Below are 48279 nucleotides of genomic sequence, written 5' to 3'. Positions count from 1 at the left end.
GTTTGTCTAGCATCTAAAAATAAAAATTGACGTTCACGTTGTTTGTTTCGTTCAGTTTTCAAAGAACTACTTCATCGCTCAGAAGCGACTTTATTAATATAACATTTCGTTATGTTTTCGTCAACAACTTTTTTTCAATAAGTTGTTTTCGTTTGTTTCTTTTGTTACCTCTCGTGGCAACGAATATAAATATACCAGTTTGATTATTAAAATGCAATAGTTTTTCTAATAAAATTTTTAACTTAGTAAAAAAGTATAAAAATAGCATGTTTCTTCTATATAAATATAATTTCTACACGCATTATCTACCCTATCAAGATCCACTGCCTTCATGTCACTCATAGCAAAATAAAAAAAGCTTTGGAGAAATCTCCAAAGCTTAGTCTTGTTTATGACGCATAGCAGGGAATAATAGTACATCACGAATAGATGGTGCATTTGTTAATAACATAACTAAACGATCAATACCGATTCCTAATCCGCCCGTAGGAGGCATGCCGTACTCAAGAGCTTCGATATAATCATCATCCATCATGTGAGCTTCGTCATTACCTTGCTCGCGCTCTTTTAATTGAGCTTCAAAACGTTCTTTTTGATCGATTGGATCATTTAACTCAGTGAATGCATTTGCATGTTCACGTGCAACGATAAATAACTCGAAACGATCTGTGAATCGTGGATCTTCGTCATTCTTTTTCGCAAGTGGCGAAATTTCTACCGGATGACCGTAAATAAATGTTGGTTGAATTAATTTATCTTCTACTTTTTGTTCGAAGAACTCATTAATAATATGACCAACTTCCATTGTATCTTTAATTTCTACATTATGTTCTTTCGCAAGTTCACGCGCTTCTTCTACACTCATTGAATTCCAGAAATCTGCCCCAGAGTGTTGCTTAATTGCATCTACCATATGAAGACGTGTCCATTCTGGCTCTAGATTAATTTCATAATCACCATATTGGATTGTTGTTGTACCCAATACTTTTTTCGCGATATGAGCAACCATATTTTCTGTTAGTTTCATAATATCATTATAATCAGCGTACGCTTCATATAATTCAATCATCGTAAACTCAGGGTTATGACGAGTTGATACACCCTCATTACGGAATACACGGCCGATCTCATAAACCTTTTCTAATCCACCCACAATAAGACGTTTTAAATGAAGTTCAATTGCGATACGCATATATAATTCCATATCTAACGCATTATGGTGTGTAGTGAAAGGACGAGCAGACGCTCCACCTGCAATCGCGTGCATCATAGGCGTTTCTACTTCAAGATAACCGTTGTCATCTAAATATCTTCTCATTTCACGAATGATTTTACTACGGGTAACGAACGTTTCACGGCTTTCCATACTTGTAATTAAGTCCAAGTAACGTTGACGATAGCGTTGTTCAACATCTTTTAATCCGTGGTATTTATCCGGTAATGGACGAAGAGATTTCGTTAAAAGTGTAAATCCTGTTGCTTTTACTGAAAGTTCTCCAACGTTTGTTTTGAACACTTTACCTTCAATACCTACTAAGTCACCTAAATCCGCTGTCGTAAATAACTCATACTCTTCATCTCCAACAGTATCTTTACGAACATAAATTTGAACTTGCCCCTGTAAATCTTGAATGTGCGCAAATCCTGCTTTTCCTTTACCGCGTTTTGTCATAATACGACCAGCGATAGAAACCGTGATTTCTTTCTCTTCTAATTCTTCTTTAGAGAATTCTCCATATAGACTTACTAAGTCAGTTGTTGAATTTGTGCGTTCAAATCGTTTACCGAACGGATCGATTCCTTGCTCACGTAAATTATGTAGCTTTTCACGACGAACAAGCAATTGGTCGTTTAATTCTTCGTGGTTCATGTTATCCATGATATTAATATCACTCCAGCTCTATTAATTTTTACAATATATACAGTATAGCATTTTCTACTCAACTAGAAAAACTGCCAGCAACTAACTGGCAGTTCTTCTTTCTTTCACGTAATTATAGGAAGTGTATAGAAGAATGTCAATCTTCTACGCCCCCTTATTAACCAACGTAAATCGTTTGTTGTTTCGCTTCTACTTCTTCTACAAATGCACCTAATACATTCGCAAGGTCTTCACGTGTGTTGCAAGTATTGATACCATTACGCACACTCGCATTACCACGAACACCTTTTAAATACCAAGCTGCATGCTTTCTCATCTCTCTTACGGCAACATTTTCGTTCTTTAAATCGATAAGACGATCTAGATGCAACATGCATACATCAATTTTCTCACGCACTGTTGGTTCTGGCATTAACTCACCTGTCTCCAAATACTTTACCGTACGATAAATCATCCACGGATCCCCAAGAGCAGCGCGACCAATCATAACTCCATCTACACCAATTTCATCAAGCATACGCTTTGCATCTTGTGGTGTTTCGACATCACCATTTCCGATAACCGGAATATTTACAGCCTGCTTTACTTGTTTAATAATATTCCAATCCGCTTTACCTTCATACATTTGCACTCGTGTACGCCCATGAACCGCTACCGCTTGTCCACCAGCACGCTCAACAGCTCTAGCATTTTCTATTGCAAAAATATGATCTTCATCCCAACCAATACGCATTTTAACTGTAACTGGTTTTTCAACAGCATCTACAACCGCCGCTACCATCTCATATATTTTATTTGGGTCTAAAAGCCACTTTGCTCCTGCATCACACTTAGTGATTTTCGGTACTGGGCAACCCATATTAATATCAATAATGTCTGCTGTCGTATATTTATCTACGTATTTCGCAGCATCTACAAGAGTCTCTTTCTCTCCACCAAAAATTTGTAAACTTAATGGCTTTTCTCTCTCATCGATATATAGCATATCTAATGTTCTTTTGTTATTAAGTAATATTGCCTTATCACTTACCATTTCGGCACAAACTAAACCTGCACCAAATTCTTTTACTGTCAAACGGAATGCAGAGTTACACACTCCCGCCATCGGTGCTAATACAACCGGATTTTTCATCTCAATATTTGCAATCTTTAACACTCGATTTACTCCTTCCTTCATAGTCACTTCGGCATTAGTTCATCTATCGAGACCTTTAATGCTTTAGCAACTTCTACTACAAAATCTTGGGAAGGCGATCGATTCCCTCTCTCAACTTCACCTAAAACAGATACAGATACCCCTAATTCTTTAGCAAAACCTTCTTGTGTATAGCCTTTTAGCTTTCGAAAAGCACGAATGCGTCTTCCCCATTTTTCTGCTTCCATACCGTTACTCCCTCTCGCCTTTTCATTTCTTCTACTTGCGAACATGAAATGTCTTGTTTTATATCTTGATTAATTTCTAACAACGGAACGATAACAAAAGCTCTTTCGAACATCCGCGGATGCGGAACAATAAGATTCTCTGCTTCAATATTTTCTTGATTATATAGTAAAATGTCAAGGTCGATAGTCCTCGGGCCCCACCTAATTTCCCTTTTTCTTCCTAAATCATTCTCTACTTTTTGCGTTATTTTCAATAATTCTTGCGACGATAAATTGGTAGAAATTTTTATAACTAAATTTAAAAAGCAACTTTGGTCAGTATAGCCAACTGGTTCCGTTTCATATACAGACGAAACATCATCAACTTGGATATAAGGGTTTTTATTTAAAAACTGAATCGCTTCAGTTAAATACGTATAACGCTCTCCAATATTTGAACCTAATGCAATGTACGCTATATTATTCATGGACGCTCTCTCGTAATTTCCACAGCTACAGCACGATAATGCCCCGGTATTGGCGGATCTGGTTTAATTACCTTAATTGTACACCGTGAAATACTCTCATATTGTTTCAATATATCTGTAGCGATATTTTCAGCGATACTCTCCACAAGCTTATACGTTCTATCTTCAACAACTTTTCTACATAGTTCGAAAAGCTCCCCGTAATTGACAGAATGCTCTAAGTCATCACTTTCTCCTGCGCGTTTTAAATCCAACTCCACCGTTAAATCTACTTTAAATCTCTGACCTAATTTATTCTCTTCTGGGAATACACCATGATAACCGTAAAATTCCATATCATGGATATAAATTTTATCCAATTACTTTGCCCCCTTACCAATCATCGCATCCATCATCTTAGCCATACGCGCCATTTCTTTCACATCATGAACACGGATAAACTCACAGCCCTTTTCAATACCAAGACAAACTGTAGCGCCCGTCCCTTCAAGACGCTCCTCCACTGGCAAATCTAATACATGGCCAATAAAGGACTTTCTTGAAGTACCTAAGAGGACTGGATAACCCAGTACATTTAACTGTTCTAAATTACGCATCGCTTCTAAATTTTGTTCAGGCGTTTTCGCAAAACCGATACCTGGGTCTAAAATAATATTCTCATCTCGCACACCAGCATCTTTAGCAATTTTAATGCTTTCATACAAATCAGCAATCATATCAGCCATTAAGTTACGGTAGTTCATATTATCTCGGTTATGCATTAAGATAATGGGCACATCATAATAGGCTGCAACTTCAGCAATCTTCGGTTCCGCCTTCGCTCCCCAAATATCATTAATAATATGAGCACCAGCTTCAATCGCTTGTTTTGCAACTTCAGCTTTATACGTATCAATTGAAATAGGTAATTTCACTTCTTTCGAAACCGCCTGAATCATCGGAACGACTCGCTTTATTTCTTCTTCTATCGAAACTTTAGCAAAACCCGGGCGGGTAGATTCACCACCGATGTCAATAATATGAGCGCCTTCATTTTTCATTTCTTTCGCGTGACACACTGCAGCATCTACCTCGTTGTAACTCCCGCCATCAGAAAACGAATCTGGTGTTACATTTAAAATCCCCATAATTAATGTCTTTTCATTTAAGTTCAATGTATATTCGCCGCAGCGTAAATCATAATCCCACTTCAAATTACACATCTCCTCTTCGCAATTCATTTCTGCTCCACAATTTCTCTCTCTGCACTTCATAAAGATCCATAAATCTTTTTGTAACTATTCCCACTTTGCCCGGGAAATCTTCCCCCTCTATACGATAAAGAGGAACAATTTCTTGAATAGAGTTCGTTACGAACACTTCATTCGCTGAAAGCAATTCATCTTTCGTAAAGAAACTTTCCTTTACTTCTATACCCTGCTCTTCAGCAACCTTTATAATAAATGCACGAGTGATACCGTTTAAAATCCCTGTTTCTAATGAAGGAGTATACAAAGTACCTCCTTTAACAAAAAAGAGATTCGAAACAATCCCCTCTGCAACATAACCTGTTTCAGTAAGGAAAATCCCTTCCTTATTCACACCATTTCCAATTTCGCGTTTCCCTAAAATATTATTTAAATAATGATGGGACTTCAAGCGAAACGCACCCTCTGGTGTATTTCGTACTTGTTTTAAAATAACCCCTTCTTTCTCCACTACATCCCCCGGAATTGCTAAAGGTTTTATAAAAACAATAACAGATGGTTCTTCATACACATTCGTTTGCAATCCTATTTCATCTATACCCGCCGATACATTAAAGCGTATATACGCATGCTTCAATCCATTCTTAGCGAGTAGATTCTCCAAAATACGTATTATGTCATCTTTCGTCATTGTCCATTTGATTTGCAATGTATCCAGCGCATCCATTAAACGTTCATAATGATCATCCAACAAGAAAGGATGACCATTATAAATACGAAACGTTTCAAAAACTCCAAGCCCATATAAATAACCATGATCATAAGGAGAAATTTTCGCTTCACTCGCTTCTACATACGCGCCATTTACGTAAATTAACATAACGTCACACTTGGGCTATATTTACGAATAAAATTATGCAACAACTCTTTCCCATGAGAAGTCATAATAGATTCTGGATGGAATTGTACGCCTTCAATCGGCAACGTTTTATGACGAAGCGCCATAATCTCTCCCTCTTCCGTCCAAGATGTGATCTCTAAGCATTCTGGTAACGTCTCTTTCTTAACGATAAGAGAATGATAACGCGTTGCAGTAAACGGATTAGGAATATCCGAGAAAATCGTCTTTCCGTCATGATGCATAGGCGACGTTTTCCCATGCATTAATCGTTCTGCACGAACAACCTCTCCACCAAACACTTGCGCAATTGATTGGTGCCCAAGACAAACTCCAAAAATCGGAATCTTTCCAGCGAAGTATTGAATAACCTCCATACTAATACCCGCTTCATTAGGACTACATGGACCTGGCGAAATCATTAAAAAGTCTGGCTTCATATTCTCAATATCCGAAATAGTCACCTCATCATTACGCTTAACAACAAGCTCTTGTCCAAGTTCTCCAAGAAACTGCACTAAATTAAATGTAAAAGAATCATAATTATCAATCATCAATATCATTTCTCTCACCTAACCGTTTCTTCGCTACTTTCTTTCGCACGCCATAAAGCGATTGCCTTTTTTAACGACTCTTTATATTCATTTTTTGGATTCGAATCAATTACAATTCCCGCTCCAGCTTGTACATGTGCTTGCCCATCTTTAGCAAGCAGCGTTCTAATTACAATATTCAATTCCGTATCTCCGGAATAACCAATCCAACCAATTGAACCTGTATAAATCCCTCGGCGAACAGGCTCTAATTCTTCAATAATCTCCATCGTACGTATTTTCGGGGCACCAGTAATTGTCCCGCCAGGAAATACGGCCTTTACTAAATCGAACGCATCCTTACCTTCTTCCACTTCACCGCGCACATTAGAAACAATATGCATAACGTGCGAGTACTTTTCAATTACCATAAATTCATCTACTTCAACCGTTCCATATTTACAAATCCGGCCTAAATCGTTTCGTTCTAAATCCACAAGCATTACATGCTCTGCTCTTTCCTTTTCGTTCTCAATTAATTCCCTTGCTAATTCTTCATCCTCTTGTTCATTTGCACCGCGGGATCTTGTACCAGCAATTGGTCTTGTACTTACTTCTGGCCCTTGTTTTTTAATTAGCAATTCAGGCGAAGCACTAACAATTTGAAAATCCCCAAGCTCCAAGTAGCCCATATATGGAGATGGATTAATTTCACGAAGACTTGTATAAATTTCTAGCGGATGTGTTTGCAACGTCCTTTCTTGTCTTGTCGACAAGTTTACTTGAAACACATCACCATTTCCAATATATTCTTGAATACGTTCAACGGCCTTCATAAAGCCCTCTTCCGTAAAAGCAACTGCTTCATTTTTCTTTCCAGGGCATTCAAACGGCATAGTCAATTCAGGTGCTTCTTTCACCCAAAGATCCTTCCATGCATTTAATCGTTCTTCTGCCTTTTCATGTTCATCTACATAATGCGTAATAATCCATAACACTTGTTCTTTTTGATCGTACACAAACACGTCATCAAATAATAAAAAGAATATATCCGGTATATTCAGATCATCCTCTGCAAGAGAAGGAAGTTTTTCGATATAACGGATACAATCATAACTAAAGTAACCAATTGCACCACCTTGAAAAGGCGGGTACTCCGGATTATAGTCCGTTTTCCATTTCTCCATATATTCTTGCATTAAATCTAATGGATTCCCTCGCTTTATTGTTTCCTTACCACTTTCCCTTATATGTAACGTCTCATTCTTCCCTTGAATTACCGCTACTGGGTCCAGCCCCACAATGTTATAACGACCACCACGTCCACTTTCTAACAAAATATGTTGTGGCTTATTTTTGGAAAGAAATTTATATTGCTTAAAGAAATCTAACTGATATGGAATAGAAAGCGCTAAAGATTTTCTTCGTTGCATATCAACACCCCGTCTTCTTTTATCCCACCCTCTTAGACTAACCAGCTCCAACTACATGAGTTATGTATACAGAGAATGATTATACTCAAGGGCTAGTGAAAATAAATTAATTATACTACCTCTTATTTTACATGAAGTTTTCTAGTCATTCACTCTTTTCCTTTTTCCAATCCAAAAAGAAAAAGCATCCTCTTTCAAGGATGCTTTTTCAATCGCATTCAATTATGATTCAAATTGATAAAGTGGTGTACTTAAATAACGTTCACCGTTACTCGGAATAATAACAAGTACCTTTTTCCCTTTACCTAATTTCTTCGCAACTTCTGTCGCTGCATAGATGACCGCTCCTGAAGAGATACCTACTAAAATACCTTCTTCTCGAGCAACTCTTCTTGCATATTCGAATGCTTGCTCTGTTTTCACTTGGATAATTTCATCATATACCGCTACATCCAATGTCTCTGGAACAAATCCCGCTCCAATTCCTTGGATTTTATGTGGCCCTGGTTTCCCACCAGATAATACTGGCGAATCCGCAGGTTCTACCGCATAAATTTTAATATCTTTATACGCTTCCTTCAGCACTTCGCCAGCGCCTGTAATTGTTCCACCCGTACCAATACCCGCGATAAACGCATCTAATTGATCACCCATCTGTTCAACAATTTCTGGACCTGTTGTTAAACGGTGGATTTCTGGATTCGCTTGATTTTGGAACTGTTGTGGTATAAAGTACCCATGTTCTTTTGCTAATTCAGTTGCCTTACGAATTGCTCCACCCATTCCTTCAGGTCCTGGAGTCAATACTAATTCGGCACCGTAAGCGCGTAATAAATTACGACGCTCAATACTCATTGTTTCTGGCATTACTAAAATTGCCTTATATCCTTTAGCAGCCGCTACCATCGCTAAGCCAATACCTGTGTTACCACTTGTCGGCTCAATGATTGTATCGCCCTCTTTTAATAATCCTTTATTTTCAGCATCTTCAATCATAGCTAACGCGATACGATCTTTAACACTGCTCCCCGGATTCATAAATTCTAATTTTAAGTATACATCTGCGCTGTCTGATTCTACGATGCGGTTCAACTTAACGATCGGCGTTTTCCCGATTAATTCTGAAACTGATTGTGCCACTCGCATTCCTGTCACTCCTAACACCGAGTATTTTTATTGGTTTTATCTATATTTAGATTTTGTCAGAAAATTCTCTGTTTGTCAATCTATTTGGGCAGCCGATTCTCCGCCTAAACTTCTTTATTACAGACTCTCAATCAGGCTTGTAATATCTTCTTTAGCGAATTTATATCGTTCATTACAGAAGTGACAGTGAACTTCCGTCTCTTCTTCTTCTTCACGAATTTGCTCTAACTCTGTTTTACCTAAACTAATTAACACACTCTCAATACGTTCGCGTGAGCACGTGCAATTAAATTGAACATCCATAGTTTCTAATACTTTTACTTTATCTTCTCCAAGGACTGCATATAGTAGCTCTTCTGGAGAAAGACCTTGTTCGATCAATGTTGATACAGGAGGGATTTTTTGCAAACGATCTTCAATGAATGAAATTGTTTCTTCCTGTGCGCCCGGCATAATTTGAAGGATAAATCCACCCGCCGCCAATACGCTGTCATCTCCATTTACAAGAACACCGACACCAACAGAAGAAGGCGTCTGCTCAGAAACTGCGAAATAATATGTGAAGTCTTCCCCTAGTTCTCCTGAAACGATGGGAGATTGACCGATAAACGGCTCACGCATACCAATATCTTTAATTACTGTTACAAATCCTTCTGTACCTACCGCTTGATATACACGTAATTTCCCTTGTTCTGTTCCTTCAAAATCAACATGTGGATTCGTTACATAACCACGTACATCTCCATTTGCATGGGCATCTACTAAGATAGGACCAATCGGACCGTTACCCTCTACCTTAATCGTTAGCTTCTGCTCGCCTTTTAGCATAGCACCCATCATTGTACCCGCAGTTAAAGAACGACCAAGTGCCGCTGAAGCTGTTCTCCATGTATCGTGACGTTTTTGCGCCTCACTTACTGTGTTTGTCGTACGTACACTATACGCACGCACTTCTCCATCAAACGCTAACGCTTTTACTAAATAATCTTTCATACTTATTTATTCACCTTTCTCATGTTGTAAATTTGCATTACGTTCATATAACATATACAAACCTTTTAACGTTAAAAATGGATCTACAATATCAATTACATTTGATTCCTCTGAAATTAATTTTGCTAATCCACCCGTTGCAATAACTTTCGGTTCTTGTTTAGCTTCTTCTTTCATACGCTTAACAATACCTTCCACTTGTCCAACGTATCCATAAAGAATACCTGATTGCATCGCACTTACTGTATTCTTCCCGATAACACTACTCGGTTTTGTAATTTCAATACGAGGAAGTTTTGCTGCTCTACTATATAACGCTTCTGCCGAAATCATAATTCCCGGTGTAATAACGCCACCCATATAATGCTTCTCTTCGTTAATATAACAATATGTAGTAGCCGTACCAAAATCAACAATAATAAGCGGACTTCCATATAAGTGGATTCCTGCTACTGCATTTACAATTCGGTCCGCGCCTACTTCACGTGGATTTTCATATTTAATATTCAAGCCAGTTTTTATCCCAGGCCCTACTACAAGCGGTTTAATTTTAAAATACTTTTCACACATACGCTCTAAAGCGAACATAATTGGCGGCACGACTGAAGACACAATAATACCTTTCACATCTTCAAACGAAAGACCCTCATGCTCAAGCAACTGCTTTACAAGCATCCCATACTCATCTTCTGTTTTATGACGATCTGTTTCCATGCGCCAATGCTGACGAAGTTTCCCCTCTTCAAACACACCTAATACCGCATTTGTGTTCCCTACATCCAATACAAAAATCATATTCTCACCACTTATCTTATTTAATCTATATTTGTGCAGTATGTATAAAACTTATAAAAACATCATATCACACATACTTATATAATCAGTTTTTCTATACTCATCATTGTACAAAAAGATTGCTCTCTATTTCAATTTTTAATAATAGTTTTATTTAAATTCTTTTGCCACTTACATTCATTCCACAAATAAAAAAGGAGTGACTATTGTCACTCCTTCATCTCTTACTTATCTTCTACGTCTTCATCATCTTTCTTCATGTTGATGTTTACCTTCACATCATCTGAAGATGTTGGACGCTCTGGCAGTCTGCCGTAATCATATAAATGATTGATTTGCTCTGCATCTAATGTTTCTACTTCAAGTAACGTTTTCGCAATAATATCTAGCTTATCACGTTTTTCAGTAAGAATTTGTTTCGCACGAGCGTAACAGTCTTTCATAATAGTTTGCATTTCCACATCGATTTCATGTGCAATTGCATCACTGTAGTTTTGCTCTGAGTGGAAGTCTCTTCCTAAGAATACCTGACCACCTTGTGAGCTACCGAATTGCATCGGGCCAAGTTTATCACTCATACCGAATTCCGTAACCATTCGTCTTGCAATGCCAGTCGCACGTTGGAAGTCGTTGTGAGCACCTGTACTTACTTCACCAAATACAATCTCCTCAGCTACTCGACCACCAAGTAAACCAGTGATTTTATCAAGTAACTCTGGTTTTGTCATGAAGTAACGATCTTCTTTCGGAAGCATTACTGCATATCCACCAGCTTGACCACGAGGGACAATTGTTACTTTATGAACGATATCCGCTTCATCAAGGACAACACCAATTACAGTATGGCCAGCTTCATGGAATGCAACGATATTACGTTCTTTTTCAGAGATAACACGACTTTTCTTAGCAGGACCTGCAATAACGCGATCCGTTGCTTCATCGATGTCGCTCATATCAATTTTCTTCTTATCTTGACGCGCAGCTACTAGAGCAGCTTCGTTTAATAAGTTTTCAAGATCGGCACCAGAGAATCCTGGTGTACGAGTTGCAATTGCTCTTAAGTTGACATTCTCATCAAGCGGTTTATTACGAGCGTGCACTTTAAGTACAGCTTCACGACCATTTACATCTGGACGATCTACTGTAATTTGACGGTCAAAACGACCTGGACGTAATAATGCTGGATCAAGAATATCAGGACGGTTTGTCGCAGCGATGATAATAATACCTTCGTTTGCACCGAATCCATCCATTTCAACAAGCAATTGATTCAACGTTTGTTCACGCTCATCATGACCACCGCCAAGACCCGCGCCACGTTGACGTCCTACTGCATCAATTTCATCAATGAAAATGATACAAGGAGCATTTTTCTTTGCATTTTCAAATAAATCACGTACACGGGATGCACCGACACCGACGAACATCTCTACGAAGTCAGAACCACTAATAGAGAAGAACGGAACGCCTGCTTCACCTGCAACAGCACGTGCTAGTAAAGTTTTACCTGTACCTGGAGGTCCCACTAATAGAACACCCTTCGGAATACGGGCACCAACTTCAGCGAACTTACGAGGGTCTTTCAAGAATTCAACTACCTCAACAAGCTCTTGTTTCTCTTCATCAGCTCCAGCAACATCTCTGAAACGAATTTTTTTCTTTTCATCATTGTATAGCTTCGCCTTACTTTTCCCGAAGTTCATAACACGGCTACCGCCGCCCTGAGCTTGATTTAATAAGAAGAAGAATAAAATGAAGATAATGACAAACGGAATGATAGAAGTAAAGAATGTTACCCAAGCACTTGTTTCTTCTGCTGGTTGATACTTAACCTCGGCCCCTTGCGCTTTATCATTAATTTTCTTTTGTAATTCCTCAGTATTTGGTGCATAAGTAACAAATTGTTCTCCTTGGTTAGAAGTATTGAATTGTCCTTTTACTTCAAATACACCATTTTTCGGTTGAAGCTGCACATTGCGCACTTCACCTTTTTCAAGTTTAGTAATGAATTTATCGTAGCTAACTGATGTCGTTTTTTGCGTCGAACCATTAAAATAGCTTACGATCCCAATTACTACTAAGAATATCAGTAAATAAAAGATGGTATTACGGAAGATACGATTCATTCCTAACCTCCTCTCACGGCATAAACACTATAGTAAATCGTAACATAGAAAAACTTTCCTATACAATTGTCACGCCTGTATTTAATTAATTTGAGTAAACACTTGGTTTTAATACTCCCACATACGGAAGATTACGGTATTGCTCTTTATAATCTAATCCATACCCTACAACGAATTCATGAGGGACAGTAAATCCAACATAATCCGCTTTCAGATCAACCTTACGACCTGTTGGTTTATCTAATAATGTAACAATTTTTACAGATTTCGCTTTACGATATTTAAACAGGTCTACTAAATAGCTTAGTGTAAGACCGCTATCAATAATATCTTCAACGATTAAAATATCGCGACCTTCTACAGAAGTATCAAGATCTTTTAAGATTTTTACTTCGCCTGTTGAAACAGTAGAGTGACCGTAGCTAGATACAGCCATAAAATCCATTTCAAGATATGTATCTGTTCTCTTTAATAAATCTGCCATAAATGGCATTGCACCCTTTAGTACACCAATTGCAAGCGGTACTGTATTTTTGTAATCCTCTGCAATAACTGCACCTAATTCAAGCACCTTTTCCTGTATTTGTTCTTCAGAAATTAATACTTTTTCGATATCTTGATTCATCATTTCATTATCCTCCCGGAAGACTCCTTGCTTTTGTAGTGAATAATAATATATTTATCCTTCTTTGCTACCTCTTTCGAAATAGCAAATGCAGATCGTTTCAACAAGGGTACCCAAATAATATTTTCACTTGCGTCACAAACGATCGGCCATTCTTCTCTTTTTTCTTTCGGTACTTTCGATTCGATAAAAATAGCTTTTATCTTTTTTGTACCATCCATACCTTGTATTGACATGCGATCTCCATTTTCCCTAGAACGAATACGAAGTGGATACGATATATCATTATACTTAGCAACAAACACTGTTTCATTCATGTTACTTGGTATATCCTCGCTCACCTCTGTTACAAATTTATCTCCGTTCGGTAATGTAATTGTCCCGGGTACTGATAAATCTTGCAAAAAAGGAGAAACAATTTCTTGTTTAAATCCAAAGCTACATTCTTCGTATGTACGAATAATTTTCAAGCCACCTGGAAAATCCAATGAACCTGAAGGTTGTATCCGCTTAAAAAATTCAATCACCTTGTCAATATGTATAGAAGAAAGCGAAGATGGAATCTTATATTCATAAAGATAGTTTAATATTAGTTGAATCCCTCTCCTTTGTAAAGGCATAGACATGGATTCAAAGGCAGGAATTGATAAGCTAATTTGTTTATCGCTTTTTTTTGTAATTACTTTATTCATTTTCTCAAAAGCTAATTCCTGCAAATAAGCCTCATCCTCTTGCATCTGCACGCTAAATTTTTGGAATTTCTCATGCATTTGTGGATTTTCCTCTTTCAAATAAGGAAGGACATATTTACGTAATCGATTCCTTGTATATACTTCCTTTTTATTACTCGGATCTATACGCGGAATAACTTTTAACTTATTACAGTAATCAACAATTTCTTCCTTAGTTACCCCAAGTAACGGCCTAATTAAATATCCATTATGAAAAGGACGCTTCACTGCAATTCCTGCGTACCCTTTCGGAGTACTGCCTCGTACAAGGCGCATTAAAATCGTCTCTACTTGATCATCTCCATGGTGACCAAGAGCTACATATCTCGCATCATATTTCTTCATTATTGTTTCCAAAAATGCATATCTGCATTCTCTAGCAGCAACTTGTGCATTCATTCCATATTGCTGTTGATATTGCGACACATTAATCCTTATCGTCTCACAAATAACTCCCAGCTCTTTGCAAAGACCCTGCACAAACTGTAGGTCCTCATGAGATTCATTACCTCTAAACATATGATCCACATGTGCTACTACAATTTCGAGTTGCTTTTCTGCCCTTTTTTCTAACAAATAATATAGAAGAGCTAAAGAGTCAGGACCGCCAGAAACCCCTACAACAATTGTTGAATGTTTCTTTAATACATCATGCTGCTTTACAAAGTCATCCACTTTTCCAACAAATGTATCTTTCAACTTCGTAATCACCTTTCATTAAACAAGAACAGCAACGTTAGTTACCTTGTCTATAATGGTACAACTTTTACAAACATTGTGCAAAAAAAAGATATACAAAAATTACATTTTTATCTTACATTCCTCCTGTAGATTCAACAAAGTAATTACATTACCTTTTTAATCAAAAAAACCTAGGTAAATACCTAGGTTTTTTTGATTATTTTATTGCGCCTGCATTCCCACTATCGGAATCGTAGCCCACTTCGGCATATTTTTCTTTACTTTCGCCACAACAATAGTCATATCATCATTTATATAGCCATCACCAGACCTAATTACTTCTTCCATAATAATATCAGCTATTTCTTGTGGATCCTCTGTTTGTAGTTCTTTAATTTTACGCTTTATCCATAACTCGTGATTCTCCACATGTTGTGCTCCCTCAAAAATGCCATCACTCATCATAATAAGAATATCACCCGTTTTTAATTGCTCACCAACCACATCAACTTCAACATCTTCAATAATTCCTATCGGTAAATTACTTGCCTCAATTTTCAAAATATTATTGCCGCGTTTAACAAAACTCGGCGTCGATCCAACCTTTAAAAACTTCGCACTCGCATCCCGTAAATCTACCATAGCCAAGTCAAGCGTGGTATACATCTCCTCTGTCGTTCTTAAAGAAAGAATTGAATTGATGGACTTAATCGCTATTTCCTCATCAATACCTGATTGAAGTATCTTTTGTAATAATTTTACCGTTTCCCTACTCTCCATATGAGCCCTTTGCCCATTTCCCATACCATCACTAATCGCAAGTGCATATTTCCCAACACTTAAATCCATCATCGCGTAAGAATCGCCTGAAACAAACCCACCACCTTTTGCAGCCGTAGCCAATCCTGTATCAAGAGAATAGGTCTTCGCTGAACCAAATGATATTAAACTGTGACCATTTGGATAAGAGGATTTCTCTTCATGCTTAACAACGATATTTTCTTTTAAAATATCCGAGAGCATCGGCGCAACCAACTTCTCACATTCTCCATGCTCATTAGATGCAGCTGGAATCAACATTTCAATATCAATACTTCCTCTGTCTAAACAATAAATATCAACATGCTCCACTTCGACACCAAAATCACGAAACGCTTGTAAAATTTGTTCTTCCTGTACTTGATGATTTTCTCGCTCTCTTTGTATTTCCTGTGCGAAATCCTCCATAACTTTTGATACACCTAATAATTGTTCCGCCACTATTCTGCGATTTTCTTTCATTTGTTTTCGTAATTTTTGCCCCTCATAAAAGTGATCTAATTCACCGGCTACTAAATCTGTTACTTTCTTACCTCTCACACAATGCTTGTCCCATTCACGAACTAACTTCCGATTATGTTGCAGTGTTCCTTCTTCCGTTTCACTCATTATTTGTTTCATATAATCGTACGTTTTATCAAAATTAACTACCCAACATTGATCCTTCTTAAAGCACGTTTGACATGTTTTTGCAGTAATTGTACTTAAAAATAAATCCGCTTCTGTTTCTTTATCTTCCTCTTCCACGTACCCATATACAGAAAAACTATTAGACAAAGCAGCAAATACATTAGCAAATTGATTGATTTTGTTCGCTGTAACATCGCGCATTCTTCGTAAATATTGTTGTTGATCTTGTGAGTGTTCTTGTGTACCTGGCATAAATTTAGCAATACGATCCATAACAAGCTTCGGTGTTAATAAAAAGAAAACAATTGCCACACCAGATTCAATTAAAGTTGTTACAATACTCGTTTGCTTGTCTACATATAGCGTAATTAAACTTGTACCAATTAATAATCCTAAACTAACTCCTATACGCTTTCCTTCTTTCAATAATCCCCCAAGCAATCCTGAAAAGGCAAGGAGGCTAAGTTGAGACAAACTAGACACATTCGCTAAACTTAATATCAATCCAGTGACGACTCCCACCGTGGACCCTGTAGCCGCACCAGCAATAAATGCAAATACTAATACTAAATATCTAGTGAAAATATGTTGAATAGAAGCATCATAAACGAACCAATCTGTTGTACCCGTTAAAACAGATGCTAGTAATATAATTAAACAAACAATTTCTTCTGTTTCTAACGCTTGTTGTTTCCCTTTCCTTTCCACCAAGAGTGGAACACTTTGCAGAAATATCATCGTTAATACGAAACTAAGCCCCGCTTCGATCGTACTAACGAGCAAGTCATACATGGTGACGGTTTGTTGCGCAAAATATACAACAACTAAATGTGCGGTTAATGCGGAGATAAATACTTGGAACGGTACAAGTCCAACAGTTTTACGTGTAAATCGACTAAAGAAGATATTATAAATGAAGAACGTAAAAATAGATGCAAAAGTAAAAAATAAATTATCTATCGAAACTGAAAGTGCTCCTCCCATCAGAGCTAAAAATGCGAGCGGCATTTTATCTCGCTTCATAACATAAACAGCAGCAAAAAACGGCAATGCAAAAGGTAAGATGTTCGTTAATATATATGCTCGTCCTAAAAGAAAACCAATAACAACAATTATGAATCCCCATCTAAAGAAAACTTGTTCAAATTTCATTCGCAACTTACTTGTCCACTTCATTGTTCCAAGCTGACTTTCATTCATCGCCAATGTACTTGTATTCATAGTATTCCTTCCTGCTTTAGGCATATTTTTAACACCACCTGCATAGTTTAATTACTGTCATTATAAAAGATGATTATTGGGATTTTTGTCAAAACAACAGTCTTCACTTTTATAATCGTTCGACGTTTTATTCGAAATAAGTCTACATATATACACAGTATTTAATTTATCCTTTTACAGTCGGTGGAATATTCAGAAAATATAGGGTGATTTTGTAGAAGTGTTGTATGTCTTAATTTACTTAACAAAAAAAGATCATGCAAATTGCATGATCTTTTTAGATGACCCGTACGGGATTCGAACCCGTGTTACCGCCGTGAAAGGGCGGTGTCTTAACCACTTGACCAACGGGCCGTTAAATTAAATATAGCGGCGGAGGGGATCGAACCCCCGACCTCACGGGTATGAACCGTACGCTCTAGCCAGCTGAGCTACACCGCCATGTCGTCGTATTTAACGGACAATTAGTATCTTACATCAGATACAATTTAAAGTCAACACATCTTGAAAACTTTTTTAAAAATACATTCTCTCATATAAAAAAGTACCCTGAGTAATGACCCTGGGTACCTCTCTATATGTTAAACATTAAACGTTCTTATTATCCGCGACGCGCGCCACGGCCACCACGTTTAGATTCTGTGTTACGCTTTAAAGAAGTTAAACGATCTTCACTATCTTTTAAAAAGCGTGCCATCTTTTGCTCAAATGTTTCTTTTGGAGCTCGGTCGTTACCGCCACCGCGGTTATCTCTGTTGAAAGAACGATTATTACGTTGTGGACGTCCAGAACGTTGTTGATCACCACCGCGTTGTTGGTATTCACCACGTGGACGATCTCCTTCTGTTTTTTCGCGTTCTTTCGCTTTTTTAATAGATAGACCAATTTTTCCATCTTTTTCAACATTAATAACTTTTACTTCTACTTGGTCGCCCACTTTTAAGTGATCGTTAATATCTTTCACATAATTATCAGCAACTTCACTAATATGAACAAGACCCGTTAAGCCTTCTGGCAGCTCCACAAAAGCGCCAAAATTTGTAATACCTGTTACTTTACCCTGTAACTTGCTGCCTACCTCGATTGACATAAAAAAAATGCTCCTCCTTAGTGGTTAAAAAGTCAAATTTTACTTTATTATATATAATCCTAAAATATAGTGTCAATAAGACATACTCTACTTAGAAACAGGAAAAATTATCTCCCCTTTTCCGGAGAAGAAATAATCCCTTCTAGCAATCTTTAAAACGTACTCTTCATCATTTAACTTTTGAACTTCGTCTTTTAGACTTTTTTCTTTTTTCGTTAATGAATCCAGTTCTTTTTTCATGTCCTTAACTTTTGCTTCTTTTGCTTTAATGGAACTGTTTTGTTGATAAAACGTTACACTAATACTCGCAATAATTGTAAAAGCAAAGACAAGAAAAACCGCTAAACGGCGATAAAGTCGCTTCCTGTTCTCATCCGTTTGTATTATATGTTCTTTAACAGGATTTGGACTCTGTTTTTCGATTGTTCTTTGTCTCAGTTCCCTCATTTCCGAGGTCCCCCTAACTTCTTTTTTATACGCTCCCATAATTGGAAGATATGTCCCTTCAACTTTGCTATATATTGCAGGAACCCTACATGCTTCGTTATAAAAAGTTTAACACGATTAGGGAGAAGTTTCCATATGAGTGAAGCAATAAATCGAACAGGCCAGAAAAAAACTTTCCAAATGAAAAGTAATATCCAAATCGCCATTTTCCATAACACATGTCCAATTGAAAGCAGTACACGAAATAAGAATAATATAAATGCAATAAATAGCTGCGCTATAATAATAACAGGTTTTATCATGAGTAGCTGTATAATTCGAACAAAAAATTGTATTGTTTGTACAAAAATATAGATGAGAAAATTTAACATCTTCATGTATACTGCTTTCAATAAACTTTGATATGCCGCAAAACCGCATAGTAATGCCAAAAATACATATATACGTAATTCAGCTTCATTCACGAGCAGTAATACATAAAAAACGAATAAGGCTTGGACAATCCAAAATAGTATATCATGTATAAATACAAGCCAACGTTTACGCTCTTGGCGTTTTAAGAATCGTTGATACGTATCTAAAGATGCACCAATCCAAGCACCCATTCCAATCATTGAAAGCATTGTATACAACTGAATTGTTAGGCTCATTTAAACAACTTACTAAAGAAACCTTTAGTTTTCTCCCCTTGATTCTCATCGATATACAGCATCTCATGAATTTTCCCTTTAATCGATACAACACCCTTTTCTACATCTAAATTCTTCATTTGTAAATTTTGACCACGAATTGTTAAAAAACCCATTACAGTCTCAAGTAAAAACTCTTCACTATCAAAACTCTCCACTTGCTTTACACCAGTAATATCGATTACACGCCTGCCACGCATAATAATATCATGCTCTACAGAAACATTTTGTTGATTAGAAGACGTAGGTGAGTAACCATTATTCACGAAAATCCCCCCATAGCTTTATACTAGCTAATAGTAATGTATGAAGGGGTGATCCATTTTAGAACAAGCCTTCTTCTGCTTTTACTTTTTCTTCGCGAACTATACTATACATGTTTGCCGCATCTTCTTTTTTAGTCGTTTCTTTCAATTCATTTACTTTCACAGTTACTATTTTTTGACCAAAACGAATTGTTAATTCATCATCTACCTTTACATCTGAACTCGCTTTTGCCACTTGACCATTAATGGATATTCTTCCTTGATCAGATACTTCTTTTGCTAATGTTCTTCTTTTAATTAAACGTGACACTTTCAAAAACTTATCTAAACGCACATCAAGTCCCCCTATTAACGCTCTGTTTGTTTGGCCTCTTCCCATAAAACATCTAACTGTTCTAATGATAAATCTTGCATTTCTTTATTCATTTCTGCTACTTTTGCTTCCATGTATAAAAAACGACCGGTAAATTTCTCATTAGTTGAACGCAACGCTTCTTCTGGATCTATTTTATAATGACGAGCTATATTAACAAATGCAAATAGTAAATCACCAAATTCACCTAGCATCTTTTCCTCATCCATGTTTACAACTTCTTGCTGGAATTCTTGCCATTCTTCTAAGGCTTTCTCTATCATCGGCTGCACGTCAACCCAATCAAATCCAACCTTTCCAGCTTTCTTCTGAATTTCATAAGCACGCATTAGCTGCGGTAAGCTTTTTGGAATACCCGTTAAAACAGATTCTTTCACGAATCCCTTTTCTTGTTTTTTAATCTCTTCCCAATTCGCGATTACTTCATCAGCATTATTTACATCCGTATTCCCAAACACATGTGGGTGACGACGAACCATTTTCTCAGATAAAGTTCGAATAATATCATCTATGGAGAACCAACCTTCATCCTCTCCAATTTGGGCATGAAGCATAACTTGTAATAATATATCACCCAGTTCTTCTACTAAATGATCATCATCCTCTTCATCAATGGCTTCTAGCACTTCATATGCCTCTTCAATTAAGTATTTCTTTAAAGATTGATGAGTTTGCTTTTTATCCCACGGGCAACCATTCGGTCCACGAAGATCAGCAATAATTGCTCTAAGCACATCAAACTGCTGATACAAGGATTCACGTTCCTTAACTGGCGGTACATATACACTCGTTAAATTATTTAATTCCGTTTCATGATCTAACATGTATAATGGCACTTTTTTTACTTGCTCAAATGAAGTTCCGGCAGCTGTTACGATATACACTTCGTAATCATCTGGCAACATCTCCATTAACGGCAGTTTCACATCTGAAGCAACAAACGCATCATACACTTGACAAAAGATTAAATGTTGACGTAATTCTAATTGTCCTCTTTCAAATGATGTAGCATCAATTAATTGAAATCCTTCAATCGGATCAATTTTTAGACTCGCAAACATCGGATCAAGGAAACTTTGTCCACCTTCAAGTCGCACTTCAATATTTGCTACCTCTCCTTTTTCCAAAAGTAGCTGAACTGTTCTTTCTGCTACAAGCGGATGACCAGGAACTGCATAAATAATTTCTGTACCTTTAGCTTGTTCTAACAACGTATTCGCGATTGTTTCATATACGATTTCAAATGTATCATGCGCTTCGTATACATCGTCGAAAGCTGTATATTTTATGCCTTCTTTCTCCAATTCTTCTATAACTGGGTGTTCCTTCGTTCTAACAAACATATGGTCCGCTTCTTTTATCTTTCGATATACACCCATCGTTAACTGATCTAACTCACCAGCACCTAATCCTAAAATAGTAATGATTCCACTCACAACCAGTCACCTCTATCCACTCTTCTTCAATGAACCTTCTTTTTTCTCTTGTTTCATAACGGTTCCTAATTCTTCTTTTGTAAATACACGTAATTTTAAAATCAAAAACATATATGCTAATCCGCCGATGGCTACACCTAACAGCGCTTCAAGCGTCGCAATTCCTCTATGTCCTGTATCAATTACTAATCCAGACATTCGCAACACACGCATAAAGATTAATAATACAAATCCCATACCAATACCACTAATAACTACACCTAACATATTCCGCTTATCAATAAGCGGCTCTGATACAGCTCGCATAAGTAACACACTATTTAGCAAGGCAATTACAATAAGCGCAACTAAAGTTGCAATTGCAGCTCCCTTCACACCAAAATAAGGCATTAATATATAGTTTAAAGCTAGCTTCAAACAACCTCCAAATAAAACGAATATTGCTGGTTTTAATATTTGTCCCAACCCTTGCAAAATAGAAGCAGTTGTAATTGACAATGAGCTAAATAAAATAGATAAAGATAAAATCGATAACACATCTGACCCATCACTATTCTCAAATAACATAATATTTGTAGGCTGAATAATACAAGTTAATCCGATGGCTGCTGCAAATCCAATAACAAATGTTATTTTCATTGCTAACTTTACCTTTTCTTGAATAAAGGAAAGATCCCCTCTTTCTTTCGCCGCTGTAATAATAGGAATAAGTGACAATGAGAAAGAAGTTGTCACAACGGTACCTAATTGCATAAGCGGGATACTTCTATCATAAACACCTTTTAGTACCTTTGCATTTTCAACTTGCTCTCCCGCGCGAATAAGCAAGGTATAAAAAGAAATAGAATCCGCCATTTGTATAAAAATAAGGACTAAATTACTAACACAAATCGCTAATCCCTGCCAAAAAAGGATTCTAATAATCCTTTTTTTATCTCCAACTCTCTTCCAACTTTTAAAGAAAATAGACCGGAAATCATGACGCATATAAAGTAAAAGTACGATAATCCCAATAAGCCCACCTGCAATTGAGCCTAGCATAGCACCCGCACCAACTGTATATAAATCAAATCCATGAGCGATAAGGAATAGTGATAAAAATACAATAATAGAAACACGAATCGTTTGTTCAATCACTTGCGAAACAGCCGTCGGCATCATATTATTGAATCCTTGAAAATATCCTCTCGCTACAGATAAAAATGGCATTAGTAGGAATGAAAACGAAATAACACGTAATAATTTATCTAAATGTATATCGCCCATAGCCGATGCAATTGTTTCGGCACCGAAGAACAGTGTGAAAAACCCCACAAATCCGATTTCCAATAAAAACCAAAAAGATACACAAATAATTTCTTCCGCTTCTTTTTGTTTTCCTTGTTCTAATCTTTCTGCGACCATTTTTGAAATAATAATAGGAAACCCATAAGTAGCTAAAATTAAACAAAATCCATAAAACGGATAAATTTGTTGGTAAATATAAAAACCAATATCACCCGCTATATTTTGATATGGAATACGGTAAAAAGCGCTTAATACTTTCGTAACAAAACTTGCGATTGTTAATATAATAGCCCCACGCCAAAAGGCTTGATACTTCTTCGCTTCCATACAAGAAAACTCCTTTTTCTATTCTCACCCCTCGTATTATATCACAAAGAAAAACTGGCTCTCCTTCATATTCCTTACATCCACTGACTTCTTTCAACAACAAAAATATTCAATGAAAAAAGGTAGCAAAGAGCTACCTTCGTTCAATATACTTATATCTCCAAATAGTTAATTTCTCAAATAGAAATATCATAATTAGGAAAGATTGCTACTTATAGAAATTACACTTCACTACTGCTCCATTTGTTTCGCTAAAAAGCTTGCAGCTGTATTTACTGACTTATGCTCTACTTCACTTATAATAGCCTCTTTAGAGAAGATAACAACAGCTCCAATTGGATCCCCATTCGCAACAATTGGGCCAATTGTATAAGAAGTAACCTTTTCTGTTACTCCATCAATAATTGAAATTTCGCTTTCATCTGTCATAATTACAGACTTACGCTCTTCCATTGTCTTCTCAATTAAATCGCCAACACTTTTATTTAAGTATTCTTTTTTAGATATGCCTGCTACTGCGATAATAGAATCACGATCACATACAAGCACATTATGTCCTAAGCTATCGTATAAAGCTTCCGTATATTCTTTTGCAAAATTACCCAGTTCACTAATTGGAGAATATTTTTTCAAAATCACTTCTCCATCGCGATCAACAAATATTTCTAGTGGGTCTCCTTCTCGAATACGTAAAGTTCTACGAATTTCCTTCGGGATTACTACCCTGCCTAAATCATCAATTCGACGTACGATTCCAGTTGCTTTCATTCTAATGCTGCCTCACTTTCTACTGATGATCAAAAGTGGTGAATTTACCTGTTCATGTAAAAATCACCAACTGTTAAACATAGTATTTTACACATTAGTTCTTCTATGCACGTCGAATTGTATTTTTTATCTTAAATTAGGCATTTATTACTTCTTTTTTTACATCTGGTAAGCCTTTTAATAAATTTTCAGCAATTGTTAACCATTTCGATGTCTCTAATCCATTCGTTTTCATCACAATTTTCAATTGTGATCCTTCCATACCAAGACCAATCATACGACCAAAACTATTCCCTAGCATAAATAATTTTCCACCATCGATATTTTGGCTTGCTTGTTCAGAAAACAGGAACGTTACTTCAAATTTATTTTGCTTAATTAACTCAATTTGTTCTTTCATTGCTAACACTTTAATATTTGCGATTTGTAATAAATAACCAACTTCTTGTGGGTAATCACCAAATCTATCTATCATCTCTTCCTGCAGCTCTTCAATATCCTCAATTGCAGAAACACCTCTAAATTGTTTATACATCATAATTTTTTGCTTACTATCTGAAATATACGCATCCGGTAAATATGCATCTACTTCTAAATCAATTTCAACATTAACTGTATTTTCAACTCCGTCTGTTCCCCTGCGCTGTTCAATTGCATCTTTTAGCATTTGAGAATATAGATCAAATCCGACAGAATCAATAAATCCATGTTGTTCTGCCCCTAACAAATTACCCGCACCACGAATTGATAAGTCTCTCATCGCAATTTTGAAACCAGATCCAAGCTCTGTAAACTCTTTAATTGCCTGCAGACGCCTCTCTGCAACTTCCGATAACACTTTATCGCGTTTGTATGCAAAGTATGCATACGCGACGCGATTAGAACGTCCAACACGACCACGAAGCTGATACAACTGTGATAATCCCATACGATCTGCATCAAATACAATTAATGTATTTACATTCGGAATATCTACACCCGTCTCAATAATTGTTGTACTTACAAGAACATCATGCTGCCCCTCTAAAAACGATAGCATAACAGACTCTAATTCACTTTCATTCATTTTCCCGTGTGCGTATGTTACACGAGCGTCTGGAACTAACATCGAAATTTCATCTGCTTTTCTTTCAATATCCTCCACACGGTTATATAAGAAGTAAATTTGACCTCCTCTTGCAAGCTCTCGCTCTATCGCTTCTCGCATTAATGCTGGATTATACTCCACTACATATGTTTGTACTGGGAACCTATTCTCTGGCGGTGTCTCAATTACAGATAAATCACGCACACCAAGCATAGACATATGAAGTGTACGCGGAATCGGAGTTGCCGTTAACGTTAAAACGTCAACATTTGCTTTCAATTGTTTAATTTTTTCTTTATGCGTAACACCGAATCTTTGTTCCTCATCAATAATAAGAAGTCCTAAATCTTTATAGGTAACATCTTTAGATAAAATACGATGTGTTCCGATTACAATATCTACCGTTCCATCTTTTAAACCCTTAATCGTTTCATTTTGTTGTTTCCGCGTACGGAATCTACTTAGTAACCCTATATTAATCGGGTAATCTTGAAAACGCTCTCGAATTGTTTCATAGTGTTGTTGTGCAAGAATGGTTGTCGGTACTAAAATCGCAACTTGTTTTTCATCCATAATTGCTTTAAATGCCGCACGAATGGCTACCTCAGTCTTTCCATACCCTACGTCACCACAAAGAAGCCTATCCATCGGACGTCCACGTTCCATATCTTTCTTAATTTCGTCAATAGAACGTAATTGATCCTCTGTCTCTTGATATGGGAAAGAAGATTCGAATTCTTGTTGTTCTGCCGTATCTGGTGTATATGCATAACCTTTTGAAGCTTCGCGCTCGGCATACAATTTAATTAGGTCATCTGCAATGTCTTGTACAGATTTTTCAACTTTCGTTTTAACCTTCTTCCAATCATTCCCACCTAATTTATAAACTTTCGGATCCTTACCTTCAGATCCTACATATTTTTGCACTTGATCAATTTGTTCAATCGGAACATATAACTTATCATTACCTTGATATTTAATATTTAAATAATCTTTATGAACACCCTTAATCTCTAATGTCTCAATACCTAAAAATTTACCTATACCATGATTTACATGAACTACATAGTCTCCAACTTTTAATTCCGAATAACTTTTAATACGTTCAGCGTTAGATAACTTTTGCTTACGTTGTGATTTTTTAACCTTCTTATGAAAAAGCTCCTTTTCAGTAATAACAACAAGCTTTTGCATCGGCATTTCAAACCCTGCATGTAAATCACCAACAGCAATTTGTAACCTTCCAGGCAATAAAATATCTGTAGCCTCTACAATGTCTGCATCAATATCATAATCACTTAAAATATGTTGTAGTTTTTTTACACGTTCATCATCTGTTCCGAGCACAACGGTCGTAAAATGCCCTTCATTCCATCTATCAATTTCAGTTTTTAACAACTGCATCTGTCCGTGGAAATCTTGCATTGTTTTACATGTCACATTCACAATATTTTGTGGATGTGTATGTGCTATATGGCGCAAGAATAACGTTAAATATACAAAACTTCTTTTTTTATGATGAAGAAACTCCTCAAACGAATGGGAGAAAGATAAATCCTGAATAATTGTTCCTTCACCAAGAAGTGATATATACCATTCCGCTTCTTCTGTTTCGAGATGTGATGCCGTTTCTTGAATACGGGAAATTTCATCTAAAATCACAACACCATCTTCTGGTAAATAATCTATCAGACTAGCAGGTTCTTTATAGAAAATAGATAAATATTTAAACATTTGTTCTATACTTTGCCCGTTTTTCAACATCTCAATTTCATGACTTACCGTCTCAAGTACTGTAGTCTTTAATTTATCATCGGAAAGCTTTTGCATCGTCTTAGTCAAACCTTCTTCAAGATGCTTAATTCCCGATTTCAATTCTTCCTGTGAAAATAAAAACTCTGTTGCTGGACCGAACTTAACACTTTCCTTTTTATCTTGAGAGCGCTGTTCATCCACATCAAACAATCGAATAGAATCGACTTCTGTATCGAAGAATTCAATACGAAATGGTAATTCTTCCGTTAACGGGTAAATATCTAATATTCCTCCGCGTAAACTGAACTCTCCTGGAGCTTCTACCATTGACTTACGCTCGTAGCCAATATGATGTAAAGTATGCAAAAGTGCATCTAAATCAATCTCTTGCCCTAGATTGATTTCAATTTGCCTTTGCTTCCATAATTCTTTTATCGGTAAAAATCTACGTAGTCCTGCAACTGGCGCTACAATAATCCCATTCTCTCCCGCCGCTAAGCGATTTAACACTTCAATACGCTGCGCCTTCAATTCTGGACTTGCAACACCAATTTCTGATGCTATCAATTCATTTACGGGATATAACCACACATCTTTTTCACCAAGTAAAGCCACTAAATCTTCATGTACTTTTTGCGCTTGGTATAAATTGTGCGTCACAATTAGTTGCGATTTTTTTGTTTTTTTATATAAAGCTGCCATTAATAATGAACGAGAAGATGTAGCCATACCCGATATAAGTTGCTCTTTCAACCCATCTTCTAACCCATTAATAACCGATTGTATCTCTTCATTTTTATAAAACTGCTCTAATAAACCTATCATTATCAAAACTCCTCTCAACATAAAGAGCAAGTTACTATATTTTATGCAAATATTTTGGAAAAAGAAAACAGAAAAATGCTTTGGACATGCCAAAGCGATAACATTTTATTGCAGAAATTTTTCATATTCATAATACTCAGGATAAGATGCGAGCGTTTCTTGACACGATTCACAAATTGTTTTTATATATATATTTCCATTCTCATGAAAATGAATCATATCCACTACTTCTTGCTCTGTTAGTTGAAGCAAAACGTCGCTATATACTTTTTCTACGGTAACGGAGCCTACATTACTCTCGCAATGTCTGCAGTAATAATACCCTTCCATACTAGCCTCCTAAATATCCAGTTACTACTAGTATGGGTTAAAGCAAAATAAAATATTCCAGATTATACGCTTAACTATTAAAAGTATTCATAATTTGGAGAAAAGGTTTATTTAACCACTCTTCACATGCATCTGCTGTCTTTTCAATGGATTGATTAACACCAGGAAGTTCTTCAGACGTAAAACGCCCTAATACATAATCCACTACTTTCATCCCATTTTTCGGACGATCGATTCCCATGCGGATACGTTGAAATTCTTGTGTTCCTAAATGTGAAATTGTTGATTTCACACCATTATGTCCACCTGCACTTCCTTTCATGCGAAGGCGTAATTTACCTACAGGAATATCTAAATCATCATACATGACGATGAAGTCCTCGACATCAATTTTATAATAATCCATAAGTGGACGGATACTTTCCCCAGATAAATTCATATATGTAAGTGGCTTTAATAAGATTACCTTTTCCCCATTAACAAAGCCTGCACCAAATAACCCTTTGAATTTTTGTTCATTCAAAGAAATATTCCAACGCTTGGCAAGTTCATCAATCGCCATAAACCCAATATTATGCCTTGTTAATTCATATTCTCTACCTGGGTTCCCAAGTCCTACTATTAATTTCATTCTTGTACCACTACTTTCTTTTTTCGATACGAAAAGACGTAACCAATCTTGGTTACGTCTCATTCTATCCAATTAATTGAATAATACACTTACCGATTCTTCTTCGTATACACGAATGATTGCTTCTCCGATTAATGGAGCCACTGAAAGTTCATGTACTTTATCAATTTTCTTTTCTTCTGGTAATACGATAGAGTTCGTTACAACTAACTCTTTAATATTCGAATTTTGAATACGCTCAATTGCTGGACCAGATAATACTGGATGTGTACAGCAAGCATATACTTCAGAAGCACCGTTCTCAACAAGAGCGTTTGCCGCTAATGTAATTGTACCAGCTGTATCAATGATGTCATCAATTAAAATTGCTGTTTTGCCTTCGATGTTACCGATAATGTTCATTACTTCCGATACATTCGGACGAGGACGACGCTTATCAATAATAGCGATTGGCGCTTTTAGACGGTCTGCCATTTTTCTAGCACGAGTTACACCACCGTGATCAGGAGATACGATTACGATATCTTTAAGACCTTTTGTTTCAAAGTAATCTGAAAGAATCGGTACACCCATTAAATGGTCGATTGGGATATCAAAGAATCCTTGAATTTGTGGAGCATGTAAATCTAGAGTGATTACACGAGTTGCACCTGCTGTTTCAAGCAAGTTTGCTACAAGTTTAGATGTAATTGGTTCACGAGAACGCGCTTTACGGTCTTGACGCGCATAACCATAGTAAGGAATAACAATATTAATTGTTTTTGCAGATGCACGTTTTAACGCATCAATCATAATAAGTAATTCCATGATATGTTCGTTTACTGGGAAGCTTGTAGATTGAATAATGAATACATCGCAACCACGAATACTTTCTTCAATGTTAATTTGAACTTCTCCATCACTAAAACGATCAACAGAACATTTTCCTAGTCCTACTCCAATATGCTTTGCGATTTGCTCAGCAAGTTCCTTATTAGAGTTTAAAGAGAATACTTTCAAATTAGAATTTAGATATTGAGTCGACATCTAGATTAACCCTCCACATTATGATTTTTTCTTATTCAGCAATTGATCAACATAGTCTTCTTTGTTAACTTGACGTGCACGTGCTACTGATAATGCTTTTGATGGAACATTCTCTGTAATTGTAGAGCCCGCTGCCACATAAGCACCATCTTCAACTGTTACAGGAGCAACAAGATTTGAATTACATCCAATAAATACCCCGTTACCAATCACAGTTTTAAATTTATTCTTTCCGTCGTAGTTCACCGTAATTGAACCGCAACCAAGATTCACGTCTTCTCCAATTTGTGCATCCCCGATATAACTTAAGTGTGAAGCTTTACTTCTATTACCAAAAACAGTTTTTTTGATTTCTACGAAGTTTCCAACGCGCACTTCATCTCCAATAACTGAATCTGGGCGAATATGTGCAAATGGACCAACTGATACTTCCGTACCAAGTTTGCTGTCATGTACAGTAGATTGACGAATTACCGTACGCTCTCCAATTTCACTATCGCGAATTACTGTATGTGGTCCAATTTCACAATCAGAACCAATTACAGTGTTACCCTCAATAATTGTTCCTGGGTGAAGAACTGTATCGCTGCCAATAATTGCATCAGCAGAAATGTATGTGTTACTTGGATCAATAATTGTAACACCATTTACCATGTTCTTTCGGTTAATACGGTTTTTCATAATAATTTCCGCTTGCGATAGAGCGACTCTGTCGTTAACACCTAACGTTTCATCGAAGTGCTCTGTTTGATAAGCTGATACAATATGACCTTCATTTTTTAAAATTTCAATAACATCCGGAAGGTAATATTCACCCTGTACATTATCATTTGAAACTTTAGAAAGTGAAGCAAATAGAGCTTTATTATCAAAACAATACGTACCTGTATTGATTTCTTTAATAGCTAATTCTTTTTCATTTGCATCCTTATGCTCAACAATCTTTTCAACATGACCATTCTCATTACGAACGATACGGCCATATCCAGCAGGCTCTTCTATGTACGCTGTTAGTACCGTTGCCATTGCTCCCGCTTCTTCGTGTTGCTGAAGCAACGCTTCCATCGTTTCAGCAGTTATTAGAGGTGTATCACCACAAATAACTAAAGTTGTTCCTTCTTCATTTGCAAGTACATTTGCAGCTTGATCGACAGCATGTGCTGTACCAAGTTGTTCTGCTTGTAATGCAAACTCACTTACGTTTCCTAGCTGTTCTTGTACCATTTCAGCACCATGTCCAACGACTGTTACAAGTTTCTGCATCCCTAATTGAGATACTTGATCGACCACATGTTGTACCATTGGTTTTCCACATACAGGATGTAGCACTTTGTATAGCTTGGACTTCATACGTGTGCCTTTACCTGCAGCTAGAATCACTGCAAATCTGTTTGACATATAGACCCTCCATCGCAACCTATTTATCCATTAACGATATTATCCTAAATCATCATATATTTCAAGAAACACATTATAACTATTAAATTTTACCATAATTCTTATACGATGTTTTACTCTTTAGTATCTTTTTTAAGAAATAAGCTATACTATTTTAAATGATTTTGAAAAAATTAGAAGTTTTTTACCCTTATTTTTCAAAATATGAATTTTTATAATTAGAAACAAGTATTATTCCAAAAAAAAAAACAAACTCCTGTAAATGCTTACAGGAGTTTGCTACAAAATTATAAGACTTTCTTTCGAAAGCCCTTTTCATTCGAATTTTACGAAGCGCCTGCTTCTTCAAACTCAACCTCTTCTAACTCGCCTAAACGATGATACTCTGTTAAAACCGCATCTTGAATTTTAGAGCGTGTACCAGAATTAATCGGATGTGCAATGTCACGGAATTCTCCATCTGGAGTACGTTTACTTGGCATTGCTACAAATAATCCATTATTACCATCAATTACACGAATATCATGAACAACAAATTCATGGTCTAGAGTAATAGAGGCAATTGCTCTCATGCGGCCTTCTGTGTTTACGCGGCGTAATCTTACGTCAGTCACTTCCATCTTGTGTTCACCACCCTTTTCTAAATAAGCGATATATTTGTATAAATTCCACAAAATTTCTATTTTCCCTTTAATTTTTTAAAAATTTTTAAGATAAAAATTTTTATTGTAGTTGAATATAGAGATTAGTAGAGGTTATCGCTTACAAAGGGTTACTTAACTAGGGCGATTACTTCGATTTCAACAGAAACATCTTTCGGTAATTTTGCTACTTGTACACAAGAACGTGCTGGTTTATGAGTAGAGAAATAAGAACCGTATACTTCATTAACCGCATTAAAATCATCCATATCCTTTAAGAATACCGTTGTTTTTACCACTGTATCAAATGAAGCGCCAGCTTCTGCTAATACTGCTTGTAAATTTTCAAATACTCGCTCTGTTTGTACTGTTACATCCCCCGTTACGAGTTCTCCACTTGCCGTTAACGGGATTTGTCCCGAACTATAGAACATATTATTTACAATAATCCCTTGTGAATATGGTCCGATTGCTTGTGGTGCTTTGCTTGTTTGAACAACTTTCATACTTTTCACCCTTTTATTATTTATTTTTACTCTTTAAAAATAGTGCACGAAAAACAGTTTGTCCACCTATTTTATAATTTATAAATAGAATAAAAAAAGATAAAGCTATCTGCTTTACCCTTTTTACTCAGCCTCTACAATTCCTTCATTAAATGGCGCAAGCGAATAATTCCCCTTCTCCACTTGAATCGCTTTTTCTTTCACATCAACTTCTGACAGACGAATTAATGATACAAAGTTATTAATAAGTCTTTCTTCGATATCCGTAGATTCTACTAATACGCCAATTCCAACAACGTTAGCTTTAAACTCTTCTAGCATGCTCATCATACCTTGAATGGTTCCGCCAGCTTTCATAAAATCATCAATAATTAAAACATTAGATCCTTCTGGAAGGCTACGCTTTGCTAAAGTCATCGTTTGGATTCGCTTAGAGGAACCTGATACATAGTTAATACTAACAGTGGGTCCTTCTGTTACCTTATTATCTTTTCTAGCAATTACCACCGGTACATCTAAGTAATTCGCCACTGCATAAGCAAGTGGAATTCCTTTCGTCGCTACGGTCATAACTGCATCAATTGGTTGTCTAGCAAAAACGGAAGCAAATAAACGCCCCGCACCATTAATCTGGCGAGGATTACTTAAAAGATCCGTCATATATAAGTAACCGCCAGGCAAAATGCGATCTGGATTTTCAAATAAGCTACAAAGCTCATTAATAATCAGATTTGCCTCTTCTTCACTTATATAGGGAATATATTTCACTCCTCCTGCTGCTCCTGGTATCGTTTGCAATGTGCCGACCCCTTGTTGTTCAAACGTTTGCTTAATAATAACTAAATCTTCACTAATGGATGATTTAGCCGATTGATACCTTTCAGCAAAAAAAGTGAGAGAAACTAGCTGACGAGGATTTTGTAGCAAATAATAAGTCATATCGACCAATCTTGTACTTCGTCTAATTTTCATACTCTCACCTCAAATCACGAATATTCTAAACAAATCATAACGTATTATACGTCTTTATTCAAGCGTTTCTCGCTCTCCTAATAAACGTACCGCATATACTTGTTCGCAAAATCCTTTTAATCCGTTATATATACGATGCATTCGCGAATCATGGTGTACAAGACCAAATACAGTTGGGCCACTTCCACTCATTAATACAGCATCCGCACCGAATCGTTTCATCTGCGCCTTAATACGCGCAACTTCAGGATGCATCGCAAATGTCACATCTTCTAAAACGTTACCAACAGTATCACAAATTCCTTTATAGTCCCCGCCATTAATGACTTCAACCATTTTATCTACATTTGGATGTGTAACACAATTCAATTTTAAATTTCCATATACGTCAGCAGTCGATACACCAATGTGAGGCTTTGCTAAAATAACCCAACAAGAAGGTGGAGTCTTTATGTGTTCAATTTTTTCTCCTCTTCCAGTGGCGATCGCAGTTCCGCCGTATACACAAAACGATACATCTGACCCAATTTCTGCGCCAAGCTCTGCTAACTCATCGATTGTAATCCCTAAATTCCATAACTTATTAAGGCCACGTAATGTCGCTGCTGCATCACTACTTCCACCTGCTAATCCAGCGGCTACTGGAATCGTTTTTTCAATAGTAATAGATACACCTTTTTTCACATTAAACTTCTCTTTTAATAATTTCGCTGCTTGATAAGCTAAGTTGCGTTGGTCGTCTGGGACATACCGATTATGGGACAAAATTTCAATACGGTCTTCTGCTAATTCCGTTAGCTCTAAACGATCTGCTAAATCAATTGTTGTCATAATCATTTTCACTTCATGATATCCGTCTTGTCTTTTTCCCAGTACATCTAACGACAGATTAATCTTTGCTGGCGCTTTCACTAGTAGCTTCAATCTATTCACCCACTCTATGTACTCAATCTTTTATCGTTTATTTTACCATAAATTTATAGTAAGACGATGACACTTCCCTAATTATAACGAAAAGCATTCAGAATGAAACTACTTATATCAAATGATGGCACCTTTTAGCGTGCAAAAAGCCGAGGAATCTCTCCTCGGCTACCGTAGCATAGAAAGTATCTTACAACTACTGGTTTCGTTTCATTAATTGCTGTTCCGCAATTTCTATAGCACGTTTCACCATATTACCAGCATCTTTCGCACGAATTCCGCCCCATCCTTCTTTCTGAACAACATCATAAAAGCCAAGCTCTTTTGCAAGCTCTTCTTTAAATTGATTTGACATGACTCCTCTTCGTCTACTCAATGCAGAGTCCCTCCTTATTTTGCTACGGTATAATTAGTATGCAAAATAATATAGCTTTTCATTTGTGGGAATATATGTAACAAATAACACATTAATTATAAAATGCTTCATTATGGGGTTCATCGTAAAATGTTAACTCTACTGTCTCTGTTAAAACATCTGCATAACTATACGATACACGTTGCAACGCGTCTTCTTGTTGGTCTAATTGTACAACAAAGACCGAACGATACGTTTCTGCAAGTACACCCGATTGCTCCACAGTTTTTCTTCTTCCACTATTCGCCTTTAACATCAGTCGCTGTCCAAGATGGTGATCTAATTCGTTTTTAATATCATCTAAACGTTTTGACATATCCCTTGCTACACCTCGCTGTAATTTAGATTGAACACTTAAAACACGATATATCTATCCCAATTATTAACCGCAATTTACAGACAATATCATTATAAAAACATCATGCGTTTGAATAGATAGAAGAAATACTATATTGTACAAGTATCATTGTATAGTCTGCACGTTCTTGAAACTTTTTATCCAAACCCATTTACATCATTTCCACATAAAAAAGCAAGATACGTATGTACCTTGCTCATTCATCATAAAGTTGAAAGGGTAATCCAGTTCGTAAAATCCCTCTCGTTTCAATTCCGCCTAGTCCTTTTTCACCAGTAATTGTATTACGCACAACATCCCATACATTGACTCTTTCCATAAATGAAGTGAAACTAACTTTGCCAACTACATATACAGGATCTAGAGCATGAATATTAATTCTAGATGGCGAACTAGCAAAATTAGCACCTGCTCGAATCAGCGCCTCAAAGTGTGATTGACAAGCTCCAGCAAAAATAACGAGTTGATCTAATGATGGATATTTTTTTCGCACTTCTCGAACAGCCTGTACAAAATGTCTAGAATGTCTATATGCTGCTAAATCTCCCATAACTCCTTTTGACTTTGTATATGCATCATGTCCTGTAATGACTAAAATATCTGGACGAAAATGATCGATTAAGCCTACTACCTTTTCATGCATCTCCGTTTCCTTACAATGAATACCTTGTACAGGAACGCCTATTTTATTATATAAATCTAAACACTTGCGCAAATATAAAGGATCTCCATCTATATGCAATACACGCCCTGGCATTTGAAAATAATTCACTTCACTTGTATATCCACCTGTTGAAGTGTGTTCATGTCTTTGTTTCATTAATACATAATCTTGTTGAAATAAACGGTACGTACGCTCCATTGTTTCTTTTTCACGCTTCACTCTTTTTTTATGTTCTCTTTGATCTATACTAATTAAATCTTCAAGCGGCGCATCCGCCACAAGTCTAATTTCTTCCCCAAACAATATCGCGATCTCGCCTTTTATTTCTATAATACGAAAAAGAATATCCCTATTATGAGAATATCGTTCCACTAATTCTCCAACATGTAAAGCCATTCTCCTACCTCCAAACTCGTTAGGCCATCTTACCTGCTTTTAAAGTATGAATTTAGGAAAGGAAAGGTGACAAAAGGGACAGCTCAAGTTGAACTGTCCCTTTCATATTCTTATGACAATTTATGAAGAACTAATGCATTACTTAATGTTGCAAACTCTTCGATAGATAGCGTTTCTCCTCTTCGCTTCGGATCAATTCCTACTTCTGTTAAAATTCGATCCAATAACTCTTTATCTTTCGGGAAACCATTTAAATTATTTGATAAATTATTCATTAACGTTTTACGACGCTGTGCGAAACTCGCTCGTACTACTTCAAAGAAGAAAGTTTCATCTGCCACTTCTACAACTGGTTTAGGACGCTTTAGAAGACGGATAATCGCAGAATCAACATTTGGTTGTGGTACAAACACTGTACGCGGTACAGTCATAACTGTTTCTACCTCTGTATAATACTGAATGGCAATTGATAAAGAACCATATTCTTTCGTTCCAGGTTTAGCAGCTAAACGATCTCCAACTTCTTTTTGCATCATAACAACAAATCCACGAACGGGTAATTTTTCTTCAAGCAATTTAAATAAGATTGGCGTCGTAATGTAGTATGGTAAGTTAGCTACTACCATTACATCTTGTCCTTCTTCGAATTGCTCACTAAACACTTCATGTACATCTGCTTTTAGTACATCTTTATTTATAACTGTAACGTTGCTATATGGAGCTAACGTCTCGTCTAAAATTGGTAATAATCTCTGATCAATTTCAAAAGCCACTACTTTTTTAGCGCGCTTTGCCAATTGCTCTGTTAATGCACCGATACCTGGTCCAATTTCAATTGCGCCACTTTCTGAACCGATTTCAGCGTGATCAACGATACGATTTAATACATTTGTATCAATTAAAAAATTTTGCCCTAAACTTTTTTTGAATGAAAATCCATACTTTTCAACAATGTCTTTTGTACGATTTGGTGTTGCGATATCCTTCATTTTTTTTCCTCCTGTATTACTTGCTTATAAGCTTCTGCAAATGATTCCTTTGAAACTTGAAACACTTGTAAACGTTTATGTAACTGTTTTGCATTTGTATAACCAATCTTTAATAGCTTACCCATTCTTTCTCTGCGACTCTTTGCCATTTCTCCGCCCACTAAGCCCGCATCGACTAGATCACTCCAACTAATTTCACTTGTGTAAGCTTCCATTTCTTCATGTATATTCTCTAAAGCACGGCGAATCGACTCATTAGAAGCATGTTCGATACCAACACCTTTTTTCCTTTTAGCAAGTGCTTCTTCCTTCGGTAAAAAAGCATGCTTACATCCAGGAACCTTGTCAGAAATAATTTTTCGAATACGCTCTCCAGGATAATCCGGATCTGTGAAAATAATAACGCCTCGTTTTTGCTGCGCTAATTTAACTTGCTCAATAACATGATCACCGATTGCTGAACCGTTCGTTTCGATTGTATCCGCATCAACAGCACGTTTAATCGCAACTGTATCATCTTTACCTTCTACAACGATAATCTCTTTAATTTTCATGCTTGCCTCCACACTCGTTTCGTCTCTACTTAGTAAAACAAAAAAATGACGACTTTTCCATTATTATTTTCCCAATCGTACATTTTAAAAAGTAGAAGAGAAAAATCTTTGTTCACTATTCTTATTGTAACACTTCTATCTCCATCCTAATTTATCCGCAATATTTCTACACTTATGTTATGAGTAAATAATGGGCTCTTAGCATTTCTACTATCCCTCTTCTAAAAAATAAAAAAGAATGGGGCTCCCCCACTCTTTTTTATTCGACACCAAATAAAGCTTTTGCATTCTTTGTTGTTATTTGTGCTACCTCGTCATAAGAAATTCCTTTTAAATTCGCAATTTCTTCTGCTACTAGTTTTACATAACTAGGTTCATTTCGTTTCCCTCGAAATGGATGTGGTGTTAAATATGGACAATCTGTCTCTATCAATAATTTTTCTAATGGAATCTCCATAGCAACTTCTTTCGGTTTTTTCGCATTTTTAAATGTAACAGGCCCACCTAATGAAATTAAAAAGTTCATATCGACACATCGCTGTGCTACTTCTACACTGCCGCTAAAGCAATGCATAATGCCTCCCACTTCAGCTGCATTCTCCTCCCCTAGGATATCAACAATATCTTGAGTTGCATCGCGGTTATGTATAATAATCGGTAATTTTACCTTTTTAGCTAATGCAATTTGTTTACGGAATACTTCCTTCTGTATTTCTTTTGGAGACTTATCCCAGTGATAATCTAATCCCATTTCTCCAAGAGCAACTACTTTAGGGTGAGCAGCTAATTCTTCTAACCAAGCCAAATGTTCCTCTGTCATGTCGATTGCATCAACGGGATGCCATCCAACTGCAGCGTAAATAAAATCATAGGCTTCAGCTAGTTCAATCGCTTTTTTTATTGTTACTTCATCGAATCCCACAACAACTGTATATGTAACTCCTGCTTCTTTCATCCTTGCAATAACTTCTTGTAAATCTTCTTCAAACTGCTCTGCATTTAAATGTGAATGTGTATCAAACAACATAATAAATAACTCCTTTTATATTGAAATCAATTCTATCCTAGAAAAAAATTAAGCCTTTTCTAACTTAACGATAACAATACTACAATTTTAATGCAAAAAAAGGGAATTTAAAAAGAAAAAAGATGCTTCACACATGTTACACGTGAAACATCTCTTTTCTTGTCTCAATTACTTGATCTTTGTACCATTAGGTAAATTTTGGTCGATTGTTGCTAATGACAATACGCCATTTTCTTCACCTGCTAAAATCATACCTTGGGATAATTCGCCACGTAATTTTACAGGTTTTAAGTTTGTTACACAAATTACCTTTTTACCTTTTAGATCTTCTGGTGAGTAGAATTTTGCAATTCCCGAAACAACTTGACGCTTTTCTGTTCCTAAATCAAGCTGAATTTTTAATAACTTATCTGCTTTTTTCACAGGTTCAGCCGATATCACTTCAGCTACTCGTAATTCTACTTTAAAGAAATCATCAATTGTAATTTCTTCTGCTTTCGGTTCTTCTTCTTTTTTCTCTTCTACTTTAGGAGCAGAGGCTTGCATTTGTTCTTTAATATACGCTACCTCTACTTCCATTTCCAAACGAGGGAAAATCGGGTTTCCTTTTTCTACTTTTGTTCCAGCTGGAATACAGCCAATTGTAGATAGGCTTTCCCAAGATTTATGTGCCTCTTCAGTAAGTCCAAGTTGAGCAAACATCTTGCTTGGTGCTACTGTTAAGAATGGCATAAGCATAATACCTGTTTGACGAAGTACTTCTGCTAAATGAGCCATTACAGAAGCTAACTTTTCACGATCATTCTCATCTTTCGCTAATACCCACGGCTGTGTTTCATCAATATATTTATTCGTACGGCTAACTAACTGCCAAATAGAACTTAGTGCTACAGAGAACTCCATATTCTCCATTGCCTCTTCTACTTTTTTCAATGTATCCTTCGCAAATGTAACTAGCGTTTCATCGAACTCAGTTACATTCGCTTTAAATGCAGGGATTTCCCCATTAAAGTATTTATCAATCATAGCTACTGTACGATTTAATAAGTTTCCTAAGTCATTTGCTAAATCAAAGTTAATTCGTTCAACAAATCCCTCTGGTGTGAATACGCCATCAGATCCAAATGGAACTTCGCGAAGTAAGTAGTAACGTAATGCATCTAATCCGTAACGATCAATTAGTGTAACTGGATCTACTACGTTTCCTTTTGACTTACTCATTTTTCCATCCTTCATTAAAATCCAGCCATGAGCAAAGACTTTCTTCGGAAGTGGTAAATCTAACGCCATTAAAATAATTGGCCAATAAATTGTATGGAAACGAACGATTTCTTTTCCAACTAAATGAACATCTGCTGGCCAGAATTTTTTATATTTCTCTTCATTTTCTGTTCCATATCCTAATGCAGTAATGTAATTAGACAAAGCATCTACCCATACATAAATAACGTGTTTTGGGTTCCCTGGAACACGAACTCCCCAGTCAAATGAAGTACGAGAAACAGCCAAATCTTCTAATCCTGGCTTAATAAAATTATTAATCATTTCATTTTTACGAGACTCCGGTTGAATGAAATGAGGGTTCTTTTCGTAGAACTTTAATAGTCGGTCTACATATTTACCCATTCTAAAGAAATAAGACTCTTCGCGAACAAGCTCTACATCATGACCACTATCTGGGCTTTTTCCACCAACTACTTTGTCGCCCTCCATAATTGGATCTACTAATTGATGCGCTGTATAGAATGTTTCATCTTGTACAGAATACCAACCTTCATATTCATCAAGATAAATATCACCTTGATCTACTAGCTGCTTGAAGATTTTCTCAACGACATCTTTATGACGATCTTCAGTTGTACGAATAAAATCATCATAAGAAATATCCATCTTCTCCCAAAGTTCTTTAATCCCTGATACAATGTTGTCCACATATGCTTGTGGTGTAACATTTAGTTCTTCTGCTTTCTTTTGGATCTTCTGTCCATGCTCATCAGTTCCTGTTAAATAATGAACATTGTATCCTTGCATACGCTTATATCGTGCCATCGCATCTCCTGCTACTGTCGTATAAGCATGTCCAATGTGTAACTTTCCACTTGGATAATAAATTGGGGTAGTAATATAAAAGGACTTATTTTCCTCTGTCATTGTTTTGGACCTCCCGGATGACCTCATATGTATTTATAAACAGTATATCAAAAACTCACATATAAAAACGAGTTAATGCTCGATATCTTTATCATCTATTACTCATATTTTTAAAAATTATACAACCCTTCTCTGAAATATATATATTTTTCAGAAAATAAAACGAAATAATTATAGTAATTACCCACATTCTATTATATATAAGAAGTAAGAAATCTATAAATCTTTTTAAAAAATATAGAATTTAAGAATTGACGGAAATGTAAATGATTGGTATCATATGTCCATAGGGTATTTTGTCGAAAAATGACGAATCAAAAAAATAGACTCGTAACTTATAAACTATTTATTTAGGAGGAAAAGAATTATGAAATCTACTGGTATCGTTCGTAAAGTTGATGAATTAGGTCGTGTGGTAATTCCAATCGAATTACGCCGTACTTTAGGTATTGCAGAAAAGGATGCTCTTGAAATCTACGTTGATGACGAAAAAATCATCTTAAAAAAATATAAACCAAACATGACTTGCCAAGTAACTGGTGAAGTATCTGATGGTAACCTATCTTTAGCTGAAGGAAAAATTATCTTAAGCAAAGAAGGCGCTGAGCAAATCTTAAACGAACTTCATGATTATATCGAAACAGCAAAATAAGCTTCTCAATTATGAGAAGCTTATTTTTTATCGACATGATAGATTTGATATACATCCCTTTTCGACAAATCTCGATCTTTAGCGACTGTTTTAATCGCTTCTTTTGAATTCATGCCTTTTTCATTTATATAATGTTCAATATGATCATATACTGAAACAGATTCCCACCATTGTTCTTCTGGAGCAGGTTCTTCCGTTGAACCAGCTACTAAAATACAAAACTCACCACGGACTTCATTTTGCTTCGTCCACTCAATCGCTTCCTCAATTGTTCCACGAATAAATTCTTCAAATTTTTTCGTTAGCTCGCGACATAATACGATTTCCCTATTCCCTAAAACTTCTTGCATTGAGATTAAAGTATCATCTAGACGATGAGGTGCTTCATAAAACATCATTGTAGTTTGTACGTAACGAATCTTCTCTAATTGCATTCTTCTTTCCTTTTTATTTCTTTGCAAAAATCCATAGAAATAAAACTGCTTTGTTTCAAGTCCTGATGCGATTAATGCTGTAAGAGCCGCATTCGCTCCAGGAAGCGGGATAACATGATATTGTTCTGCTACAGCTTCTACAACAATATCGTAACCAGGGTCAGAAATACACGGCATACCGGCATCGCTCACAATGGCTACAGTCTTACCATCTTCTAACTTATCTAAAATTTTTCGTCCACTTACTTCTTTGTTATGCTCGTGATAACTCATAACTGGTGTTTCAATTTCAAAATAATTACAAAGCTTCTTCGTTTGTCTTGTATCTTCAGCAGCAATAATATCTGCCTCTTTTAAAATTCGGATTGCACGAAATGTCATATCCTCTAAATTTCCGATTGGAGTTGGTACTAAATATAAAACTCCCTTTTCATTTTGCTGAAAGCTTTTTTGCTGCCACATAGCGTTCTCCTTTTTGCATGTATTCTTCTTTTTGTTTCCTCGTTAACTGCTTAAAATGATATTCAGCTTGCATAGCCGTTCGTTTATCCTCATGATCCTCTACATATTTTAAAACAACCGGAAGTCTAGCACGTGTATATCTAGCACCTTTTCCATTATTATGAGTCTGAATCCGCTTTTCTATATGATTTGTATATCCAGCATAATAACTTCCATCAGAACACTCTACCACATAAAAACAATGCTTATTCGTCTCCATATAAAATTGAACGAATCTCCTCTGTATATTCGTTATTCTCTTCATATACAAAAAGAGGTGGCAAGATTTTTAAATCTGCATTTCCATCCTTAATTCCTTCAATTAACAATGTATTCGCTTCTTTACCAGCCTTAGGATAAACAAATCGCACACGTTTCGGTTCAATTTTGTATTTACGCATCAATGTAACGATATCGAGAAAACGACCTGGACGATGTACAAATGCAACTTTCCCACCCTGTTTCACCAACTGGCTACTTGCATATACAACATCTTCTAATGTACACATAATTTCGTGACGAGCTATCGCTAAATGTTCATTCATGTTTTTCTCAGAAGTTTGCGGTGTTTGAAAATAAGGAGGATTACACGTTACAACATCATATTGATGGCGTCCAAGTTTCTCCGGCATATCTTTCAAATCTCCATGGATTAAATGAATTCTTTCTTCTAAATTATTGTATTGAATGCTTCTTATTCCCATATCATATAAGCGCTCTTGAATCTCTACACCTGTAATTGTCCCCTTTGTCCTTGTACTCAATAAAAGAGGTACAACCGCATTCCCCGTACACAAATCAAGTAAATTACCTTTTTGAATTGGTACCCAAGCAAAATCTGCAAGTAACACAGCATCTAAAGAGAAATTAAATACTGATGGACTTTGTATAATCTTCATATCTTGTGCTAATAAGTAATCTAAACGTTCATCTTCGTATAAATTCATATATTGCTCCCTTTCTTACACTTAACCTACCCTATTTCATCCTCTATTAATGTAAAAATAAATTTCATTCTACTCTCATGTATAAAAAATTACCTTTCCAATTATATTGGAAAGGTAATCTCACTTTTTATTTAAAAATGACAGACAGAATAAACAATCTCCCTCTTTACGTACACTTCCATAATGTAGATTGCAAATATGAAAACCTTCCTGATACAGTCTCGCTAAGTTATCGTAGCCCTCACCGATATCTGTTTTTGGCTTCATTTCTTTGCGTTTTTGAGTTTTTTGTTTTTCCTTATTCTGCACTTCTTCAAAACGATGTCGCAAATTTTCATTTTCCATTTTTATATGTTGGTTTTCTTCCAATAATTCTGCAAGATGTTGTTTTAATTCTCCCAACTGTTTGTATAAATGTCCAATTTGCTCTTCCATACTAGAAACCGATGCAAAAATATCCTTTTTCTCCACAAGCACCCACCTCATTAATCTGTGGTTTGACTCGAAACGACCCCTTTATTAATTAATTCATCTAACGTATATTCTACTATCCGTTCCTTGTCTACTAGTTCCACTTGAATTAATCTTTCTAAAATATTTAATCCGATAACACGGCCAGTACCATGCGGGGTTTGTATACGTTGATCTAAATCAGGAAGTTGTTCCTTTGCTGCCTCATATTCATCATTCTCATATTTTAAGCAACACATTAAGCGACCACATAAACCAGAGATTTTTGCAGGATTTAATGATAAATTTTGATCCTTTGCCATTTTAATGGATACAGGTTCAAAATCTCCTAAAAAAGTAGAACAACAAAGCATACGACCACATGGACCAATACCACCAAGCATTTTTGCTTCGTCACGAACACCGATCTGTCTTAGCTCGATTCTTGTCCTAAAAATTGCTGCTAGGTCTTTTACCAGTTCACGGAAATCAATCCGACCATCTGCAGTAAAGTAGAAAATAATCTTATTACGATCGAACGTATACTCTACATCTACAAGCTTCATATCAAGATTATGTTCTCCTACCTTTTGTTGACAAACTTGATATGCTTCTTTCGCAGCATGCCTATTCTCTTCAACAATGGTACGATCATTTTCATTTGCAATACGAATAACCTTTTTAAGCGGTAATACAACGTCGTTTTCATCAACTTGCTTTTTGGTAATAACTACTTTTCCGTATTCAATACCCCTTACCGTTTCTACAATTACAAACTCATTTTCTGAGATATCGAACTGATTTGGATCAAAGTAATATACCTTCCCGGCCTTCTTAAAGCGAACACCTACTACATCATACAAAACGGTCATCCCTCCTGCAACCGCAACACTAACTGTTCGAACACAAGCTGCGCATTTACATTAGCGTTGATTCTATTTTTTGCCTCTAATATATGAAAGAGAGCTGATACAATGCGCTTCTGAGCATAAGAAAAGGATTCAAACATCTCTTTCTGCTCATGAAAAACAAGACGATCTTCTTCTCCAAGTTGAACATATAATAAATCCTTATAAATAAGGAGTAACATATCTAAGCCTTGCTGTAATTGTTCTTTCTCTCCAAAGTGCTTCCCCCATTTTTCTTGTACAAAAAAAATAGAGGCCTTATCTTTTTCGAGCGCTTCACATAATTTTATCACTAAAGCTCTCGCTTGTGCAAACCATTCATCATTACACATTAATAAAGCTTCTTCAAAACTATTTGTAAGCTGTGCAGCCAGTGTAGATAAAGAAACTGTAATACCTTCTTCCTCTAATCTCTTAATTAAGGATTCTGTAGGTAACGGCCTAAATGTAACAACTTGACAACGAGATAAGATTGTATTTAAAATCTGATGACTTTGTTCAGTAAGTAAAATGGCTGTTGTATCACTACTTGGTTCTTCTAAAAACTTTAAGAGTGTATTCGCTGCATTTGCTGTCATACGATCTGCATGCTCAATAATATATACTTTTTTATTTGCTTCTAATCCTGTTTTTGAAAACTCTTCTTGTAAATCTTGAATTTGCTGTTTTTTAATAGATAATCCACCTGGTTTTACAATATGTAAGTTTGGATGGTTACCTGAATCAATTCGGCGACAATTCGTACATACATGACAAGGCTCTACACCATTTCTTTGTGAACAGAGAAAACTTTTTGCCATTTGAATTGCTGTTGCGAACTTCCCAGTCCCTTTTCCTCCCTCTAACAAGTAAGCGTGGGATATACGCTCTTTTGCAATGCTATTCATCAACATTTTGACACCGATGGGCTGTATAGCAGAAAGCTGCTCCCACGTCTTTATCATAATGCATACCTCACTTATTTCATTCTTTCCTTCTATTATAACAATTTATCTTCTACAATCTGAATAACTTCTTCTATAAGTTTTTCCATTGGTTGATCAGCATCCACTACTACAATACGATCAGAGAAGCGCTCTACAACTTGTAAATACCCTTCACGCACGCGTTTATGGAAAGCGATGTCTTCCATATCTAGTCGATTTACTTCGCGTCCTGCATCTTTTTCAATTCGTGCTAACCCAACCTCTGGCTCAATGTCTAAATAAATTGTTAAACTAGGCATACAATCTTCCGTTGCGAAACGATTAATTTCAAATACTTTATCCATACCTAAGCCTCTTGCATATCCTTGATACGCTAAAGAGCTATCTATAAAACGATCACATAGTACAAGATAGTTTTCCTCAAGTGCTGGCATAACTTTTTCCACTAAATGTTGTCTACGTGCAGCAGCATACAAAAGTGCCTCTGTACGTGCTTCCATCATCGTATATTCTTGTTTATGTAAAATTGTTCTAATATCTTCAGAAATTGCAATACCACCCGGTTCCCTGGTCGCCATTACCTTTTGTTCCTTTTGCTCAAAATATGGCAATAAACTTTTAATTAACGTTGTTTTACCCGAACCTTCTGGCCCTTCAATTGTCACAAATAATCCCTTCATCCTAAAACCTACTTTCTATATCATACACGTTCATATATTTCGTACTACCTTGAAAACGAGCACCTGTTTTCTCTAAATGAGTAATTTGCTTTGTATGTTCCTGAGTAATTCTCTCTCCATACATGATCAATGGAATTCCAGGTGGATACGGAATCACCATTTCTGCAGCTATCATACCAACCGCTTCTTCTATAGATGCTAACTTCGTCTCGTATCTCTCTAATTGTTTATACGTATACGGTAAAGGAGAAATTTCTCCTTTATAAGTATAACGAATTGATGCTGTCTTGTCTTTTACCTTATATTGCTGCAAAGCTGCTCGAATTATCTCTATAGCTTTTATATACTCCCCATTTACTTGTAACGGTAATATAAATAGGACGTTATATGGATCTGCCATTTCCGTATATATACCAACCTGTTCAAATACGGACTGTAATTCATACCCTGATAACTGACAACGAGTTTGCACCGTAACCTTTAATTCATCTTGCAACGGATATTGTAAAATAGCTATTTGCGGGATTGATCGCAATTCTTCTGTAAATCGGCGTAAAAACTCAACAATATCATCATGACCTTTTTCCTTTATAACCGCTATTGCAAAACGGGCTATATCAAGGGATGCCATAATTGGATACGATGGGCTACTAGATTGTAGCATATTTAAATAGGAGGACACTTTTTCTTTACTCACCAAATGGCTATTTATATGTAAATAAGATCCCATTGTCATTGCAGGTAATGTTTTATGTGCGGAATGAACCACAATATCCGCACCATAAGCTAATGCTGACTTTGGGAATGGATCCCCTATGCAAAAATGTGCCCCATGTGCTTCATCTACTAGAACAGGAATTTTATGTTCATGTGCGTAAGCGATACTTGCCTCTAAATCAATCCCCATACCATAGTAATTAGGGTGTGTTAAAATAAGTGCTTTAGCATTCGGATACTTTGTAATCGCCTCCTTGATAGCTTCATCATGAACACCTACTGGTACGTTATGTACTTCATCAATCCATGGATTTAAAAAGACCGGGTTAGCCCCTGCTAATTTCAAAGCGTTAATGATTGATTTATGACAATTTCTTTGCACGAGGACAATATCATGTTCGCCGCAGCAAGACAAAATCATCGCTAAATTTCCAACTGTTGAACCATTAATTAAAAAATAACTTTTTTGCACGCCATATACTTCAGCTAATAATCGCTGTGCTTCATCTATACATTCAAATGGACTATGTAAATCATCTAATCCCGTTAACTCTGTTACATCCATCGATAATATGTCTTTAAACCCTCCTGTAGCTTCCTCAGGGAAGTTTAAACCATTCTTATGACCTGGAACATGAAAAGATAGTGGTCGTCTTTCTTTAAATTCCATTAAAGCCTCATATAAAGGCATACGATTTTGATTCATCTATATCTCTTCCTTATTATTCATTCTATATCTATTATACAGAACAAAAAAAATAATAGGCATATGCCTATTTAAAAATATGATACTTCTAATTTTCGAAGTTGTTTTAAATAATATATATACTTCGGATCATTTGTCTCCGTATTCACCATATCTTTTTCACATTCATAACAAATCAAATTATTATAAACATATATACCTTCTTTTCTTTCTGTCTCACAAACAATGCAAACTTCGCTTTGCGATTTCATAACCTTCCCTCCCTATTTAAATGGACATATTTTATACTTCTATTCCTTAACAATTTACAGAAAAATATACATCAATCTCTTATATAATATGATTAACTCTTGGGCAACGTGTTTGTATTATCATTACTTCTTTTACGTACTGTTTAACAATACAAAAAAACACAAGTCAAAAGACTTGTGTTTTTAGTTGCTTGGCGACGTCCTACTCTCACAGGGACAAGGTCC

The 48279-nt window shown here is 36.2% G+C and carries 50 protein-coding genes and 2 tRNA genes; 1 reads left to right on the top strand and 51 read right to left on the bottom strand.

Annotation, left to right across the window (positions count from 1 at the left end; genetic code table 11):
- Window positions 1-379: 379 nt before the first annotated feature.
- The 42 genes from lysS to metG all read right to left on the bottom strand — a co-directional run bounded on the left by lysS (window position 380) and on the right by metG (window position 40882).
- A complete protein-coding gene (gene lysS / locus BAQ49_RS09860; protein ID WP_071745171.1) occupies window positions 380-1879 on the bottom strand; it encodes a lysine--tRNA ligase in 1500 nt (499 codons plus the stop codon).
- 160 nt (window positions 1880-2039) lie between these two features.
- Entirely contained in the window at window positions 2040-3038 is a 999-nt protein-coding gene (gene dusB, locus BAQ49_RS09855; RefSeq protein WP_000912239.1) for a tRNA dihydrouridine synthase DusB, read from the bottom strand.
- Window positions 3039-3061: 23 nt separating this feature from the next.
- Window positions 3062-3265, bottom strand: coding sequence for a helix-turn-helix domain-containing protein (locus BAQ49_RS09850; RefSeq protein ID WP_000387027.1), 204 nt, complete (start codon window positions 3263-3265; stop codon window positions 3062-3064).
- Entirely contained in the window at window positions 3217-3732 is a 516-nt protein-coding gene (gene folK, locus BAQ49_RS09845; RefSeq protein WP_071745170.1) for a 2-amino-4-hydroxy-6-hydroxymethyldihydropteridine diphosphokinase, read from the bottom strand. The genes BAQ49_RS09850 and folK overlap by 49 nt, the downstream gene beginning before the upstream one ends.
- Window positions 3729-4091 carry a dihydroneopterin aldolase gene (gene folB / locus BAQ49_RS09840; protein ID WP_000358063.1) on the bottom strand — a complete coding sequence of 121 codons (363 nt, stop codon included), beginning with the start codon at window positions 4089-4091 and terminating at the stop codon, window positions 3729-3731. Before folB ends, folK begins: the two co-directional genes overlap by 4 nt.
- The gene (gene folP, locus BAQ49_RS09835; RefSeq protein WP_071745169.1) at window positions 4092-4952 is read right to left on the bottom strand and encodes a dihydropteroate synthase; all 861 of its coding nucleotides are present in this window, start codon (window positions 4950-4952) and stop codon (window positions 4092-4094) included.
- A complete protein-coding gene (gene pabC, locus BAQ49_RS09830) occupies window positions 4927-5799 on the bottom strand; it encodes an aminodeoxychorismate lyase (protein ID WP_071745168.1) in 873 nt (290 codons plus the stop codon). Before pabC ends, folP begins: the two co-directional genes overlap by 26 nt.
- A complete protein-coding gene (gene pabA / locus BAQ49_RS09825) occupies window positions 5793-6380 on the bottom strand; it encodes an aminodeoxychorismate/anthranilate synthase component II (RefSeq protein WP_000602299.1) in 588 nt (195 codons plus the stop codon). The genes pabC and pabA overlap by 7 nt, the downstream gene beginning before the upstream one ends.
- 5 nt (window positions 6381-6385) lie before the next feature.
- Window positions 6386-7783: an aminodeoxychorismate synthase, component I gene (gene pabB / locus BAQ49_RS09820; protein ID WP_071745167.1), complete on the bottom strand. Its 1398-nt coding sequence runs from the start codon at window positions 7781-7783 to the stop codon at window positions 6386-6388.
- 222 nt (window positions 7784-8005) lie between these two features.
- Window positions 8006-8929, bottom strand: a complete 924-nt coding sequence (cysK, locus tag BAQ49_RS09815; protein ID WP_071745166.1) for a cysteine synthase A — start codon at window positions 8927-8929, stop codon at window positions 8006-8008.
- Between the two features lie 117 nt (window positions 8930-9046).
- Window positions 9047-9922, bottom strand: a complete 876-nt coding sequence (gene hslO / locus BAQ49_RS09810; protein WP_071745165.1) for a redox-regulated molecular chaperone HslO — start codon at window positions 9920-9922, stop codon at window positions 9047-9049.
- A gap of 6 nt (window positions 9923-9928) precedes the next feature.
- Window positions 9929-10717 carry a type III pantothenate kinase gene (locus BAQ49_RS09805; protein ID WP_002144522.1) on the bottom strand — a complete coding sequence of 263 codons (789 nt, stop codon included), beginning with the start codon at window positions 10715-10717 and terminating at the stop codon, window positions 9929-9931.
- Window positions 10718-10941: 224 nt separating this feature from the next.
- Complete coding sequence (gene ftsH, locus BAQ49_RS09800) at window positions 10942-12843, bottom strand: ATP-dependent zinc metalloprotease FtsH (RefSeq protein ID WP_071745164.1); 1902 nt, start codon at window positions 12841-12843, stop codon at window positions 10942-10944.
- Window positions 12844-12928: 85 nt separating this feature from the next.
- Complete coding sequence (hpt, locus tag BAQ49_RS09795; protein WP_000981839.1) at window positions 12929-13471, bottom strand: hypoxanthine phosphoribosyltransferase; 543 nt, start codon at window positions 13469-13471, stop codon at window positions 12929-12931.
- On the bottom strand, window positions 13468-14898 hold the full coding sequence (tilS, locus tag BAQ49_RS09790; RefSeq protein WP_071745163.1) for a tRNA lysidine(34) synthetase TilS: 1431 nt from the start codon (window positions 14896-14898) through the stop codon (window positions 13468-13470). The genes hpt and tilS overlap by 4 nt, the downstream gene beginning before the upstream one ends.
- Before the next feature lie 204 nt (window positions 14899-15102).
- Window positions 15103-17574, bottom strand: coding sequence for a stage II sporulation protein E (gene spoIIE, locus BAQ49_RS09785; RefSeq protein WP_071745162.1), 2472 nt, complete (start codon window positions 17572-17574; stop codon window positions 15103-15105).
- Window positions 17575-17832: 258 nt separating this feature from the next.
- Window positions 17833-17904, bottom strand: a tRNA-Glu gene (locus tag BAQ49_RS09780).
- A gap of 13 nt (window positions 17905-17917) precedes the next feature.
- Window positions 17918-17991, bottom strand: a tRNA-Met gene (locus tag BAQ49_RS09775).
- A 160-nt stretch (window positions 17992-18151) separates the two neighbouring features.
- A complete protein-coding gene (locus tag BAQ49_RS09770; RefSeq protein ID WP_000021449.1) occupies window positions 18152-18640 on the bottom strand; it encodes a S1 domain-containing RNA-binding protein in 489 nt (162 codons plus the stop codon).
- 87 nt (window positions 18641-18727) lie between these two features.
- Window positions 18728-19087: a cell division protein DivIC gene (divIC, locus tag BAQ49_RS09765; protein ID WP_001208735.1), complete on the bottom strand. Its 360-nt coding sequence runs from the start codon at window positions 19085-19087 to the stop codon at window positions 18728-18730.
- Window positions 19084-19737, bottom strand: coding sequence for a spore cortex biosynthesis protein YabQ (yabQ, locus tag BAQ49_RS09760; RefSeq protein ID WP_071745161.1), 654 nt, complete (start codon window positions 19735-19737; stop codon window positions 19084-19086). The genes divIC and yabQ overlap by 4 nt, the downstream gene beginning before the upstream one ends.
- Complete coding sequence (gene yabP, locus BAQ49_RS09755; protein WP_071745160.1) at window positions 19734-20042, bottom strand: sporulation protein YabP; 309 nt, start codon at window positions 20040-20042, stop codon at window positions 19734-19736. The genes yabQ and yabP overlap by 4 nt, the downstream gene beginning before the upstream one ends.
- A gap of 58 nt (window positions 20043-20100) precedes the next feature.
- The gene (locus BAQ49_RS09750; protein ID WP_001234880.1) at window positions 20101-20376 is read right to left on the bottom strand and encodes an RNA-binding S4 domain-containing protein; all 276 of its coding nucleotides are present in this window, start codon (window positions 20374-20376) and stop codon (window positions 20101-20103) included.
- A 14-nt stretch (window positions 20377-20390) separates the two neighbouring features.
- The gene (yabN, locus tag BAQ49_RS09745) at window positions 20391-21851 is read right to left on the bottom strand and encodes a bifunctional methyltransferase/pyrophosphohydrolase YabN (RefSeq protein ID WP_071745159.1); all 1461 of its coding nucleotides are present in this window, start codon (window positions 21849-21851) and stop codon (window positions 20391-20393) included.
- 12 nt (window positions 21852-21863) lie between these two features.
- Window positions 21864-23465 carry a putative polysaccharide biosynthesis protein gene (locus BAQ49_RS09740; RefSeq protein WP_071745158.1) on the bottom strand — a complete coding sequence of 534 codons (1602 nt, stop codon included), beginning with the start codon at window positions 23463-23465 and terminating at the stop codon, window positions 21864-21866.
- Window positions 23466-23696: 231 nt separating this feature from the next.
- Entirely contained in the window at window positions 23697-24233 is a 537-nt protein-coding gene (gene spoVT / locus BAQ49_RS09735) for a stage V sporulation protein T (RefSeq protein ID WP_071745157.1), read from the bottom strand.
- 136 nt (window positions 24234-24369) lie between these two features.
- Complete coding sequence (gene mfd / locus BAQ49_RS09730; protein WP_071745156.1) at window positions 24370-27900, bottom strand: transcription-repair coupling factor; 3531 nt, start codon at window positions 27898-27900, stop codon at window positions 24370-24372.
- 105 nt (window positions 27901-28005) lie between these two features.
- Window positions 28006-28230, bottom strand: a complete 225-nt coding sequence (locus tag BAQ49_RS09725; protein ID WP_000399437.1) for an anti-sigma-F factor Fin — start codon at window positions 28228-28230, stop codon at window positions 28006-28008.
- Between the two features lie 70 nt (window positions 28231-28300).
- Window positions 28301-28861, bottom strand: a complete 561-nt coding sequence (gene pth / locus BAQ49_RS09720) for an aminoacyl-tRNA hydrolase (protein WP_000767700.1) — start codon at window positions 28859-28861, stop codon at window positions 28301-28303.
- 72 nt (window positions 28862-28933) lie between these two features.
- Window positions 28934-29887, bottom strand: coding sequence for a ribose-phosphate diphosphokinase (locus BAQ49_RS09715; protein ID WP_000107420.1), 954 nt, complete (start codon window positions 29885-29887; stop codon window positions 28934-28936).
- Window positions 29888-29905: 18 nt separating this feature from the next.
- Window positions 29906-31285, bottom strand: a complete 1380-nt coding sequence (glmU, locus tag BAQ49_RS09710; RefSeq protein ID WP_000071044.1) for a bifunctional UDP-N-acetylglucosamine diphosphorylase/glucosamine-1-phosphate N-acetyltransferase GlmU — start codon at window positions 31283-31285, stop codon at window positions 29906-29908.
- A 326-nt stretch (window positions 31286-31611) separates the two neighbouring features.
- Window positions 31612-31905, bottom strand: coding sequence for a septation regulator SpoVG (spoVG, locus tag BAQ49_RS09705; RefSeq protein WP_000454041.1), 294 nt, complete (start codon window positions 31903-31905; stop codon window positions 31612-31614).
- Window positions 31906-32057: 152 nt separating this feature from the next.
- Complete coding sequence (locus BAQ49_RS09700; RefSeq protein ID WP_071745154.1) at window positions 32058-32432, bottom strand: RidA family protein; 375 nt, start codon at window positions 32430-32432, stop codon at window positions 32058-32060.
- 123 nt (window positions 32433-32555) lie between these two features.
- A complete protein-coding gene (gene purR, locus BAQ49_RS09695) occupies window positions 32556-33404 on the bottom strand; it encodes a pur operon repressor (RefSeq protein ID WP_071745153.1) in 849 nt (282 codons plus the stop codon).
- Between the two features lie 54 nt (window positions 33405-33458).
- On the bottom strand, window positions 33459-34328 hold the full coding sequence (gene ispE / locus BAQ49_RS09690; protein WP_000772102.1) for a 4-(cytidine 5'-diphospho)-2-C-methyl-D-erythritol kinase: 870 nt from the start codon (window positions 34326-34328) through the stop codon (window positions 33459-33461).
- A gap of 196 nt (window positions 34329-34524) precedes the next feature.
- Complete coding sequence (gene sspF, locus BAQ49_RS09685; RefSeq protein WP_002094215.1) at window positions 34525-34704, bottom strand: acid-soluble spore protein SspF; 180 nt, start codon at window positions 34702-34704, stop codon at window positions 34525-34527.
- A 91-nt stretch (window positions 34705-34795) separates the two neighbouring features.
- Complete coding sequence (gene veg / locus BAQ49_RS09680; protein WP_000044339.1) at window positions 34796-35059, bottom strand: biofilm formation stimulator Veg; 264 nt, start codon at window positions 35057-35059, stop codon at window positions 34796-34798.
- Window positions 35060-35297: 238 nt separating this feature from the next.
- Window positions 35298-36161 carry a sporulation peptidase YabG gene (yabG, locus tag BAQ49_RS09675; protein WP_071745152.1) on the bottom strand — a complete coding sequence of 288 codons (864 nt, stop codon included), beginning with the start codon at window positions 36159-36161 and terminating at the stop codon, window positions 35298-35300.
- 110 nt (window positions 36162-36271) lie between these two features.
- Window positions 36272-37150, bottom strand: coding sequence for a 16S rRNA (adenine(1518)-N(6)/adenine(1519)-N(6))-dimethyltransferase RsmA (rsmA, locus tag BAQ49_RS09670; protein WP_071745151.1), 879 nt, complete (start codon window positions 37148-37150; stop codon window positions 36272-36274).
- On the bottom strand, window positions 37147-37704 hold the full coding sequence (rnmV, locus tag BAQ49_RS09665) for a ribonuclease M5 (RefSeq protein ID WP_071745150.1): 558 nt from the start codon (window positions 37702-37704) through the stop codon (window positions 37147-37149). The genes rsmA and rnmV overlap by 4 nt, the downstream gene beginning before the upstream one ends.
- Before the next feature lie 259 nt (window positions 37705-37963).
- Complete coding sequence (locus tag BAQ49_RS09660) at window positions 37964-38731, bottom strand: TatD family hydrolase (protein ID WP_071745149.1); 768 nt, start codon at window positions 38729-38731, stop codon at window positions 37964-37966.
- Window positions 38732-38899: 168 nt separating this feature from the next.
- Window positions 38900-40882 (bottom strand): methionine--tRNA ligase, encoded by a 1983-nt coding sequence (gene metG, locus BAQ49_RS09655; RefSeq protein ID WP_071745148.1) that lies wholly within the window; start codon window positions 40880-40882, stop codon window positions 38900-38902.
- 367 nt (window positions 40883-41249) lie between these two features.
- Between metG and BAQ49_RS09650 the strand changes: the two genes are divergently transcribed.
- On the top strand, window positions 41250-41534 hold the full coding sequence (locus BAQ49_RS09650; RefSeq protein ID WP_071745147.1) for a transition state genes transcriptional regulator AbrB: 285 nt from the start codon (window positions 41250-41252) through the stop codon (window positions 41532-41534).
- A gap of 20 nt (window positions 41535-41554) precedes the next feature.
- Here the strand turns inward: BAQ49_RS09650 and rsmI are convergent, their stop codons facing one another.
- From rsmI to BAQ49_RS09605, 9 genes are all read right to left on the bottom strand, one after another.
- The gene (rsmI, locus tag BAQ49_RS09645) at window positions 41555-42430 is read right to left on the bottom strand and encodes a 16S rRNA (cytidine(1402)-2'-O)-methyltransferase (RefSeq protein WP_071745146.1); all 876 of its coding nucleotides are present in this window, start codon (window positions 42428-42430) and stop codon (window positions 41555-41557) included.
- Entirely contained in the window at window positions 42399-42689 is a 291-nt protein-coding gene (locus tag BAQ49_RS09640; protein ID WP_016131051.1) for a GIY-YIG nuclease family protein, read from the bottom strand. The genes rsmI and BAQ49_RS09640 overlap by 32 nt, the downstream gene beginning before the upstream one ends.
- Window positions 42676-43416: a tRNA1(Val) (adenine(37)-N6)-methyltransferase gene (locus BAQ49_RS09635; protein ID WP_071745145.1), complete on the bottom strand. Its 741-nt coding sequence runs from the start codon at window positions 43414-43416 to the stop codon at window positions 42676-42678. The genes BAQ49_RS09640 and BAQ49_RS09635 overlap by 14 nt, the downstream gene beginning before the upstream one ends.
- Before the next feature lie 120 nt (window positions 43417-43536).
- On the bottom strand, window positions 43537-43887 hold the full coding sequence (yabA, locus tag BAQ49_RS09630) for a DNA replication initiation control protein YabA (RefSeq protein WP_000412059.1): 351 nt from the start codon (window positions 43885-43887) through the stop codon (window positions 43537-43539).
- Window positions 43888-43901: 14 nt separating this feature from the next.
- Window positions 43902-44729 carry a PSP1 domain-containing protein gene (locus BAQ49_RS09625; RefSeq protein WP_002107285.1) on the bottom strand — a complete coding sequence of 276 codons (828 nt, stop codon included), beginning with the start codon at window positions 44727-44729 and terminating at the stop codon, window positions 43902-43904.
- A 5-nt stretch (window positions 44730-44734) separates the two neighbouring features.
- On the bottom strand, window positions 44735-45718 hold the full coding sequence (gene holB, locus BAQ49_RS09620) for a DNA polymerase III subunit delta' (RefSeq protein WP_071745144.1): 984 nt from the start codon (window positions 45716-45718) through the stop codon (window positions 44735-44737).
- Between the two features lie 35 nt (window positions 45719-45753).
- A complete protein-coding gene (tmk, locus tag BAQ49_RS09615) occupies window positions 45754-46380 on the bottom strand; it encodes a dTMP kinase (RefSeq protein WP_000677223.1) in 627 nt (208 codons plus the stop codon).
- Window position 46381: 1 nt separating this feature from the next.
- A complete protein-coding gene (locus BAQ49_RS09610) occupies window positions 46382-47803 on the bottom strand; it encodes an aminotransferase class I/II-fold pyridoxal phosphate-dependent enzyme (protein ID WP_071745143.1) in 1422 nt (473 codons plus the stop codon).
- Between the two features lie 71 nt (window positions 47804-47874).
- Window positions 47875-48054, bottom strand: coding sequence for a sigma factor G inhibitor Gin (locus BAQ49_RS09605; RefSeq protein ID WP_000842053.1), 180 nt, complete (start codon window positions 48052-48054; stop codon window positions 47875-47877).
- Window positions 48055-48279: the final 225 nt, after the last annotated feature.

This window comes from Bacillus proteolyticus, from assembly GCF_001884065.1.
GTDB lineage: Bacteria > Bacillota > Bacilli > Bacillales > Bacillaceae_G > Bacillus_A > Bacillus_A proteolyticus.
Note: the sequence above shows the minus strand (reverse complement) of the source record. Positions and strands in the feature narration are given on the sequence as shown.

Bases quoted from the DNA above. Each gene is read 5' to 3' on its own strand.
- lysS (WP_071745171.1), bottom strand. From the start codon at position 1,879: ATGGATAACATGAACCACGAAGAATTAAACGACCAATTGCTTGTTCGT.
- BAQ49_RS09850 (WP_000387027.1), bottom strand. From the start codon at position 3,265: ATGGAAGCAGAAAAATGGGGAAGACGCATTCGTGCTTTTCGAAAGCTA.
- folK (WP_071745170.1), bottom strand. From the start codon at position 3,732: ATGAATAATATAGCGTACATTGCATTAGGTTCAAATATTGGAGAGCGT.
- folP (WP_071745169.1), bottom strand. From the start codon at position 4,952: ATGAATTGCGAAGAGGAGATGTGTAATTTGAAGTGGGATTATGATTTA.
- pabC (WP_071745168.1), bottom strand. From the start codon at position 5,799: ATGTTAATTTACGTAAATGGCGCGTATGTAGAAGCGAGTGAAGCGAAA.
- pabA (WP_000602299.1), bottom strand. From the start codon at position 6,380: ATGATATTGATGATTGATAATTATGATTCTTTTACATTTAATTTAGTG.
- pabB (WP_071745167.1), bottom strand. From the start codon at position 7,783: ATGCAACGAAGAAAATCTTTAGCGCTTTCTATTCCATATCAGTTAGAT.
- cysK (WP_071745166.1), bottom strand. From the start codon at position 8,929: ATGCGAGTGGCACAATCAGTTTCAGAATTAATCGGGAAAACGCCGATC.
- hslO (WP_071745165.1), bottom strand. From the start codon at position 9,922: ATGAAAGATTATTTAGTAAAAGCGTTAGCGTTTGATGGAGAAGTGCGT.
- BAQ49_RS09805 (WP_002144522.1), bottom strand. From the start codon at position 10,717: ATGATTTTTGTATTGGATGTAGGGAACACAAATGCGGTATTAGGTGTG.
- ftsH (WP_071745164.1), bottom strand. From the start codon at position 12,843: ATGAATCGTATCTTCCGTAATACCATCTTTTATTTACTGATATTCTTA.
- hpt (WP_000981839.1), bottom strand. From the start codon at position 13,471: ATGATGAATCAAGATATCGAAAAAGTATTAATTTCTGAAGAACAAATA.
- spoIIE (WP_071745162.1), bottom strand. From the start codon at position 17,574: ATGCCTAAAGCAGGAAGGAATACTATGAATACAAGTACATTGGCGATG.
- BAQ49_RS09770 (WP_000021449.1), bottom strand. From the start codon at position 18,640: ATGTCAATCGAGGTAGGCAGCAAGTTACAGGGTAAAGTAACAGGTATT.
- divIC (WP_001208735.1), bottom strand. From the start codon at position 19,087: ATGAGGGAACTGAGACAAAGAACAATCGAAAAACAGAGTCCAAATCCT.
- yabQ (WP_071745161.1), bottom strand. From the start codon at position 19,737: ATGAGCCTAACAATTCAGTTGTATACAATGCTTTCAATGATTGGAATG.
- BAQ49_RS09740 (WP_071745158.1), bottom strand. From the start codon at position 23,465: ATGGAAGCGAAGAAGTATCAAGCCTTTTGGCGTGGGGCTATTATATTA.
- spoVT (WP_071745157.1), bottom strand. From the start codon at position 24,233: ATGAAAGCAACTGGAATCGTACGTCGAATTGATGATTTAGGCAGGGTA.
- mfd (WP_071745156.1), bottom strand. From the start codon at position 27,900: ATGATAGGTTTATTAGAGCAGTTTTATAAAAATGAAGAGATACAATCG.
- BAQ49_RS09725 (WP_000399437.1), bottom strand. From the start codon at position 28,230: ATGGAAGGGTATTATTACTGCAGACATTGCGAGAGTAATGTAGGCTCC.
- pth (WP_000767700.1), bottom strand. From the start codon at position 28,861: ATGAAATTAATAGTAGGACTTGGGAACCCAGGTAGAGAATATGAATTA.
- BAQ49_RS09715 (WP_000107420.1), bottom strand. From the start codon at position 29,887: ATGTCGACTCAATATCTAAATTCTAATTTGAAAGTATTCTCTTTAAAC.
- glmU (WP_000071044.1), bottom strand. From the start codon at position 31,285: ATGTCAAACAGATTTGCAGTGATTCTAGCTGCAGGTAAAGGCACACGT.
- spoVG (WP_000454041.1), bottom strand. From the start codon at position 31,905: ATGGAAGTGACTGACGTAAGATTACGCCGCGTAAACACAGAAGGCCGC.
- BAQ49_RS09700 (WP_071745154.1), bottom strand. From the start codon at position 32,432: ATGAAAGTTGTTCAAACAAGCAAAGCACCACAAGCAATCGGACCATAT.
- purR (WP_071745153.1), bottom strand. From the start codon at position 33,404: ATGAAAATTAGACGAAGTACAAGATTGGTCGATATGACTTATTATTTG.
- veg (WP_000044339.1), bottom strand. From the start codon at position 35,059: ATGTCAAAACGTTTAGATGATATTAAAAACGAATTAGATCACCATCTT.
- yabG (WP_071745152.1), bottom strand. From the start codon at position 36,161: ATGGCTTTACATGTTGGAGAATTAGTGGAACGATATTCTCATAATAGG.
- rsmA (WP_071745151.1), bottom strand. From the start codon at position 37,150: ATGAAGGATATCGCAACACCAAATCGTACAAAAGACATTGTTGAAAAG.
- rnmV (WP_071745150.1), bottom strand. From the start codon at position 37,704: ATGAAAATTAAAGAGATTATCGTTGTAGAAGGTAAAGATGATACAGTT.
- BAQ49_RS09660 (WP_071745149.1), bottom strand. From the start codon at position 38,731: ATGTTGTTTGATACACATTCACATTTAAATGCAGAGCAGTTTGAAGAA.
- metG (WP_071745148.1), bottom strand. From the start codon at position 40,882: ATGACAGAGGAAAATAAGTCCTTTTATATTACTACCCCAATTTATTAT.
- BAQ49_RS09650 (WP_071745147.1), top strand. From the start codon at position 41,250: ATGAAATCTACTGGTATCGTTCGTAAAGTTGATGAATTAGGTCGTGTG.
- rsmI (WP_071745146.1), bottom strand. From the start codon at position 42,430: ATGTGGCAGCAAAAAAGCTTTCAGCAAAATGAAAAGGGAGTTTTATAT.
- BAQ49_RS09640 (WP_016131051.1), bottom strand. From the start codon at position 42,689: ATGGAGACGAATAAGCATTGTTTTTATGTGGTAGAGTGTTCTGATGGA.
- BAQ49_RS09635 (WP_071745145.1), bottom strand. From the start codon at position 43,416: ATGAATTTATACGAAGATGAACGTTTAGATTACTTATTAGCACAAGAT.
- holB (WP_071745144.1), bottom strand. From the start codon at position 45,718: ATGATAAAGACGTGGGAGCAGCTTTCTGCTATACAGCCCATCGGTGTC.
- tmk (WP_000677223.1), bottom strand. From the start codon at position 46,380: ATGAAGGGATTATTTGTGACAATTGAAGGGCCAGAAGGTTCGGGTAAA.
- BAQ49_RS09610 (WP_071745143.1), bottom strand. From the start codon at position 47,803: ATGAATCAAAATCGTATGCCTTTATATGAGGCTTTAATGGAATTTAAA.
- BAQ49_RS09605 (WP_000842053.1), bottom strand. From the start codon at position 48,054: ATGAAATCGCAAAGCGAAGTTTGCATTGTTTGTGAGACAGAAAGAAAA.